Annotated in this window: 51 protein-coding genes (1 of these 51 only partly in view); 19 read left to right on the top strand and 32 right to left on the bottom strand. The window is 66.5% G+C overall.

Annotation, left to right across the window (positions count from 1 at the left end; translation table 11 throughout):
- Both ACTOWJ_RS28335 and ACTOWJ_RS28330 read right to left on the bottom strand, forming a co-directional pair.
- Window positions 1-370, bottom strand: partial view of a D-arabinono-1,4-lactone oxidase gene (locus ACTOWJ_RS28335; RefSeq protein WP_441337987.1) — the start only. The gene continues 1,007 nt to the left of window position 1, outside the view; 370 of the gene's 1,377 nt are visible here — the first part of the coding sequence; it begins with the start codon at window positions 368-370; the stop codon falls past the left edge of the window.
- Window positions 371-419: 49 nt separating this feature from the next.
- Window positions 420-806, bottom strand: coding sequence for a c-type cytochrome (locus ACTOWJ_RS28330; protein ID WP_441337986.1), 387 nt, complete (start codon window positions 804-806; stop codon window positions 420-422).
- A gap of 374 nt (window positions 807-1,180) precedes the next feature.
- Here ACTOWJ_RS28330 and ACTOWJ_RS28325 point away from each other — a divergent pair, with 374 nt between their 5' ends.
- Window positions 1,181-2,617: a coniferyl aldehyde dehydrogenase gene (locus tag ACTOWJ_RS28325; RefSeq protein WP_441337985.1), complete on the top strand. Its 1,437-nt coding sequence runs from the start codon at window positions 1,181-1,183 to the stop codon at window positions 2,615-2,617.
- 18 nt (window positions 2,618-2,635) lie between these two features.
- Here ACTOWJ_RS28325 and ACTOWJ_RS28320 read toward each other — a convergent pair whose 3' ends face one another.
- A complete protein-coding gene (locus ACTOWJ_RS28320) occupies window positions 2,636-3,670 on the bottom strand; it encodes an AraC family transcriptional regulator (RefSeq protein WP_441337984.1) in 1,035 nt (344 codons plus the stop codon).
- Between the two features lie 339 nt (window positions 3,671-4,009).
- On the opposite strand from ACTOWJ_RS28320, the gene ACTOWJ_RS28315 reads away from it, so the two are divergent.
- From ACTOWJ_RS28315 to ACTOWJ_RS28305, 3 genes are all read left to right on the top strand, one after another.
- Window positions 4,010-5,407, top strand: coding sequence for a pectin acetylesterase-family hydrolase (locus ACTOWJ_RS28315; protein ID WP_441337983.1), 1,398 nt, complete (start codon window positions 4,010-4,012; stop codon window positions 5,405-5,407).
- Between the two features lie 106 nt (window positions 5,408-5,513).
- Window positions 5,514-6,152, top strand: a complete 639-nt coding sequence (locus tag ACTOWJ_RS28310) for a hypothetical protein (protein WP_441337982.1) — start codon at window positions 5,514-5,516, stop codon at window positions 6,150-6,152.
- 88 nt (window positions 6,153-6,240) lie between these two features.
- Window positions 6,241-8,691: a TonB-dependent receptor gene (locus ACTOWJ_RS28305; RefSeq protein WP_441337981.1), complete on the top strand. Its 2,451-nt coding sequence runs from the start codon at window positions 6,241-6,243 to the stop codon at window positions 8,689-8,691.
- 104 nt (window positions 8,692-8,795) lie between these two features.
- Here the strand turns inward: ACTOWJ_RS28305 and ACTOWJ_RS28300 are convergent, their stop codons facing one another.
- Window positions 8,796-9,092, bottom strand: coding sequence for an Imm53 family immunity protein (locus tag ACTOWJ_RS28300; RefSeq protein WP_441337980.1), 297 nt, complete (start codon window positions 9,090-9,092; stop codon window positions 8,796-8,798).
- Here ACTOWJ_RS28300 and ACTOWJ_RS28295 point away from each other — a divergent pair.
- The 6 genes from ACTOWJ_RS28295 (at window position 9,091) to ACTOWJ_RS28270 (ending at window position 11,724) form a co-directional block, all read left to right on the top strand.
- Window positions 9,091-9,600, top strand: a complete 510-nt coding sequence (locus tag ACTOWJ_RS28295) for a hypothetical protein (RefSeq protein WP_441337979.1) — start codon at window positions 9,091-9,093, stop codon at window positions 9,598-9,600. The two genes, ACTOWJ_RS28300 and ACTOWJ_RS28295, sit on opposite strands and share 2 nt — an antisense overlap.
- Window positions 9,597-9,899 (top strand): hypothetical protein, encoded by a 303-nt coding sequence (locus ACTOWJ_RS28290; protein WP_441337978.1) that lies wholly within the window; start codon window positions 9,597-9,599, stop codon window positions 9,897-9,899. Before ACTOWJ_RS28295 ends, ACTOWJ_RS28290 begins: the two co-directional genes overlap by 4 nt.
- Before the next feature lie 92 nt (window positions 9,900-9,991).
- Window positions 9,992-10,279 (top strand): hypothetical protein, encoded by a 288-nt coding sequence (locus ACTOWJ_RS28285; protein ID WP_441337977.1) that lies wholly within the window; start codon window positions 9,992-9,994, stop codon window positions 10,277-10,279.
- 250 nt (window positions 10,280-10,529) lie between these two features.
- Entirely contained in the window at window positions 10,530-10,961 is a 432-nt protein-coding gene (locus ACTOWJ_RS28280) for a hypothetical protein (RefSeq protein WP_441337976.1), read from the top strand.
- 85 nt (window positions 10,962-11,046) lie between these two features.
- On the top strand, window positions 11,047-11,343 hold the full coding sequence (locus ACTOWJ_RS28275) for a hypothetical protein (protein WP_441337975.1): 297 nt from the start codon (window positions 11,047-11,049) through the stop codon (window positions 11,341-11,343).
- On the top strand, window positions 11,344-11,724 hold the full coding sequence (locus ACTOWJ_RS28270) for a DUF4189 domain-containing protein (protein WP_441337992.1): 381 nt from the start codon (window positions 11,344-11,346) through the stop codon (window positions 11,722-11,724). It begins immediately after the preceding gene.
- A gap of 86 nt (window positions 11,725-11,810) precedes the next feature.
- On the opposite strand, the gene ACTOWJ_RS28265 is transcribed toward ACTOWJ_RS28270, so the two are convergent.
- Both ACTOWJ_RS28265 and ACTOWJ_RS28260 read right to left on the bottom strand, forming a co-directional pair.
- Window positions 11,811-12,569 carry a DUF3472 domain-containing protein gene (locus ACTOWJ_RS28265; protein WP_441337974.1) on the bottom strand — a complete coding sequence of 253 codons (759 nt, stop codon included), beginning with the start codon at window positions 12,567-12,569 and terminating at the stop codon, window positions 11,811-11,813.
- A gap of 487 nt (window positions 12,570-13,056) precedes the next feature.
- The gene (locus ACTOWJ_RS28260) at window positions 13,057-13,986 is read right to left on the bottom strand and encodes a LysR substrate-binding domain-containing protein (RefSeq protein WP_441337973.1); all 930 of its coding nucleotides are present in this window, start codon (window positions 13,984-13,986) and stop codon (window positions 13,057-13,059) included.
- A 142-nt stretch (window positions 13,987-14,128) separates the two neighbouring features.
- Between ACTOWJ_RS28260 and ACTOWJ_RS28255 the strand changes: the two genes are divergently transcribed.
- Window positions 14,129-14,944: an aminotransferase class IV family protein gene (locus ACTOWJ_RS28255; RefSeq protein ID WP_441337972.1), complete on the top strand. Its 816-nt coding sequence runs from the start codon at window positions 14,129-14,131 to the stop codon at window positions 14,942-14,944.
- Window positions 14,945-15,177: 233 nt separating this feature from the next.
- On the opposite strand, the gene ACTOWJ_RS28250 is transcribed toward ACTOWJ_RS28255, so the two are convergent.
- Window positions 15,178-15,642, bottom strand: a complete 465-nt coding sequence (locus ACTOWJ_RS28250) for an Lrp/AsnC family transcriptional regulator (RefSeq protein ID WP_441337971.1) — start codon at window positions 15,640-15,642, stop codon at window positions 15,178-15,180.
- Window positions 15,643-15,747: 105 nt separating this feature from the next.
- On the opposite strand from ACTOWJ_RS28250, the gene ACTOWJ_RS28245 reads away from it, so the two are divergent.
- Entirely contained in the window at window positions 15,748-16,389 is a 642-nt protein-coding gene (locus ACTOWJ_RS28245) for a LysE family translocator (protein ID WP_441337970.1), read from the top strand.
- A 15-nt stretch (window positions 16,390-16,404) separates the two neighbouring features.
- Here the strand turns inward: ACTOWJ_RS28245 and ACTOWJ_RS28240 are convergent, their stop codons facing one another.
- Window positions 16,405-17,307 (bottom strand): LysR family transcriptional regulator, encoded by a 903-nt coding sequence (locus tag ACTOWJ_RS28240; protein WP_441337969.1) that lies wholly within the window; start codon window positions 17,305-17,307, stop codon window positions 16,405-16,407.
- 135 nt (window positions 17,308-17,442) lie between these two features.
- On the opposite strand from ACTOWJ_RS28240, the gene ACTOWJ_RS28235 reads away from it, so the two are divergent.
- Window positions 17,443-18,249, top strand: coding sequence for an arginase family protein (locus ACTOWJ_RS28235; protein ID WP_441337968.1), 807 nt, complete (start codon window positions 17,443-17,445; stop codon window positions 18,247-18,249).
- 62 nt (window positions 18,250-18,311) lie between these two features.
- On the opposite strand, the gene ACTOWJ_RS28230 is transcribed toward ACTOWJ_RS28235, so the two are convergent.
- From ACTOWJ_RS28230 to ACTOWJ_RS28195, 8 genes are all read right to left on the bottom strand, one after another.
- Window positions 18,312-20,840, bottom strand: coding sequence for an EAL domain-containing protein (locus tag ACTOWJ_RS28230; RefSeq protein ID WP_441337967.1), 2,529 nt, complete (start codon window positions 20,838-20,840; stop codon window positions 18,312-18,314).
- Between the two features lie 14 nt (window positions 20,841-20,854).
- Window positions 20,855-21,754: a hydroxymethylglutaryl-CoA lyase gene (locus ACTOWJ_RS28225; protein WP_441337966.1), complete on the bottom strand. Its 900-nt coding sequence runs from the start codon at window positions 21,752-21,754 to the stop codon at window positions 20,855-20,857.
- Window positions 21,751-22,422: a hypothetical protein gene (locus ACTOWJ_RS28220; protein WP_441337965.1), complete on the bottom strand. Its 672-nt coding sequence runs from the start codon at window positions 22,420-22,422 to the stop codon at window positions 21,751-21,753. The genes ACTOWJ_RS28225 and ACTOWJ_RS28220 overlap by 4 nt, the downstream gene beginning before the upstream one ends.
- Window positions 22,423-22,506: 84 nt before the next feature.
- Window positions 22,507-23,343, bottom strand: a complete 837-nt coding sequence (locus ACTOWJ_RS28215; RefSeq protein WP_441337964.1) for a hypothetical protein — start codon at window positions 23,341-23,343, stop codon at window positions 22,507-22,509.
- A gap of 175 nt (window positions 23,344-23,518) precedes the next feature.
- Window positions 23,519-24,064 (bottom strand): hypothetical protein, encoded by a 546-nt coding sequence (locus ACTOWJ_RS28210; protein ID WP_441337963.1) that lies wholly within the window; start codon window positions 24,062-24,064, stop codon window positions 23,519-23,521.
- A gap of 420 nt (window positions 24,065-24,484) precedes the next feature.
- A complete protein-coding gene (locus ACTOWJ_RS28205) occupies window positions 24,485-26,518 on the bottom strand; it encodes an acetyl/propionyl/methylcrotonyl-CoA carboxylase subunit alpha (protein ID WP_441337962.1) in 2,034 nt (677 codons plus the stop codon).
- A 289-nt stretch (window positions 26,519-26,807) separates the two neighbouring features.
- The gene (locus ACTOWJ_RS28200) at window positions 26,808-27,197 is read right to left on the bottom strand and encodes a VOC family protein (protein WP_441337961.1); all 390 of its coding nucleotides are present in this window, start codon (window positions 27,195-27,197) and stop codon (window positions 26,808-26,810) included.
- 111 nt (window positions 27,198-27,308) lie between these two features.
- Window positions 27,309-28,091, bottom strand: coding sequence for an enoyl-CoA hydratase/isomerase family protein (locus ACTOWJ_RS28195; protein WP_441337991.1), 783 nt, complete (start codon window positions 28,089-28,091; stop codon window positions 27,309-27,311).
- A 132-nt stretch (window positions 28,092-28,223) separates the two neighbouring features.
- Here ACTOWJ_RS28195 and ACTOWJ_RS28190 point away from each other — a divergent pair, with 132 nt between their 5' ends.
- Genes ACTOWJ_RS28190 through ACTOWJ_RS28180 form a run of 3 tightly spaced genes read left to right on the top strand, consistent with a single transcriptional unit; the run spans window position 28,224 to window position 30,670 of the window.
- Window positions 28,224-28,472, top strand: a complete 249-nt coding sequence (locus tag ACTOWJ_RS28190) for a FeoA family protein (RefSeq protein WP_441337960.1) — start codon at window positions 28,224-28,226, stop codon at window positions 28,470-28,472.
- Window positions 28,469-30,424 carry a ferrous iron transporter B gene (gene feoB / locus ACTOWJ_RS28185; RefSeq protein WP_441337959.1) on the top strand — a complete coding sequence of 652 codons (1,956 nt, stop codon included), beginning with the start codon at window positions 28,469-28,471 and terminating at the stop codon, window positions 30,422-30,424. Before ACTOWJ_RS28190 ends, feoB begins: the two co-directional genes overlap by 4 nt.
- Window positions 30,425-30,427: 3 nt before the next feature.
- A complete protein-coding gene (locus ACTOWJ_RS28180) occupies window positions 30,428-30,670 on the top strand; it encodes a DUF6587 family protein (RefSeq protein ID WP_441337958.1) in 243 nt (80 codons plus the stop codon).
- Window positions 30,671-30,679: 9 nt separating this feature from the next.
- Here the strand turns inward: ACTOWJ_RS28180 and ACTOWJ_RS28175 are convergent, their stop codons facing one another.
- The 10 genes from ACTOWJ_RS28175 to ACTOWJ_RS28130 all read right to left on the bottom strand — a co-directional run bounded on the left by ACTOWJ_RS28175 (window position 30,680) and on the right by ACTOWJ_RS28130 (window position 40,642).
- Window positions 30,680-31,015 (bottom strand): hypothetical protein, encoded by a 336-nt coding sequence (locus ACTOWJ_RS28175; protein WP_441337957.1) that lies wholly within the window; start codon window positions 31,013-31,015, stop codon window positions 30,680-30,682.
- Between the two features lie 75 nt (window positions 31,016-31,090).
- Complete coding sequence (locus tag ACTOWJ_RS28170) at window positions 31,091-31,630, bottom strand: hypothetical protein (protein ID WP_441337956.1); 540 nt, start codon at window positions 31,628-31,630, stop codon at window positions 31,091-31,093.
- 38 nt (window positions 31,631-31,668) lie between these two features.
- On the bottom strand, window positions 31,669-32,043 hold the full coding sequence (locus ACTOWJ_RS28165; protein WP_441337955.1) for a hypothetical protein: 375 nt from the start codon (window positions 32,041-32,043) through the stop codon (window positions 31,669-31,671).
- Entirely contained in the window at window positions 32,040-32,687 is a 648-nt protein-coding gene (locus ACTOWJ_RS28160; RefSeq protein ID WP_441337954.1) for a bactofilin family protein, read from the bottom strand. The genes ACTOWJ_RS28165 and ACTOWJ_RS28160 overlap by 4 nt, the downstream gene beginning before the upstream one ends.
- Window positions 32,688-32,943: 256 nt before the next feature.
- Window positions 32,944-34,503 (bottom strand): hypothetical protein, encoded by a 1,560-nt coding sequence (locus ACTOWJ_RS28155; RefSeq protein WP_441337953.1) that lies wholly within the window; start codon window positions 34,501-34,503, stop codon window positions 32,944-32,946.
- Entirely contained in the window at window positions 34,500-36,191 is a 1,692-nt protein-coding gene (locus ACTOWJ_RS28150) for an Hsp70 family protein (protein ID WP_441337952.1), read from the bottom strand. Before ACTOWJ_RS28150 ends, ACTOWJ_RS28155 begins: the two co-directional genes overlap by 4 nt.
- A 35-nt stretch (window positions 36,192-36,226) precedes the next feature.
- Entirely contained in the window at window positions 36,227-37,837 is a 1,611-nt protein-coding gene (locus tag ACTOWJ_RS28145; protein ID WP_441337951.1) for a carboxyl transferase domain-containing protein, read from the bottom strand.
- Between the two features lie 540 nt (window positions 37,838-38,377).
- Window positions 38,378-38,773, bottom strand: coding sequence for a hypothetical protein (locus tag ACTOWJ_RS28140; RefSeq protein ID WP_441337950.1), 396 nt, complete (start codon window positions 38,771-38,773; stop codon window positions 38,378-38,380).
- Between the two features lie 193 nt (window positions 38,774-38,966).
- The gene (locus ACTOWJ_RS28135; RefSeq protein WP_441337949.1) at window positions 38,967-39,344 is read right to left on the bottom strand and encodes a hypothetical protein; all 378 of its coding nucleotides are present in this window, start codon (window positions 39,342-39,344) and stop codon (window positions 38,967-38,969) included.
- A 122-nt stretch (window positions 39,345-39,466) separates the two neighbouring features.
- Entirely contained in the window at window positions 39,467-40,642 is a 1,176-nt protein-coding gene (locus tag ACTOWJ_RS28130; RefSeq protein ID WP_441337948.1) for a thiolase family protein, read from the bottom strand.
- A 446-nt stretch (window positions 40,643-41,088) separates the two neighbouring features.
- Between ACTOWJ_RS28130 and ACTOWJ_RS28125 the strand changes: the two genes are divergently transcribed.
- The gene (locus ACTOWJ_RS28125) at window positions 41,089-43,887 is read left to right on the top strand and encodes a S8 family serine peptidase (RefSeq protein WP_441337947.1); all 2,799 of its coding nucleotides are present in this window, start codon (window positions 41,089-41,091) and stop codon (window positions 43,885-43,887) included.
- A gap of 79 nt (window positions 43,888-43,966) precedes the next feature.
- On the opposite strand, the gene ACTOWJ_RS28120 is transcribed toward ACTOWJ_RS28125, so the two are convergent.
- The 3 genes from ACTOWJ_RS28120 to ACTOWJ_RS28110 all read right to left on the bottom strand — a co-directional run bounded on the left by ACTOWJ_RS28120 (window position 43,967) and on the right by ACTOWJ_RS28110 (window position 47,138).
- Window positions 43,967-45,124, bottom strand: coding sequence for an isovaleryl-CoA dehydrogenase (locus tag ACTOWJ_RS28120; RefSeq protein WP_441337946.1), 1,158 nt, complete (start codon window positions 45,122-45,124; stop codon window positions 43,967-43,969).
- Between the two features lies 1 nt (window position 45,125).
- Window positions 45,126-45,881, bottom strand: coding sequence for a carbonic anhydrase (locus ACTOWJ_RS28115; RefSeq protein WP_441337945.1), 756 nt, complete (start codon window positions 45,879-45,881; stop codon window positions 45,126-45,128).
- 153 nt (window positions 45,882-46,034) lie between these two features.
- Entirely contained in the window at window positions 46,035-47,138 is a 1,104-nt protein-coding gene (locus ACTOWJ_RS28110) for a Glu/Leu/Phe/Val dehydrogenase dimerization domain-containing protein (RefSeq protein WP_441337944.1), read from the bottom strand.
- Between the two features lie 426 nt (window positions 47,139-47,564).
- Here ACTOWJ_RS28110 and ACTOWJ_RS28105 point away from each other — a divergent pair, with 426 nt between their 5' ends.
- Window positions 47,565-49,673: a C1 family peptidase gene (locus ACTOWJ_RS28105; RefSeq protein ID WP_441337943.1), complete on the top strand. Its 2,109-nt coding sequence runs from the start codon at window positions 47,565-47,567 to the stop codon at window positions 49,671-49,673.
- A gap of 221 nt (window positions 49,674-49,894) precedes the next feature.
- Here the strand turns inward: ACTOWJ_RS28105 and ACTOWJ_RS28100 are convergent, their stop codons facing one another.
- The 3 genes from ACTOWJ_RS28100 to ACTOWJ_RS28090 all read right to left on the bottom strand — a co-directional run bounded on the left by ACTOWJ_RS28100 (window position 49,895) and on the right by ACTOWJ_RS28090 (window position 52,072).
- A complete protein-coding gene (locus tag ACTOWJ_RS28100; protein WP_441337942.1) occupies window positions 49,895-50,335 on the bottom strand; it encodes a hypothetical protein in 441 nt (146 codons plus the stop codon).
- Window positions 50,336-50,480: 145 nt separating this feature from the next.
- Window positions 50,481-51,554 (bottom strand): C2 family cysteine protease, encoded by a 1,074-nt coding sequence (locus ACTOWJ_RS28095; RefSeq protein ID WP_441337941.1) that lies wholly within the window; start codon window positions 51,552-51,554, stop codon window positions 50,481-50,483.
- A gap of 203 nt (window positions 51,555-51,757) precedes the next feature.
- A complete protein-coding gene (locus ACTOWJ_RS28090) occupies window positions 51,758-52,072 on the bottom strand; it encodes a YXWGXW repeat-containing protein (protein ID WP_441337940.1) in 315 nt (104 codons plus the stop codon).
- A 522-nt stretch (window positions 52,073-52,594) separates the two neighbouring features.
- Here ACTOWJ_RS28090 and ACTOWJ_RS28085 point away from each other — a divergent pair.
- Window positions 52,595-56,176 (top strand): methylmalonyl-CoA mutase family protein, encoded by a 3,582-nt coding sequence (locus tag ACTOWJ_RS28085; protein ID WP_441337939.1) that lies wholly within the window; start codon window positions 52,595-52,597, stop codon window positions 56,174-56,176.
- Window positions 56,177-56,382: the final 206 nt, after the last annotated feature.

Genomic DNA, 56,382 nt, shown 5'->3' with positions numbered 1-56,382 from the left:
TCAACGCCGGCCCCATCTGCGACATCGGCGTGCCGCCCCAGAACTCGGCCTGCAGCCGCGCCGGATCGTGGCGGATCATGCCGCTGAGATTGGCCAGCGAAACGATGCTGCCCTCGGTCGGCACCAGCGGGCTGAAGGAATGCGCCGAGCCGACCGGACGCACCGTGCCGACCGCGTCGCGAATCATCGCGGCCAGTTGCTCCTCGCTGGCCGGCGCCAGCCGCGCGGCGGGAATGCAGCTCTGGCCGCCGGACCAGTTGCGCCAGGGAATCGCGCGCGTGGCCGCGCGCGCGCCTGGTGCGGAACTCAGCACGCCGGCCGCGCCCAGCAGCCCGAGGGCCTTGATCACTTCACGTCGACTCAGACTCATTGCGGCCCCTGTTATGCGCACGATGCCGGCCTGTGACCGGCGGGCGAAATCATTCGGATCGGTTTTGCGCCATGTACAGAATCAGCGCGCGGTACTGTTCTTCGTTGCAGTCCATGCACGCACCCATCGGCGGCATGGCCTGGAATCCGTTGATGGTGTGGTCGATCAGGACGTCCAGGCCTTTGGCCAGGCGCGGCGTCCACGCCTTGATGTCGCCGCGCTGCGGGGCGCCGGAGGCCGGCACCGAATGGCAATTGGTGCAACTGCGGTCGTAGACGGCTTGCAGCGGTGCATCGAGCGCGGCCACGGCTGGCGCCGGGTCGGCGGCCGGCGGCGCGGCGTGTTCGGATTGGGAGCAGGCGGTGAGCAAGGTCAGCGCGGTCGCCAGCCACAAACCGCTGCGGTGGGTGGTGAATCGGATCGCGATCGGGTTCATGGCCTTATCCCAGCATGCGGCCGCCCGCAGCCATAGGGTCCGGTGCGGCCAAAACCGGCGGCAGCGGCTGTGGTTGCATGGCTTGCGCACGCTGGGTGCGGATTACGCGGTAGCGGGTGGAACAGTGTCGGGGCTGAAGCCCCTCCCACAAAAGCCGACGTGGCTTCGAAGTTTTTTGTGGGAGGGGCTTCAGCCCCGACGCTTTTAAATCGCGCCACCACGAGTCAGCCACAGCGACACAAACCTCCCATCGCGGCGCTCTATCCGCCACCGGATCGGGCTTTTGGCCGCAAACGTCCCGACCCGTGCGCGCGTAGGCTCGCGCCGCCACCGTAGACTGCGGACTCCACGCGATACGAACGGACGGCTAGCCCATGGACCCCTATCCCAGCACGCCTCCCGGCACGCCCATCGCCGATCTCGCACCGATCTTGCAGACACTGCGCAAGGCCTGGTTCGCCCGGCGACCCGACTACGCGCAACGCCGCGACGACCTGCAGCGGCTGCGCGCGGCGCTCAAGGCGCGCATGGACGAGATGACGCAGGCGCTCGACGCCGATTTCGGCGGCCGCTCGCGCCACGAAAGCCTGCTCGGCGAAGGCATGACGGTATTCACCGAAATCGATCACATCCTCAAGCACCTGCGCCGCTGGATGCGCGCGCAGCGGCGTGCGTCGGGTTGGCGTCTGTGGCCGGCCAAGGCCGAAGTGCGTTACGTACCGCTGGGCGTGGTGGGCGTGATCGCACCGTGGAACTATCCGGTCAGCCTGGCCTTGGTGCCGCTGGCCACGGCGATCGCCGCGGGCAATCACGTTTATCTCAAGCCGTCCGAACACACCCCGCGCACGACCGAGTTTCTGCGCTCGCTGCTGGCACAGGTGTTCCCGCCCGAGCGCGTCGCGGTCGCCACCGGCGGCGGCGAGGTCGGCGCGGCCTTCGCGGCGCTGCCGTTGGACCATTTGTTCTTTACCGGTTCCACCGCGGTCGGGCGCAAGGTCATGGCCGCGGCCGCGCGCAATCTGACGCCGGTGACGCTGGAACTGGGAGGCAAATCGCCAGCGGTGATCGGCATGGACGCGCCGATGGCGCAGTTGGTCGGACGCCTGGCCACCGGCAAGTTCTACAACGCCGGCCAGACCTGCATCGCGCCCGACTACGTGCTGGTGCCGCAATCGCGACGCGACGAACTGGTGCAGGCCTTGCGCGAGGAAGTCGCCCGCCGTTACCCGCACATCGACGGCAGCGCCGACTACACCCGGATCATCAACCAGGCCCAGTACCGGCGCCTGCGCGATTATCTCGATGATGCGCGCGCGCGTGGGCTGGAAGTGATCGAACTGGCCGTGCCGCAGGATGCCGCGCGCGCCGAAGCCGAACGTCTGTTGCCGCCGACGCTGGTGCTAGAACCCGGCGATGAGGCCATGATCATGGGCGAGGAAATCTTCGGCCCGATCCTGGTCGTCAAGAGCTATCGCGATCTCGACGACGCCATCGCCTACATCAACGCCCGCGACCGGCCGCTGGCGCTGTACCACTTCAGCAAGAACAAGGCCGAGACCGAACACCTGCTGGCGAACGTGGTCGCCGGTGGGGTCTGCGTCAACGAGACCTTGTTCCACTACGTGTGCAACGATCTGCCGTTCGGTGGGGTGGGCGCCAGCGGCATGGGCGCTTATCACGGTCGCGAGGGTTTCCTCAGCTTGAGCAAGGCCATGCCGGTGCTGCATCAGCGCGGTTTGCCGCTGAGCGACAAGATCAAGCCGCCGTACCGCGGGCTGGCCGATCGGGTGGTGAAATTGCTGGTGGGGTGATGCGGCCGGCGCGATCGTTTATTTGATCGGAGCGGCTTGCTGGCGCACTTCGCCCGGCGCCTGTCCCAGCCAGCGCTTGAAGGCGCGGCGGAACGCGCGCGCGTCGCTGAAACCCAGGCGCTCGCTGGCTTCGGCCACGGTGACGCGTTCTTCGCGCAGCAGTTGCTGCGCTGCTTCGGCGCGGACGCAATCGCTGATGCTGCGGAAGGAGGTGCCGGCTTCCTGCAGGCGACGGCGCAGCGTGCGCACGCTCAGCTCCAGCGCGCGAGCGACTTCTTCGATCGACAAGGTGGCACTGCCGGGACGCTTGAGCACCTGCTCGACGGCGGCCTTGGCTTCGGGGACCGCTTGCGCGATCTCGCGTTGTTCCAGCATCGCGCGCAACTGCGCTTCCATGACCGGCGAATGGGTGGCGATGGGCGCATCCAGCCAACGGCTTTCGATCACCATCGCATTGCGCGTGCTGCCGAAGCGCACCGGGCAATCGAACAATTCGCGATAGCGCCGCGCGTGCTCGGGCGCCGGGTACGCCAGTTCGACTGATTGCATGCGCATGTGCGGCCCGACCAAGATGCGGGTAATGGTTTGCACGCTGCTGAAGACTTCCTCGATCAGGAACGGCTGCACGCTGTCGTCGCGCATCCGCGCCTTGGTGGTGAACACGACCTGGTTGCCGTCGACCTGCAGCGAGGTGTCGGTGAGGCCGCCTGTCTGGCCCTGATAGCGCAGGCCGATATTGACCGCCTCGCCGAAGTTGCGCGCCGTGCTCATGGCGAAGCCGGGCAGGCCGAAATGACTCAAATTTTCGCGCAGCCCCAACTCCAGGCCGAGGTCCGCGTGTCCGGTCATCTGCAGCGAGCGCCGGATGATGCGCCAGGCCTGACGCACCGAAACCAACATGCCGGCCAGCAGATCCTCGGTGCCGAAACCCAGGCCCGAACAGATGCGCATCGGCGCGACGCCGAACTCGGCGCACAGCTCGATCAGGGCGAGCAGCATCTGCGGGGCGATCTCCGGCGCGAATTCCTCCGGATCCAGACGGGGTCGTGACATCGCTGCGCCTAATGGCCGAAATGGTCCCCCCATCCTAGCGCGCCGACCTCGGCGGTGTTGGACAGCATCGCCGGGCTGTCTAGCGTGAAGGCGCTGCGATGCGGGAAAACCGCCGCGTATCGGCGCGGGACCGGGTTCCGGCCGAGCCGGAGGGCGGCGCCTGATTAGGACGCGATCCGTCCTGACGCTGAGCCCGTCGCCGCTTCAACAATGGATGCGGACCGATCCGGATCGTCCATGCCGAAACGCGTGGCGGATTCGGTCTGTCCTGAACAGGGGGATTTTGCACCGCAACAGAAACATCTTGGCCCGCCGCAACTCACCCTGGGAGGGGTACACGTGAGCAAGCACAAGAACAAGGTTGTGACGATCGCATTGGCCGCCGCGCTGGTGCTGCCCGCCGCCGCGCAAGCCGAAGAGGGCGACTACAGTTTCTGGGACACGCTGTACTACCTGGTCTGGCCCAAGGCGCCGGACAATCCGGTGACGCCCGCGCAACGCAGCGGTCCCTATCCGCTGCTGAGCAATCCGGCGAGCTTCGACGACGGTTTCCGCGCCGGCGCCTACGGCAACTGGCAAACCGTGCAACTCGCGCCCGGCACCGGCGCGGTCTGCGGCGACGGCTCGCCGTACAAGTTCTTCGTCAACCGCGCCGCCAACACCAGCAACACGCTGATCTATATGGAAGGCGGCGGGGTGTGTTCGGACTACGCGACCTGCACCGGCCAGTCCGAATGGGGCGCGCGCAATCCCAACGGCATCCCCGACGATTACATGAGCCTGTTCAACCCGGGCGCATCGCTGGTCAGTCCTTTCGTCACCCGGATCAGCCCGTTCGAAGGCATCAAGACCCAGAACTGGAATCTGGTCTACGTGCCTTACTGCACCGGCGACGAATACGTTGGCGATAAGGTCGCGGTGTATACCGATCCCACCGGCGCCAACCCCGATCCGCTGGTCTATCACCACAACGGCCTGCGCAATCAGCGCGCGATCGTGTCGTGGCTGAAGGATCATCTGCAGCGTCCGACGCAGATGGTCGCCACCGGTTGCAGCGCCGGCGGTGCGGGTTCGTTCGCCAACTACCACCACATGCGCCGCGACATCGCGCCCAATCGCGGGTTCCTGCTCAACGATGCCGGCCCGCTGTTCGACGCGCCGGTGGGCGGCGATCCGCGACGCTATCCCTCGCTGCCGATCCACAACCATCTGCGCAGCGCGTTGAACCTGCCGGCGGCCATGAACTACTTCCGCGCCGACATGCCCGAAGTCAATCCCAACAACATCGGCAGCTTGATGCCGGCGTTGGCGCACAAGTACCCGAACGATCGCTTCGGCATCGCGTACTTCTGGCAGGACATGAACTATTCGACCTATTCCTACCAGAACTTCTACGACGACATCATCAATGCCCCGGATACGCCGTCGCGCAACGCGCGCATCCACGATCGCTGGATCACCGACACGCGAAACATGCAGGCCAGCCTGGATAAGTTGCCGAACTACGGCTACTACAATCCGCAGTATCGCGATCTGAACATGAGCCACTGCTCGATGATCGTGGACTTCAAGAACGGAGATATCCAGGAGCAGAACCTGGAACTGCGCGATTTCATCGACAACGTGCTCGAGGGCAGCGGCCCGGTGATGAAGGCCAGCGAGAAGGACGACACGGCCGATCATGCCAAGCCGTTCAACCTGCTGTATTACCTGGTCAACCAACTGCTCGGTGTTTGATGCGCATCGCCCGCCGGAGCCTGGCGCTCCGGCGGGTCGGCTGCCTGTTTGATCCGTCGCGCGCCGGGATGCCGTTGCTGGGTTTACTTCGGGAGTTGTCGTCGCAATGAGTCATGGGTTACTGCGTGGGATGCTCGCCGCCGCGGTGGTGGCGCTGATCGGCCTCGGGGCGTATGCGTTGTGGCCGCAAAGCCGCGCGTCGGAGCCGTCCGGCAGGTCCGCATCGGGGGCGATGCGCGCCCCGATGGCGGCATCGCCGTCGGACGAGCAGCACCGGCGTTTGTTGAGCGATCCGCGGGTCAAGGCTTACCAATCGCAGGTCGCTTTTCAGAAACAGGCGCGGCGATTCTTCGCCGATGCCGGAAAACTCGCGCCCGCGCAACGCGAGCAGCAGGCGCAGCGTCTGCGCGAGCAGGTCGGGCCGCGAGAGGCCTCGGGCGAGATGTCCGCGGCCGAGGCGATGCTGTTGGAGGTCGGCCTGATCCAGGCCACCGTCGCCGACGAGAGCGAGCAGGCGCGGCAAGTCTCGCAAGTGGCCGCCCGCTATCGCGCCCGCAGCGATCAACGCCAACGCGAGTGGGCGTCGCGACCCAAACCGCAGTTCGACAGCTACAAGCGGCGCGAGGCGGACATCGTGCGCGAGGTCGCGGCCATGCAGCAGATTCCCGGCGGGCTGAGCCGAGACGAGTATCTGCGCCAACGCCTGCAGCAAGCGCGCGAACAGATTTATCTGGTCCACGAGTAACGCGGCATCGCAAGCCAGCGGTTAACCATCGGGCCGCCGCGGCGGCCCTGCACCATCCAGCTCGCTACAACGAAAGGGGAGTTACTTGATGAAGCTTCGTCCTCGCATGCTCAGCCTGCGCTTGCGTCAGATCCTGTTGTCCGGTCTTACCGTCGGCGTGGCGCCGTTCGCCTTCGCCGCTTCACCGCAGGAGCCGGCGACGGCCACCGAGCGCGACGACGCGGCGACACTGGACACGGTCAAGGTCACCGCGCAAAGCCGCCAGCAGGAACTCAAGGACGTGCCGATCGCGGTACAGGTCGTCAACGACGACATGATCGACAAGCTGGCCGCGACCGATCTGAGCCAGATCAGCAGCTTCGTGCCGGGCCTGTACGTGGACGGCGATCAGAAGACCCAGCCCGGCTTCACTCTGCGCGGCATCTACACCGACGACTTCGGCATCGGCACCGACCCCGCGGTCGGCATCTATATCGACGGCGTCTACGCCGGCCGCTCCGGCGGCAGCATGCTGGCGTTCAACGATGTTGAACGCGTGGAAGTGCTCAAGGGACCACAGGGCACCTTGTTCGGCCGCAACTCTGCGGCCGGTGCGATATCGGTGATCAGCAAGATGCCCAGCCATGACCTTGAAGGCAATGCGCGCGTCCGCATCGGCAACTACGGCAAGCGTTACTTCGACGGCATGTTGAACCTGCCTACCGGCGAATACGGGGCGCTGCGTTTCAACGTGCTGAGCAACAAGAGCGATGGCTGGCTGCGCGATCAGGCCAGCGGCGAGCGCTACAACGACGACAACGACTTCGCCTTCCGCAGCGCGTTTCGCGGCCAGATCGGCGAGAACACCTTCGTCTGGCTGAGTTGGGATCACGAGAAGCTCGACACCGCGGGCGCGGCCACGATCGGTCTGGTGCCACAGGCGCCGCAGACTCTGCCGCCGTCGAGGCCGCCGGTGCCGCCGGATCCGCTGAGCTTCCTCGATCCGCGCAAGCGGGTCCTGCACAACGACGGTATCGGCCACGGCGAATCGCGCGACTTCGACGGCGTGACCTTGAACGTCTCGCACAACTTCGACTGGGGCAACCTGACCTCGATCACCGCCTGGCGCGCGTTCCAATCGGCCAACCTGCGCGACGACGACGGCACCGACCGCATCACCACCTATCTGGAAACCGGCAACCGCGAGGACGAAAGCAGCTGGTACCAGGAGTTCAAGTTCAGCGGCACCACCGAGCACCTGGACTGGGTGGCCGGCGCGAGCTACTACAGCGCCGACACCAGGCAGGCCAACGAGGCCAACACGTTCACCGACAGCATCGACACGATCCTGCTCAACGCGGGCGCGCTGCCGCCGGACTTCTCCAACGGCCTATTCTTCAGCGTCGACCAGTTGCTGCAAGCCAATGGCGTGCCGGCCACGTTGTTGGGGCTGCCGTGGCAGGAGGCTTACCTCAACACCATGAAGTCCAAGTCGATGGGCGTGTTCGGCGACGTCATCTGGCATGTCGGCGACAAGCTCAATCTGACCTTCGGCCTGCGCTACACCCGCGACGAGAAGGAATTCAGCTGGTTCAACGGCCCGCGCAACGCGGCCGAGCTGGATGCGACCTTGGCCCAGCTCGACGCGATGGGCGTGTTCGCCGATTTCGGCGGTTCCGCGGCGCTGTTTCCGCAGAACGTGATCTTCGACCTGGGCAGCCTGGAAAACCAGAAGATCGCGACCAAGAACACCTGGGACGACTGGAGCCCGCGCCTGGTCGTGGACTATCACTTCAACGACCAGGTCATGGCCTTCGCCTCGCTGGCCAAGGGCTACAAGGCCGGCGGCTACAACGCCACCGCGGTCAATTCGCGCTTCGATAACGAAAACATCTGGAATCTGGAAGCCGGTATCAAGACCTCGTTCCCGGATCAACACCTGGCGTTCAACGCTTCGCTGTTCACCTATCGCTACGACAATCGCCAGGCCGTTCGGGTGGTTCAGGATCCGGGCTCCAGCTTCCCGCGCGTGGCGATCGACACCAGCGACCAGGAGGCCTGGGGACTGGACATGGATGCGCGCTGGCGTCCGCTGCAAGGCCTGACCCTCGACGCCAACGCTTCGTTCATCGACAGCACCTACAAGAACTACCTCACGCCCCTGGGCCTGGACTTGGGCGGCAAGCCGACCGGCGAGCCGTTCTGGTCCTTCGCCGGCGGCATCAACTACGTGCTCGGCCTGGGCGACGGCGGCGATCTGGAGTTTTCCCTGCGCGAGTCCTATCGCGGCAAGCGCCGTTGCAACGACGACGCGCGCGCTCGCTTCCTGTGCTTGAGCAATGCCGCTTTCGATCCGGCCAAGGCGCAATGGCGCACCGATGCGCGCATCGCCTGGAATTCGGCGGATAATCATTGGAGCGTCGCGGTGTACGGCAACAATCTGCTCAACGATCGCTACGTCGCCGACGTCCGCGATTTCACCAGCGACGTCTTCGGCACGCCGGCGGCGGTGCTCAATACGCCGCGCATGTACGGGCTGGAGTTGAGGGCCTCGTTCTGATCGGCCGGCGCGCCGTGTACGGCGCGCCGATGGTCCGGCGATTAAACCAAACGTCGCGGCCGTTGACGCCGGCCGCGGTGTGCGGCCCTATGTCGCGAGCGACTTCATTGCGGTCGTTCGTGCGACTGCGCCGATGCGAGAAACAGTTCGATCAGTCGCTCCAGATCGTCTCCGGCGCCTTTCCACACGTTCTGCTCGATGTAACAACGAGCCCACGGCGGCGTCTCGGCGATGCCCTCGTCGGTATCGTCCCACTGCGCGCCGTCCAGCGCGGTATGGCTCAGGCGAATGCTGACGAACCAGCACGGGTTGGCGAAGGTCTTGATCACGATCGCGTCGTCTTCCCAACGGCCCTGATTTTGCCGGGTGTACCACTGCTGCAAGCGAACGATGGCGCTCATGGGGACGATCTCCTCGTGGCATGTGGGGTATGGCGACCTTAGCCGGCGCGCCTCGTCGCTGTCGATTCGTCGTATGGCGATCGCGCGTTTCGCCGCGCGATGGCGCCGGCCCACGCCGAGGCGGCGATTGCGCGCCCAGGCGGACTTGGGCGAAGATCGCGCGAATCCCGGCCAAGCGCCGCGAGCAACCGCCGCGCAGATCGGCGGCCCAAGGACACCCGGCGATGTTCGCGCGCCGGGCCACGAAACGGAATTCGAGACCACTGCGATGCCCACGCCCACGTTTGCGACCGAGATCGACAAGACCAAAGTGCTGATCGCCAGCGTATTCCTGCTCGCGCTTGGCCTGGGCTGCGGATACTACTTCGTGCGCGGGCCCGATCCCGACAGCATGAGGGAGATTCTGCGCAGCCCCTACATCTACTATCCGATGATGGGGCTGGGGGGCGTGTTGTTTCTGGGCCTGAGTTGCTGGGTGCGTGCAAGCTGCGCAGCGGCAGCCCCTTGAAGGCGGGGCCGGAAGGTCTGGATCTGAACGGATCGATCAAGATCGGATGGAGCGATATCGCCGGCGTGGAAGCCTATACGGATCTCACCAGCTCGGCGTTGCACGGTTACAAGATCGTGTTGAACGACGCCGATCGTTTCCTGGCCGCGCATCGCGACCATCGGCGCTACAAGCGGATGGTTTCGGCGTATTCGACCGTGGGTTCGCCGGTCGTCGTCTACACCAATGGCCTCCGCTTCGACGACGACAAATTCCTGCGGGTGGTAGAGCATTACCTCGGCGAGGCCGGCCGGCGCTAGTTGCGGCCGCTGCCAAACGCTTATCTCCGGTCGTGGTTCATGCCAGACTGGCGCCCATTCGGCGCTTGCGGCGCAACATCTTCGGGGGATTCGTGATTCGCATTGTTCCGCTGTTGGCCGCGGCGCTTCTGAGCGGCTGCGGATTGGGCACCGGCACAGTCTCGGCGGATATCGACCGCCTGCATCCCGGCTGCAAGCTGGAAAAGATCCGATCGATCCATTACTTGAACGACGGCGACCGGTTCGTGCTGGCCAAGTTCACCTACACCTGTCCGGGCGATAACTACCTCAAGTACGGCAACTGGGTTTACACCAAGGGCATGGACACCGGCTTCACCACCTATTGCTGCGTGCGCGAGGCGACGGCCGAGGAGCTTTGACGCAAGGGCCCGTCGACCGCTGACGCGGCATCGGGTTTTGCAGGAACGGTCCGGGAGCGGGCGATCATGAGCGTCTACTGGAAAGACATCGAAACCGACAGCGGTCGCTCGATAGCCGAACGCGAGTGCGCGCATTGGTCGCACCGGATTTTGACTTCCGGCACATGAGCGCTCGGCGGCCGCGGCGCAAGCTCGATTCCAGCGCCGGTATCGCATCGGCGGGTTCGATCCACCGGGTCTACAGGACGTCATGACCACTATCGCCAATCCCTTCCTGCTGGCCGGCGCCGCGTTGAGTGCGATGGCCGCGCTCGCGCATCTGGGCTGCATCGTGTTCGGCGCATCGTGGTATCGCGCGATGGGCGCCGGCGAACAGATGGCGCGATTGGCCGCGGCCGGACATTGGTATCCCACTGTCGTGACTCTGGTGGTGGCGGCGCTGCTGTCGACGTGGTCGTTGTATGCGCTGTCCGGCGCCGGTGCGATCGGCCGCTTGCCGTTGTTGCGATTGGCGTTGTGCCTGATCACCGGCGTGTACCTGTTGCGAGCGTTCGCCTTCGTCGCGTTGAAGCCCTATTTCCCCGGCAACAGCGACACGTTCTGGTGGCTGAGTTCGGCGATCTGCCTGCTGCTGGGGCTGGTGCATCTGATCGGTCTGCGTCAGGTCTGGGGCCGTCTGTAGCCTCGATGAGGGCGTCTTGCCGGCCGATGGCCTTGCGCTATCATCCCGCCATGCAAGGCCCGCGCGGCCGCAACGGGGAAGGACGATGTCGACGCAAGGAATCGGCGGTGGTTTGGCTTCGATCGGTTGGCTGGCCGGCGGCGCGCTGGCGCTGATGTCGGCCTCGTTCGCGGCTCGGGCCGATCAGGGCTGTCCGGAAGGGTTGGCGCCTATCGGGCGGGCGCCGGGACCGATCTGCGTGCCGCAGCCGGGCTATCACGGTCCGACGCCTCAGCAAGCGCCGGCGGCGCCCGCGGCCACGCCGATGCCCAGCATCACCATGATGCCGTACCAGCGGCCCAGGTTTTACGGCGTGCACGTATCCGATCCGCAGCGTTCGTAGCTGTATTCGTCGAATTATTCCTACGATGTCCAGGACGCCACTCATCTGGCCTTGAACTACTGCCGCGAGCAGACCGGACACGAGTGCGAGGTGCTGGGGGCGTTCGTCGACGAGTGTCAGGCGATCGTGATCGACAAAGCGCACAAGACCTATCGCGGCGTCGACTTGGTGCCGCGCCTGGCCGGTCGCGAGGCGATGGTCGAATGCAAGAAGGGCACGTCGAGCGGCGAATGCCGGCTGTGGCGATTGCCGCTGTGTTCCGGGCTCGGTTACGGCGACGGCAATTATGTCGGCAAGAACAACGGCCGCACGTCCGAGCAGATCCAGGACGAGATCCAGACCATGACCCGGGAACTGTCGGCCGAGATCGACGGACGCTGAGGGCGCCCGGCGTTCGATGAGCGGCAATGCGAAGGCCCGCGGTCGCGGCCTTCGCATTGCGCAAACCGGTGTCGGCGACCCGCCGATCACTCGCTCGGCGATGCGTATCCGCCCAGATCGCTGACGATATTGATGCACTTGCCGGTGCTGTCGCAGGCGGCGTGCGCGATGTTCTTGTCGTTGCAGTTGCCGTAGGTCTGGGTGGTGTGGCTGGTCGCCGGGACGTTACCGTTGGCCACCGGCGCATAGAACACCGAAGACTGCGCGCCGATCACCTTGCACGAGGCCAGTTCGTTGGCGCCCTGGCTGTATTCCTCGACGAAGCTGACCGACTGGCTCTTGAAGCCGCTCCAGCCGGAGGGAATGAGGATGGTGGCGACGGTGATGCTCTGACCGCTCATCAGGTCGGTGACCACGCCGTTGACCCGATTGGACGAGCGGATCACCTCGACCTTGTACTTATGCCCGGCTTTCCAGTCCCATTTGATCTGGCATTGCACGCCGCTGCCTTCGTGCGAGAAATGGTTGCAGCTGGCGCGGCTGGACGCGTCCCAGCCGCTGGCCAGCCAGATCGAGAAGTTGAGCCAATGCTGGCCGCTGCGGTTCTGCAGGCCGATGTAGCCGCCGTCGCCGCCATGGAACCAGAACTGGTTGGCCCAATAATAGTTCGAGCGCGCGCCGCCGTCGTGATTGACCTGATCGTAGAAGGTCAGCCGGTTGTAGCCGGCCGTGGTCGCGGGCCAGCGCGCATCGGTACTGACGATGCCGCCCACGACCACGGCTTGCGCGTTGGGTCCGAGCAGCGCGCACGCCGCGATCAGCGCGCTCAAAACCAGCTTGTTCATTGCCGTTTCCTCTTGCAGAAGATGGATCAGCCCGCGAAGACGGGACCGCGCACGGTCAGTGCAGGGCCGAACCTAGCCCGCCGCGTGGATGCGGGATACCGGCGATAACGTTGTCATTGCCGAACAGCGCGGAACCGCGTCACGCAATGCGCGATTGACCTGTGATCCGGCGTGCCCGGGGCAGTGCGAAGTCATCCGGCCGCCTCGCCGACACGGCGCCCGACACCATTGCACGCCCGCATCGTCCCGCGGCCGTCTGCGGATCGCCCCACGGACTCGCGTTGTCGCAAGACAACGATGTCCGCCGATTCGGCGCGCTGCGCGAATGACGATCACTTACGCGGCCACATCAGAATCGATCCTCCCCTGTAGGAGCGGCGCGAGCCGCGACCACGACAACACAGCGACGTCGTAAGCCCGATGTCAGATCGAATCTCAGGCATGCCGAACACTCACCGTCGTAACGGTGAGCCACCCGACTACCACGCTAATCCGCCGCGCCCTGAGTCTGTTCGGCCTGCTCAGCCAGCCAGCGCCCGAATGCGACGATGCGCGGATCGTGTTCCGCGCTTTGCGGATAGACCAGGTGATAGGCGTAGTCGGGCGCCATCGGCACGCCGATATCGAACAGCCGCACCAGGCGCCCTTGGGCCAGATCGTTGCCGATCATGTCCAGATCGGCCAGGCCGATCGCGCCGCCGTCGAGGACCGCCTGCACCACGAATCCCGAATCGGGAAAGCCGACGCAGCGGCGGTCGTCGAAATCCTCGACGCCGGCCGCGGCCATCCACATGCGCCAGTTCGGCCAGACCAGGCCATCGATCTTCCATTCCACATAGCACAGCGTGTGCTCGGCCAGATCGCGCGGTTGCGCCAAGCGTGCGCCCGATTCGATCAGCGCCGGGCTGCAGACCGCGACGATCACCGTATCGAACAAACGCTGCGAACGCGTGCGCGGGTAGCGGCCGGTGCCGAAGCGGATCGCGACGTCGACGTCATCGCTATCGAAATCGCGCAGTTCATCGCTGATATCGAAGCTCAGCTCCAACTCGGGATGAGCGGCCTTGAGCAGCGGCAAGCGCGGCAGCAGCCAGTTGCTGGCGAAGCGCGCGCTCAGCGAGACGCGCAACTGGGTCGAGCCGCGCGTCAACCGCCGCGCGCGCGCGGTGGCGCGATGCAGGGTGTCGAGCGCGGAGACGGTGGCCGCGTACAACTCGATCCCGGCCGGGGTGAGCTGGATGCTGCGGCTGGTGCGTACGAACAGCACCAGTCCCAGTTGATCTTCGATTTCCTTGATCTGGTGACTGACCGCGGCCGGAGTCAGGCCCAACTCGTCGGCGGCGCGGGTGAAGTTCAGATGCCGCGAGGCCGCTTCGAAGGTTCTCAGCGCGCGCGTACCCGGCAACATGCGATTCATCGATCTTCAAGCCGTTTTTGACGATCCATCGAAAACTACTCGTTTTTCGCGGACGCCTCAACGGCGGATGATTCCGTCCATCCCCTTCGCTCGCCGGGACGCGGTCCGCATCGCGGCCGGCGGCGCATCCATGGAGCATCGCATGTCGGTTGATTCGAGTTCTTTCGTCGCCCATCGCAACGGCCGCCCGGCCGTCGCCGAGGATCTGATCCCGCTGGCGTTCGCCGGCCACGCCCATTTCACCGCGATGCAGGTGCGCGCGGGCCGGGTGCGCGGCCTGGACCTGCATTTGCGCAGGCTGCGCGAGGCCTCAATGACGCTGTTCGGCCAGGCCTTGCCCGACGAGCGCACGCTGGCGTACTTGCGCGCGGCGCTGCAGGCCGGACCGCAAGATCTGTCGCTGGTGGCCACGGTGTACTCGCCGGCGGGCGAGTTCACCGCGGCCGACGAGGCCGCGCGACTGGATCTGCTGGTGCGCACCAGCGCGGCCGCGTCCGGCCCGTCGGGGCCGTTGGCGCTGAGTGTGGTGGAGTACGAGCGCTATCTGCCGCGGCTCAAGCACGTCGGCGAAGTAGCCAAGACCCATGCGATGCGCGAGGCGATCGCGCAGGGGTACGACGATGCCGCGTTCGTCGATCGCCAGGGCCGCCTCAGCGAAGCATCGATCTGGAATCTGGCGTTCTGGGACGGACAGGCGGTGGTATGGCCGCAGGCGCCGATGCTGGGCGGCACCACCATGGCGATCGTTCGCCGCCAGTTGCAGCGCTTGGGTGTCGCCCAGCGCGAGCAGGAGATCCGCGCCGCCGATCTGCCGGCGTTGGCCGGTGCGGTGGTGATGAACTCATGGACGCCTGGCGTGGCGGTGCACCGTATCGGCGCGACCGAGTTGCCGCCGGCGCCGGATTTTCTGCGACTGCTGCACGAGGCGTATCGCGCCGAACCGGCGGTGTCGCCATGAGCGCGCGCTTCGCCGCTGTGTCCGTCGGGCGCCGCTGACATGCACGCGCTTATCGTCGTGGCCCATCCCGATCCGCGATCGCGCGCGAACTGGGCCGCACGTTGTTCGACGAATCGCGGCGCGGCCAGGCGGCGTGACTCGGGCCGCCGGTTCGCCGTCGGCGGCCGACGCGGCTTCGCGCAGGCGGTGGCGGTGGCGCAAGCAAGCGAACCGCAGCCGCGCGAACGCTTCGCTCACAACGGCAAGGCGTAGCTCTGCTTGACGATCTGGCTGGGCAGATCGGTCTTGACGTTCTGGATGCCGTTGGCGCGGGTCAGATGGCGGGTCTGGAAGCGCCGGTAGGCGTCGAGGTCCTCGACCACCACGCGCAGCATCGCGTCGCTCTCGCCGAGCATGATGTAGCACTCCATCACCTGCGGCAGTTGCTTCATCGCCTGGATGAAATGTTCGATGGTGTCCGCGTCCTGGGCGGTGAGCCAGACCCGGGTGAACAAGGTCATGCCGATGCCGACCTGGGCCGGGCTGAGCACGGCCACGTAGCGTTCGATCACCCCGGCCTCTTCCAGCAGACGCACCCGGCGCAGGCAGGGCGAGGGCGACAGCCCGACCTCTTGCGCGAGTTCGGTGTTCTGCAGACGGCCGTCGCGTTGCAACGCGCGCAGGATGCGGCGGTCGATCTCGTCGAGCTTGGCTGGCATCGGGTTCTCCAGGGGTGGAGGGTATTGAAATTAAATGCCAATTTACAGGATTTTTGCGCAATCTTCGCAAGCCGATTGCGCGCCCGGCGGCGTAGCATGCTCGCCATGGAACCGACCACTTCGCTGCTGTTCGCCGCCACCGTGCTGCCGCTGATCTGCACCCCGGGGCCGGACATGCTGTTCATCGCCGCCCAGGCGCTCAATGCCGGCGCGCCGGCCGGATTGCGCGCCACCGCCGGGGTCTGCGCGGGCTATGGAGTGCACTCGTTGCTGGTGGCGTTCGGCCTGGCCGCGCTCATCGCCGCATCGCCGCTGCTGTTCGAAGCCTTGCGTTGGATCGGCGTGGCCTATCTGGCGTATCTGGCCTTGCGCTTGCTGCGCTCGGCCTTACGGGCCGGTTCGATGGAACCGAGCGAGGGCGCGCGCGGGGCGCAGTTCAAGCGCGGGTTTCTGACCGCGGTGCTCAACCCCAAGGGCATGATGATCTACTTCGCGATCCTGCCGCAGTTCATGCGGCCCGAGGGTTCGGCCGCGCTGCAGGCGATGGCGTTGTCGGCGATCTTCATCGCCTTGTGCGCGTTGGTGTACGCCGTGTTGAGTCTGGCGCTGGCCTCGACCCGCCGTCGCTCCGGCGGACGAGGCGGATCAGGCGGATCAAACGGGTTGGACGATCGCCGCCGACGCTGGGTGGAAGGCGTCTCCGGCGGCATGGTCGCGGTCGCCGCCGGCGCGTTGGCGAATAGCTGAGGCGCGGACGCGGCGTTATCGCTGCGCGACATCGACGCGGAGTTCGGCCAACAACGCGAGCACCGTCGGCGCCTGCGCGAGCGCATCGCGGGTCAGCGCGTGGATGCGGCGGCTCAGCGGCGGGCCGGCGCGCGCGCGCGTGACCACGCGCTGCGCGCTGGCCAGACGCAGTGCCAGTTGCGGCACGAAGCCCACGCCCAGGCCGTGGCCGACCATGTGCAGCAGCAAATCGTAATCGTCGGCGGTGTGCGCGATACGCGGAGCGAATCCGGCGATCGCGCAGGCGCGTTCGGCCAGCAGGCTGTCGTCGCTCTGGCGCGAGCCGACGATCCAGTCTTCGTACGCCAGTTGCGCCAAGTCGACCGGTCCTTCGTGCTCGGTCCAGCGCTGCGGCAGCGCCAACATCACCGGTTCTTCCAGCAGCGGCCAAGAACTCAGGCCGGTCGGCTCGGGCCGCGGCACCAGGTTGTAGGCGAAGCTCACCGCGAGTTGGCAACGACCCTCGCGCACCGCATCGATGGCGTCGTGCGATTCCAGTTCGCGCACCACGACGCGCAGCCCCGGGTGACGCGTTTGCGCGCGCACCACCGCCGGCAGCAGATGGCTCTTGGCGAAGGTCGAAAAGCAGGCGACATCGAGGGTGCCGACGGGGTGCAGGTCGGCGCCGCGCAGATCCAGCATCGCCGCTTCGGCCGCCTGCACGATCGTCTCGGCGTGCACCGCCAAGCGCTGACCTTCCGCGGTCAGGCGGACTCGCCGGCCGACGCGTTCGAGCAAGGCGACGCCGGCCTCGCGTTCCAGCGTCGCCAACTGTTGCGATACCGCCGATGAGGTCAGGTGGCAGGTCTGCGCCACCGCGGTCATGGTGCCGCGGCGGGCGAGTTCGCGCAGAAGGCGCAGGCGGGTCAGGTCGAACATAAAGAAAATCTTACATCGGACCTAAGTTTTGTGAAGTAGACCTTGGCAAAGGCGAGGCCTAAGGTCGCTCACGGATCGGCGCAACGGCCTTCGGTGGCCGTCGATCCGTCTTCCGTCCTTTTGGAACACGCCTGTATGAGCCGACTGAGCCTGCTGGGAATTCCCAACGACGACAATTCTTCCTATCTCAAGGGCAGCGCCGAGGCGCCGCCGCTGATCCGCCGCGAACTGCACAGCGACGCCTACAGCATCTGGAGCGAAACCGGCGTCGATCTGGGCGCGGCCGGGACGCTGCTCGATCACGGCGATCTGCGCTTCGACGGCGGCGAGGATCCATGGGACACGATCGAGCGCGAGGTCGGGCGCGCGCTCGCATCCGGCGCTCCCTTGATCTGCCTGGGCGGGGACCATGCGATCACCCATCCGATCCTGCGCGCGGTGCGCCGCCGGCATTCGCGCCTGACCATCGTCCACGTCGACGCCCACGCCGATATCTACGATGCCTACGAAGGCAACCGGCGTTCTCACGCTTCGCCGTTCGCGCGGATCATGGAGGAGGGTTTGGCGGACCGTTTGATCCAGCTCGGACTGCGCACCATCAACGATCATCACCGCGCGCAGTTCGAGCGCTTCGGCGTGGAGGTGATCCCGGCCAGCGAGTGGGGCGCGCAGTTGCGGTTGCGGATCGACACGCCGATATATCTGTCGATCGATATGGACGGCATCGATCCGGCCCACGCACCCGGCGTATCGCACCGCGAACCCGGCGGCCCGTCGGTGCGCCAGGTGATCGATCTGATCCAGCATCTCGATCAGCCAATCGTCGCGGCCGATATCGTCGAGTACAACCCGCGTTGCGATATTTCCAACCTGACCGCGGTGGTGGCGGCCAAGCTGCTCAAGGAAGTCGGCGGGATGATGCTGAAGGCGGCGCGGGACTGAGTGTCGCGCCTATCGCGAGCCATCGCGGGCCGGCGGATTCCAGCCGCATTGCGTGATCACCGCTAGCTGTGCGCGAGGCAGTAGTCGCGCAAATCCTCCGGCGACAAGCCCGGCGCGAACAGAAAGCCCTGGCCGATCACCACGCCCAATTCGCGCAGGAACGCGCGCTGGCGTTCGGTTTCCACACCCTCGGCGACCAGGCCCAAGCCCAGGCTGCGGGCGATGCCGGTCACCGCCTGGCACACCGCCACGTCGGATTGATTGTCGGGCACGCCCTGCACGAACAACTGGCTGAGCTTGAGGCCGTGGATCGGCAGCCGGCGCAGGTAGTTGAGCGCGCTGTAGCCTTCGCCGAAATCGTCGATCGACAAGCTCACTCCGAGCTCGCGCAGGCGCGCGAAGGTACGCACGGTGTCGGGCGCGTCCTCGATCAGCACCCGCTCGGTGAACTCCAGTTCCAGCGACGTGCCGGCCAGACCGTATTCGGCCAGCGCGGTGGCGACGCTGTTGGCCAGATCGTCGCCGAGGAACTGCCGGTACGACACATTCACCGCCACGCGCTCGATCTTGAGCCCCTCGTCGCGCCATCGGCGCAACTGGCGGCAGGCTTCATGCAGCACCCAGCCGCCGATGCCGACGATGTCGCCGGTGGTTTCGGCGTGGTCGATGAAACGGTCCGGACGCATCTCGCCGAGCGAGCGGTTGCGCCAGCGGATCAGCGCTTCGGCGCCGATCACCCGGCCATCGTTGAGATCGACCTGCGGTTGGTAGACCAGATGGAATTCGTCGTTGTGCACCGCCCGGCGCAGGTGGGTTTCCAGTTGCAGGCGGTGCAGTTGTTGCTCGGCCAGTTCAGGGGTGAAGGCCTGCCAGCTGTTGCGGCCGCGGCGCTTGCTGTCGTACATGGCCACGTCGGCGCTCTGGATCAGCTGCTGCGCGGTGCGCCCGTCCAGCGGCGCCTGGCTGATGCCGATGCTGGCGGTGATGCTGAACTCCTCGCCGTCGACGCGGAAGCTGTCGCCGAAGATTTCCAGGATCGCGTCGGCCAAACGTTCGCCGCGCAGCGGATCGCCATCGAGCGAGCACACCACCAGGAACTCGTCGCCGCCGAAGCGCGCGATCTGCGCGTTGTCGCCGACCGCATGGCGAATGCGGCGCGCGGCCGAGGCCAGCAGGCGGTCGCCGGCGGCGTGGCCGAGCACGTCGTTGACCACCTTGAAGCGGTCCAGATCGATGTACAGCACCGCCAACGGCGAATGCGGATAAGTGTCCAGGCGCCGTTCGAGTTCGGCCTGCACCGCGTCGCGGTTGAGCAGTCCGGTCAGCGGATCGCTGCGTGCCTGCACGCGCAGATGCTCTTCTTCGAGCTTGCGCACGGTGATGTCCTGCAAAGTGCCGGTGAGCACTTGGCGCACTGCGTCGCCGACGCCGGCATCGGCGATCGCGCGGACCCAGAAACCGCTGCCGTCCTGGCGCAGCCCCTGCAGTTCCAGATCGATGCCGCGGCCGCCGGCGAGGGTGCGTTCGAGCGCATTGCGCAGGCGATGGCGATCGAGCGGCTGCATGCACTCGATCAATTCCTCGATCCGCGCCGGCACGGTTTCGCGGCCGAGAATGCGCGCGGCCTCGAAAGTCAGGTACAGCCGGTCGCGGCCGGCGTCCCATTCCCAGCCGCCGATATGCGCCAGCGCCTGGGCGCGGTCGAACAGGGCGCTGTCGCGCTTGAGTTCGGTGACGTTGGAGAACAGCGCGAACACCTGATGCGGGCGGTCGCCGCCGGGCGGGAACTGCGGTACCGCGGTCACCGACAGCCAGATCAGCTCGCGGCGGTCGCGGTGGTACAGGCCCAGCACCGTGCTCTCGACGATGCGTCCGCTGGTCAGCGCCATCTGCGAGGGGTAGTGCTCGGGCCGCAGTTCGTGACCGCGCTCGTCGACCACCATCCAATGGCCCGAGCGCAGTTCGTCGGCGATGCTCTGGCCGGTGTGCAGCGACAACAGGCGCATCGCCGCGCTGTTGGCGTAGATGATGCGCAGCGCCTCGTCCTGGACGATAACGCCGCGATCGATGGTTTCGACCAGTTCGCGGAAGCGCAGCTCGGTTTCGGCGCGGCTGCTCAGATCGCGCGCGACCGCGATGATGCGGCGCTTGCCTTCGAACTCGAAGCCAGCCGAATGCACTTCCACCGGGAAGCGGGTGCCGTCGCCGCGCTTGTTGGTGACCTCGATGACGTAAGTGTCGCCGCGGTTCAATCTTTCCCAGACCGGCGCCAGATGATCGCGCGGCAGTTCCGGATTGAGCACGTGGATCGGCTGGCCGACGATGTCCTCGCGCACTCGGCGGTGCGCGCGCGTGCCTTCGCGGTTGATCTCGACCACGATGCCGTCTTCTTCCATGACCGTGACCAGGTCGGGAATCGCGTCGAAGGCGGCACGATACAGCGAGGCCGATTCGCGCCGCAGCGCCGCCAATGCGTCGCGCAAGGTCGTGCGCAACGCCTCCGGCAAGTCCGGCGCCAGCAGCGCGCGTTCCAGCGCCGCGATCGTCTCGGCGGTGTCCGCCTCGGTCGCGGGCGGGGACGGCGCGTCCACGGGCGTGTCGGGATTCACGCCGCCGCCAGCGCCTTGCCGACCTTGCTGCCGGTCTCGCGACCCAGCAGTCCGGCCAACCAGCGGCCGGTGTCGGCCAACGCGTTCAAATCCACGCCGGTCTCGATGCCGAGCCCGTGCAGCATGTAGACCACGTCCTCGCTGGCGACGTTGCCGCTGGCGCCTTTGGCATAAGGGCAGCCGCCGGTGCCGGACACCGCCGAGTCGACCACCGCCACGCCTTCCTCCAGGCAGGCCAGGATGTTCGACAAGGCTTGGCCGTAGGTGTCGTGGAAGTGCACGGCCAAGGCCTGAGTGGGAACTTCGGAGGCGACCGCTTTGAACATGGCGCGGGCTTTGCCCGGTGTACCCACGCCGATGGTGTCGCCTAGGGAAACCTCGTAGCAACCCATCGCATGCAACGCCTTGGCCACGCGCACCACGTCGGCGATCGGCACCTCGCCCTGATAAGGGCAGCCGAGCACGGTGGACACGTAGCCGCGCACCGCCACGCCGTCGGCCTTGGCGCGCGCCATCACCGGTTCGAAGCGGGCCAGCGATTCGTCGATGCTGGCGTTGATGTTGGTGCGGTTGAAGGCTTCGGAGGCGGCGGTGAACACCGCGATCTCCTCCACGCCGACCGCGCGCGCCCGGTCGTAGCCTTGTTCGTTCGGAACCAGCACCGGGTAATGCACGCCGGCGCGGCGATGGATGCCGGCGAAGACCTCGGCGGCGTCGGCCAACTGCGGCACCCACTTGGGACTGACGAAACTGGTCGCCTCGATGCTGCGCAGGCCGGTGGCCGACAGGCGGTCGATCAGTGCGATCTTGTCGGCCGTGGCGATCTGCGATTTCTCGTTCTGCAGTCCGTCGCGCGGACCGACTTCGACGATGCGTACTGAAGCGGGGTAGGTCATGGGATTGCGGTCTCTTTCTTGACGCGGGTGAGCGTCACGGATTTGCGGTCGGTGGCGAACAGCAGTTCGGGCTGTTCGCCGAGCACCACGCGCAAGCGGTCGGGAGCCTCCTGGACCAGCGCGTTTCGGTCGTCGATCTTACGCCCTGGCGGCAGCGGGTCGTTCTGGATCAGGGCGTATTTCTCGTCGAGCCGGGTGCCGCGCAGGCGGTTTTCGGCGACCGCGCGCAGGGCCAGGTCGGGGCTGGGCAGCCAGGCGCTCGCCTGATCGCCTTCGATCCGGTACAGCACCAGGAACGCCGCGTCCTTAGGCGTGCGTTCGAGCAGCGGCTTGCCCTGCGCCCCGATCGCGCGTTCGGCGTCGGCGGGGGCGATCACGATGTAGCGATTGCGGCCCAGGACGAAGCCGACCAGATCCAGGGCCACCGCCTGTTCGCCCATGCCCGGCCAGTTTTCGGTGTGGCAGCGCGAATCGATGTAGATGGTCTTGGTGATGCCGTCGGCCTTGAGGTTCCAGGTGCCGGGCAGGTCGGGATCGCAGGCGAGCGGCTGGACCGGGGGACGTTCGAACACCACGCAGCCGCTCAAGCCGATCAGGGCCAGGCCGAGCGCGGCGACGCGCAGTCGCGGCGGGAAGGCGGGGCGATGGCGGCGGAGTGTCGTGGTCATGGTGGGCCCGGGGCACGCGACAAAGGCATAACATCGATAACGGCAAAGGGTACGGGTATCCGGCCGCGCGCGGTGCGTGGCGGATCAGCGGCCGGCGGTTTTGCGCTTGGCCGGGGTGGCCGTGCGCGGTTTTGCCGGTTTATTCGATGTATTGGCGCGCACCAGAATCAGCATCGGGCTGGAATAGAACAGTTTGGGCTGGCTGCGCAGCCATTGGCGGACCTGTTGCGGCGAGGCCTCGATCAGATTGAACAGGTCGGTGGGGGCATCTTCGTCGTCGTCGACGCGTAGCTCGTAATCGGGCGCGTCGATGTTCTCGGCCAGTTGCTTGCGAATCAGCGGTTGCGCCGCTTCGAAATCGCTGTACTCGCTGTGAGCCCACGAGCGCGCAGTCAAGCCGGCGATGCTTTTGCGCGCGATCAGGACCGAAATGCGCTGGTGCATCATCGAATAGAACTCGACCCGGTCGCCGGCAACTTTGTAGCGGTAGATCGTGTAGCCGCGTTTGGGGAGGGCCTTACGCAGTGCGCGGTCGGCCGGGTCCGAATGCGCTTTATCGGCCGCGGCATCATCCGAGTGTTCGTCGTCGTCATCCGCCTTGAAGCCGGTGAAATCCTGCTCGGCCACGACGTAGTCGGAGCCGTCCATGGAGACGAACGACAAGGTGATGCCGTCGAGTTCTTCCGGTGTTTGCTTCTCGCCGTCGGTGACCCGGCAACGCGCGTCGACCCTCACGGTGTCTTCGTGGTCGTCGGGGCCCTGGTACTCGGCTCCGTACAAGCCCCACTCGCTTTGGTTCCAGGTGCCGATCAGACGCGGATCGCAACTCGCCGCCTCAGCGGCCGGCGGCGCGCGGAACACCGTCATCTGACATCCGCCGAGCAAGCCCAGCGCCAATACCCCGATCAAACGCATACGCATGGTATTCCCTCCATAGAACGGTCAGGACCGGGACCGGCCGGCGTTCCGGCGGTCCCCGCGACCCGGCGCTCCCTGCCGGGGTTGGAAACGCTTGCTGTGTAAACGATTGTGGCGCCTATTGCGGCCGAGCGCTCGTCAGGCCGCGCGCTCGGCCCGGCAGGCGTCTGGCGGTCGCTCAGCGTGCCCCCGGGGATACCCGTTGGAATCGATAAACGACACCGCGACCCGGACGTTCGAACAGCTCGGGATGTTCGCGCAGTTGCTTGCGGATTTGCGCGGACTTGCCGGTCAGGAAATCGGGCGTTTCACCGACGGCGTTCTCGCGGATGTCGCGCGCGTGAGTCACGCGACTGAGCTCATTGTGGTCGCCGACGTCGATGCTCAGCGACCGGTCATCGACCCGATAGCGCACCAGGCTCACCATGTGTGGATACTTCTTGAGTTCGGCGCTTTCGCCCGCTTCTTCCGTGCCTTTTCTGCCCGCGATCAGCGCGCTCACATCGGCGATCTTGAGTCCGATATAACGCTCGCCGCCGGCCTTGAACACGCCCAGATCGACTTCGCGCGGTGTGTAGTTGGCCGGCAGATAGGCGCGGCAGTTCGCATCGATGCGCAGGCGGCGTTCGTCTTGTGCGCCCAGATCGGCGTCGTCGCTCTGCCAGTCGCCGACCAGGGCGCGATCGCAGGGCAGGGCGGCCGACGGCGGATTCTCGACGATCACGCAGCCGCTCAAGCCCAACAGCGCGGCGACGACGACCGCGATCGTGCGTGGTGCGCCCTGTCGGATCGACGCGCAAGCTGCGTGCGTCGACCGGCCGCGAAGACCGATATCGCAGTCGCCTGCACGGTATCGGGCGCGCCCGTGAGCTTGGTGGGTATTCGACGAAGCGCCGCAAGGCGGCCGGGCCGGGTGTGAGCGCGAACGGAAACGTAACGGCATGGAGCCTCCTTCCTTGGAACGCATGGACCGGGGCCGCGGATGTTTTCGCGGTCATGGAATCCGGCGCTCCCAGCCGGGCGTGCATCGTTTGCGGGGTAATGTTTCGCCCGGATCGCCGGCCGAGTCAACAGGCCGGCGATGCGCGGGTGTGGTCCGGTAAACGAAGCCGCGGCGCGACGACGCCCCCAGCAGTTCGGGCGGTCAGACGATCTCCAGCGTCGCCAGCACCGCGTCGGCCTCGACGAAATCGCCGGCGGCGGCGCGGATCTCGGCGATCTTGCCGGCGCGCGGCGCCTTCAAGCTCAGCTCCATCTTCATCGCCTCGATCACCATCACCTCTTGACCGGCCTCGACCGTGTCGCCCGGCGCGGCCTTGACCACGACCACGCGGCCGGGCATCGGCGCGTTGACGCTGTTGCCCGAACCGGCGGCGGCGCTGCTTTCGTGGCGGTACATCGGCACCGCGTCCAGGCGCAGGCGGCGTTCGCCGTCGTGCATCACCACGCGTTGGCCGTCGCCGAGCGCGCTCAAGCGGCGCGCGCGGCCGTCGATGCGCAGGCTCAGTTCGCCATCGGCCAAACGCGCGCCCTGCACGGTATACGCGGCCGCATCCAGGGCCGGAATCTCGATGCGGTATTCGCCGCCGCTGCCGTGCGCCTGCAGTTCCAGGCGCTCGTCGCGGCGCAGGAAGGCCAGGCTGCGGCGGCCGCCATGGCCCAGACGCCAGCCGTCGGCGATCGCCCATGGCGAAGTCGGGTCGTTGGAGGCGCCGGCGTCTTCGCGGGTGCGCTGTTCCTGGGTCAGCAGTTCGGCCACGGTCGCGCCGATCAGCAGATCGCGGTCGCCGGCCTCGTCGGGATTGGCCGCCGGCATGAACTCGTCCAGATGCCGGTCCAGATAACCGGTATCGATGGTGCCGCCGACCACCGTCGGATGCCGCGCGAGCCGTTCGAGGAATTCGATGTTGGATTTAGGCCCGACGATCTCGCACGCCGCCAAGGCGCCGCGCAGCCGCGCCAGCGCGCGCGGACGATCGCTGTCGAACACGATCATCTTGGCGATCATCGGATCGTAGAAGATCGTCACCGTGTCGCCTTCGATCACGCCCGAATCCAGCCGCACATGGGCATCGGCGGGCGGCAGGCGCAGACGTTCGAGCTTGCCCGAACCCGGCAGGAAGCCGGCTTCGGGATCTTCCGCGTACAAGCGCACTTCGATGGCGTGGCCGCGCTGCACGATCGCCTCCTGCGCCAGCGGCAAAGGCTCGCCGGCGGCGACGCGCAACTGCCACTCGACCAGGTCCTGGCCGGTCACCAGTTCGGTCACCGGATGCTCGACCTGCAGCCGCGTGTTGATCTCCATGAAATAGAAGCCACCCGGCTTTCCATCAGCATCTTGTCCGACGATGAACTCGACCGTGCCGGCGTTGACGTAGTCGATCGCGCGTCCGGCCAGCACCGCGGCGGCGCCCATCTGCGCGCGCAATTCCGGCGTCAGGAACACCGACGGCGATTCTTCCAGCACCTTCTGGTAACGGCGCTGGGCCGAGCATTCGCGCTCGTTGAGGTGGATCACTTGTCCTGCGGCGTCGCCGAAGATCTGAATCTCGATGTGGCGCGGACGTTCGACGTAACGCTCCAGCAGCACCCGGTCGCGGCCGAAGGCGTTGCGCGCTTCGCGCTGGCAGCTTTCCAGATTGGCCAGGAACTCGTCGCTGTCGCGCACGATGCGCATGCCCTTGCCGCCGCCGCCGTGGGCGGCCTTGATCATCAGCGGATAGCCGATGGCGTCGGCCTGGCGGTGCAGATGCGCGGGATCCTGGTCTTCGCCGGTGTAGCCCGGCACCACCGGCACGCCGGCGGCCTGCATCAGTTCCTTGGCGCCGGCCTTGCTGCCCATCTTGCGCATCGAGGCGGCCTTGGGGCCGATGAAGGCGATACCGGCAGCCTCGACCGCGTCGGCGAAATCGGCGTTCTCGCTGAGAAAGCCGTAGCCCGGATGAATCGCCTGGGCGCCGCAGTTGCGCGCCACCTCGATGATCGCGTCGCCGCGCAGATAGCTGTCGGCCGGGCGCGGGCCGCCGATCGGATAGGCTTCGTCGGCCTGACGTACGTGCTGGGCGTCGGCGTCGGCCTCGGAATAGACCGCGACGGTGCGGATGCCCAGCTTGCGGCAGGTGCGGATGACGCGACAGGCGATTTCGCCACGGTTGGCGATCAGGATCTTATCGAACATGGATTGCATCGCAGGTCGGGGCGCGGCGGCGCATGGAAAGGGAAACGCTCGGAACCGGTCGCGACGCCGGGCGGCGGACGCGATCGGTGGATTCTCGCCGAAGCGCGGGCAGTGTGTCGCCTGATCGCCCGGCCAATCGCGCACGATAGCGCGACAGTGGCCGCGTTTGCGTGACTTGCTGGTGCGATGAGGCTGTCCATACGGCGCAGTGCCGAGTGTCCGCGGCGGTTGCGCGCCGCGCGGGAGGCGACACGCCCGCGACTGAACGGCGCGATGGCGATGCGGAGATTCAATCGACCGACACGCGGCACACCGCTTCGATGTTGTTGCCGTCCGGATCGAACACGAACGCGCCGTAGTAATCGGGCGAGTAGTGCGGGCGCAGGCCCGGCGCGCCGTTGTCGCGGCCGCCGGCGGCCAGCGCCGCGGCGTGGAAAGCGTCGACCTGTTCGCGCGAACGTGCGCGCAGCGCGATGTGCGCACCGCCGCAGACGCGCGCGCCGGTGCCGATCCAGAACGCGGGTTCGTGCGGCGGACCGAAGGCGTGGCCCTCATAGCCGCCGGTGCGTTCCTTATCCAGCGACATCACCAGGCCATAGCCCAGCGGCGCCAGCGCGCGCTGATAGAAGTCGTGACTGCGTTGCAGATCGGAAACGGCGAAGCCGAGGTGATCGAACATGACGGGCTCCGGTGGCGGGGCGCGGCGGGGCGGATGGGGGAGTGTCGGTGCGGACCGCGGGAAAGCCCATGCCGACCGGTTCCGGCTTTTGCCGTAGCGATGGGCTTGGGTTTACGCGGTCCAACTTGGTTTGCGCTTGTCCAGGAACGCCGACAGGCCTTCCTGGCCTTCGGCCGACACCCGCAGCGCGGCGATCAGCGTGGCGTTGTCGGCATCGAGCCTGGCGCCGTCGCGTTCGCCGGCGACCCGGCGCACCAGCGTCTTGGCCTGGGCGGCGGCGTGCGGGCCGGCCTTGAGCAGCAGGCCGATCTGTTGCTGGATCGCCGCATCGAGTTGCTCGGCCGGCACCACGTCATGCAGCAGGCCGATGCGATGCGCGGTGGCGGCATCGAAGATTTCCGCGCTGGCGAACCAGCGCCGCGACTGGCGCGCGCCGATCGCCTCGATCACGTAAGGCGAGATCACCGCCGGCAGTAGTCCGAGCTTGCTTTCGGTCAGGCCGAACTTGGCTTCCGGCGCGGCGATGGCGATGTCGCAGCAGGCCACCAGGCCGACCCCGCCGCCGAAGGCCGCGCCCTGGACCCGCGCCAGGGTCGGTTTGGGCAGTTCGTTGAGGGTGCGCATCAGCCGGGCCAAGGCGAGGGCGTCCTCGCGGTTCTCCGCCTCGCCGGCCGCGGCCATGCCGCGCATCCAGTTGAGATCGGCGCCGGCCGAGAACGAGGCGCCTTCGCCTTCGATCACCACTACCCGCACGCCGTCGTCGGCGGCGACCGCGTCCAGCGCGCCGGTCAGTGCGGCGATCAGCACGGCGTCGAATGCGTTGTGCAGCTCGGGGCGGTTCAGGCGCAGGCGGGCGACAGGACCTTCGCGCAGGCTCAGCAGCGGGTGGCTCATCGGCATGGGCGGGAGTTTGTTGGAGTTGGCGGATGATACCGTTCAGCCTGCCGCATCCGCCCCTGTACCGCGGTCGGTGCTAGAATGAGAACAATTCCCATTTGGGACGCCACCCGTCGTGGAAGCCACCTCTTGAAGCTGTCCGAATTGCCGCGTCGCACCGCGGCCACGGTCGAATCCGTCGATGACCACACGCCCAACGACACCATCGCCAAGCGTCTGCGCGAATTGGGTTTCGTCGGCGGCGAGCGGGTCGAAGTGATGGCGAGCGGCCCGATTTCCGCCGAACCGCTGTTGGTGCAGATCGGCTACACCCGTTTCGCCCTGCGCCGCAGCGAAGCCGCGCGCGTGCGGGTCAAACCGCTGGAGCCGCAGGCATGAGCGCCGTCGCACCCGCCATCGCCGCATCGAAAGATCAATCCGCCGCGCCGATGCGCGTGGCCCTGGTCGGCAATCCGAACTGCGGCAAGACTGCGTTGTTCAATCTGCTGACTGGCAGCCGGCAGAAGGTCGCCAATTACGCCGGCGTCACCGTCGAGCGCAAGGAAGGCCGGTTGCACGCGCCCTCGGGTCGCGATTTCGCCGTGCTCGATCTGCCCGGCGCCTACAGCCTCAGCGCCGCCAGCCTGGACGAGGCGGTGACCCGCGATGTGCTGCGCGGGTTCTACCCCGGCGAACGCGCGCCCGACGTGCTGTTGTGCGTAGTCGATGCGACCAATCTGCGCCTGCATCTGCGCTTCGCGCTGGAACTGCGCGAACTCGGCCGGCCGATGATCGTGGCGATCAACATGATGGACGCGGCCAAGCGCCGCGGCATCGACATCGATCTGGCTACGCTGGAACGCGAACTGGGCGTGCCGGTGGTGCCGACCGTCGCGGTCAAGCGCCACGGCGCGCGCGAGCTGGTGGCGACGCTGGAGCGGGTCGCTTCGTCGCCGCGCGAACCGCACGAGCCGCGAGCTCACCTGCCCGAAGGCGCCGATCTGCACGCCGAAACCCGGCGCCTGCTCGAGCTGACGGTGAAGATGCCCACCCGCACCGCCAAGATCGACGATGCGCTCGACCGCTGGCTGCTGCATCCGGTGCTGGGCCTGGTGTCGCTGGCGGTGGTGATGTTCCTGATCTTCCAGGCGGTGTACGCCTGGGCGACACCGTTGATGGATGCGATCGAGGCCGGTACGGCCTGGCTCGGTGAATCGGCCAACACCCTGCTGTCGCCGGAGGGACCGCTGCGCGGTCTGCTGTCGGAGGCGACCTTGCGCGGACTGTCCGAGGGTCCGCTGCGCGGCCTGCTGGTGGACGGCATCATCGCCGGCCTGGGCGGGGTGATCGTGTTCCTGCCGCAGATCCTGATCCTGTTCGCCTTCATCCTGGCCTTGGAAGAATCGGGCTATCTGCCGCGCGCGGCGTTCCTGCTCGACCGGATGATGGCCGGCGCCGGTCTGTCCGGGCGTTCGTTCATTCCGCTGCTGTCGAGCTTCGCCTGCGCGATTCCCGGGATCATGGCCACCCGTTCGATCCAGGACCCGCGCGATCGCTTGGCCACGATCATCGTCGCGCCGCTGATGACCTGCTCGGCGCGCCTGCCGGTGTATGCGCTGCTGATCGGCGCCTTCATTCCGCAGCAGAAAATCTGGGGCGTGCTGAACCTGCAGGGCCTGGTGCTGTTCGGCCTGTACATGGCCGGCATCCTCAGCGCGCTGATGGTGTCGTGGGTGATGAAGAAGTGGCGCCGCGACAAGAGCGAGCACGCGTTGTTGCTGGAACTGCCGTCGTACCGCATTCCGCATCCGCGCGATCTGCTGATCGGACTGTGGGAGCGCGCCTGGATCTTCCTGCGCCGGGTCGGCGGCATCATCCTGGCGCTGACGATCCTGCTGTGGGTCTTGCTGAACTTCCCAGGCCCGCCGGAAAACGCACCGCTGCCAGCGATCGACTACAGCTTCGCCGGCCGCATCGGCCATGCGATGACCGCGATCTTCGCGCCGATCGGCTTCAATTGGCAGATCTGCATCGCCCTGATTCCCGGCATGGCCGCGCGCGAAGTCGCGGTGTCTTCGTTGGCCACCGTCTACGCCGTGGCGGCCGCTGACGACGATGCCGCGGCGCAGGCGCTGAACCCGATCATCACCGACGGCTGGTCGATGGCGACCGCGCTGTCGCTGCTGGTGTGGTTCATCTACGCGCCGCAATGCCTGTCCACTCTGGCCACGATCAAGCGCGAAACCGGCTCGTGGAAGCAGGTGGCGATCAGCGCCGGTTACCTGTTCGGACTGGCGTATCTGGCGTCGCTGTTGACCTATCAGGTCGCCGTGGCGCTGGGGGCGGGTTGAGCGATGGACGCCGGACTGCTCGCGCAATACGTGGTGATCGCGATCGCGGTGCTGGTCAGCATCGTGGTGGTCGCGCGCAAGCAGTTCCCCGGCGGCGTGCGCCGGCTGCGCATCGCCTGCGCGCTACCGCTGGTACGCGAAGGCCGGCCGCAATGGCTGCGCAATCTGGGCAAGCGTATCGCGCCGGCGCCGCGCGCGGCCGGGCCCAACTGCGCCGGCTGCGACAACTGCGGGCCGTCGGACTGAGCGCGGCGGTCAGTCCCGCGTCCCGCGCCGTCGCCAACACCACGCGATGAGCGAACAAAACAAGAAGTAACCGGCCGCCAGACCCGGCCAGCCCTGATCGAGCAGGTAACGCCAGCGCCAGTTTTCGACATCGCGCCGGATCTGTTCGACCGAAGCGAATGCCGCATCGTGCGCGTCGGGCATCTGCACGCTGAGCCGGCAACACAGGCCGACGATCGCCACGGTCAGCGCCAACGCCAGCGTCCATCGCCATCCGACGCCGGCCTGGAAACAGTACCGGCGCAAGCCGACGATCAGCATGATCGCCCATGCGAACAGCGGCAACAAATACAGCGGCTGGATCATCGAGGCCCGCCGGGGTTCCGAGTTACGAACGAGCCTGCCATGCGCCCGCGCCCCACGCCAGACCCGTGTCGGCAATCAGCGCTCGCGTTCCTGCATGTAGCTCAGCGCGTCGCGCAGATGGCTCAGGGCCTCATCGCGATGGACCTGCGGACACTCGTCGGCGAAGCGGCTGCCGCCGTCGCCCAGGGTCAGGTAGGCGGCGACTTCGTTATCGCCCCACAGAAAATCCAGAATCACGATGAAATCGTCGGCGCCGGGATCGGAGAACGCTGCCGCGCCGCGCAGGGGCGTGAGCAGATGCAACATCTCGTGGTAGTTCTCCGAGGCTTGCAGCATCGCGATGCGCAGGGTGCGGCGAAGTTCGTCGTATTCCACCGGCGGCGTGCCGGTCCAGGGATCTTCGCGCCAGGCCTTGATGACATCGGCCACGGTGGCCGCGTTCAGCTCGGTGAGCATCTGCGGTACGACCCGGGCATCGCCGGCCATGGATTGGCGATCGAACCAGCTCTGCCAATCGTCGAACGAGGCCGGCCGCGCCGGCGCCGAGTTCATGAAGGCTTCGTATTGTTCGTGGCTCAGGGTGAATCGTGCGTACAGCGAAGCGGGTTCCGACATCGGGGGGATCCTTTCCTATGACACCGGCGCGCCGCCGCTCAGCGGCGCAACCGGCCCTTGTTCGCGGCCTTGTATCCGACCGCTTCGAACGCTTCGACCGAGAGGGTGAAGGTGCGCTCCTCGCCAGGGAACAGCGCGCCCACACCGACCACCTGGCGGGTGATCTCCTCGCCGCGGTCGTTCTTGATCGATAGAACCATCGAGTATTCCCAGGCGCCGTCGCTGGGAGGATGGCGAATCGTGCCTTCTACGTGCAGCGGCGAAAATCGTTTCGCCGTTTGCGCGTTTGCATCGGAATCGAAACGCAGGTGATGGCGGCACGCAGGGCAGACGCTCGCGGTTTCGAGAATCGTCGCCTTGCAGTGTGGACACACGCGCGTCGCCCCGGGCATGCCCTGGCGAACCGCGCTCATGAGTCGGCGCCGGTCTCCGTCTTGGCGCCGTTCTTATCGCCCTTGTCGGACTTGTCGCCGCCGTTCTTGTCGGCGCCACGGTCGGACTTGCCCGCATCGTTGCGCGCGACCGACTTGCCGCTGTCTTCCCAGCCGAACTCGACCTGGCCGCGCACGCGTCCGCCGGCCGCGACGGTGACCACGCCGGCCTTGACGTCGCCGACCACCACGCCGCTTTCCAGCAGCTCCACTCGCTGTGCCGCCTCGATATTGCCTTCCAGCTCGCCGGCGATGACGACCTTGCGCGCGCGCACGCCGCCGTTGAGCTTGGCGCCCAGTTCCACGGTCAGATCGCCGTCGACCTGCACGTCGCCCTTGAAGCGGCCGGCGATGCGGATATGGCCGGCGCCGTGGATCTTGCCCTCGATCGACAGATCCGAGGCGATCAGCGATTCCTTGAGCGCGGGTTGCTCGGCCTGGCGCGGCGCGGGGGCCGGAGCGGGCGTGGGTGTGGGCGCGGCGGCGATCGGCGCCGGCGGCGCGGAAGCCTGGCCGAAGGAGAATTCGTTGGCGGTATCGGGTTCGCGCTTGAGCGCAGTCTCCGGCTGCTGCGGCGGCAGCGGATTGTCGCGCTTGGGCGGGGCGGGCTGGTTGAAGATAGCCATGACGCGGTGTTCCTCAGGTCGGGGGATCAGGTGATGACACGCGTGAACTTTGGAGCCTAACACGCTGATACGAAGCGCCCACTGTGATGCATCTCACCAATCCGAGTTACGGAAAAAAGCGACTCCAGTTCAGTTTTCGCAGGCAGCGGCGCGATTGGGAAATGCCACGGTCCGGCGCGCATTCATCCGAGCGCGCCGCTTCCTTGATGGCAAAAATAATTCAGAAGTTTTTCAGGACGATGAATGGGGTGAGGCGTTACTCGGTGATTCTGAGGAGCCCATAAAGCCCCGCCGCCGCCAGCGCTCCCGTGACATACCAGAGCCAGCCGGCCCGCTTGCGCGCATGCGCCAGCGAGAGCCCCTTGATCCGCGCATAAAGCAGATCGTGCAAGAAGATCAAGCCGATCACGACGATCGCCATCGAGGCCGATTGCGTCCACGAGCCTAGCCAGGAGTAAGCCAGCGTAGCCAGCGAGGGCGCTCCGGCGAGAAAGCAGTATTGCGCCGCGCCTTCGGGCCGCCCATCTCGTTGGGTTGTCAGGATCATTCCGATTACGAACGCCGCAACACCGGCCCAGACAGGATGCGTCTGGGCCAGCCATACGATACCGACCAGCGCGATCAGTCCGAGCGCCACGCGGCGATAGGTGTCTGGCGAGAGCTTGGGCATCCAGCGCAGACTGCCGGCCTGCGCCGCTGCCCATCCCAGCCACAGCCCGAACACGGTGGCCAGATTTACCAGTGGCTCGGTGATGGTTTCGCGCGCCAACGCGCTCAGTACGCCGGTTATCAGGAAGTAGTAGAGCAACGTCCGCGTCGCCGCGATCGAGATGCGCATCAGGCTCAAGCGCCGTGGCGAGGTCGCATCGCGCCAGAACGCGACAGCTCGCTCGTCCAGGCGCGAGGCGGCGCTACGCTGGTCGATGCGCTCGAGCGCGTCGAGAATGGAGATCAGTCGCGACGGTAGCAGCACGGTGAGCGCGATGAAGCATCGACGCAGTACATGCAAAGGTTCCATCAACTCGCGCAGCAGCATCCGGTCCACCGGCTTGGTCCGCGGCGATTGCAGTACTTGCACGGTCTGTTCGAACTGACGCGCCGATTCGGCGCGAACGTGCGCTTCGTGCACGTGCTCTTGCGCCCAGCCGTCATGTGGGCTCACCACATCCAAGGAAAAAACATCCAACACCACTGCCAACGCCTGCGGCGATAGCGGCGGATCGATCCGGTTGAGCATCTGCGCGACCGGGCCGCGCAAGGCCTGGGTCAGGTCCAGCGAGTACAGCGGTTCCAGACCGCGCAACCAGCGGCCGAGTTCGGCGGGCGGTTGATTTTCGGCGCGCTGCGCCAGTTCGTCCAGGAAAGCGCGCAGGTCGAAGCGGACGGAATAGTCGTCGACGTCCTGTTCGGCGTTTTCCGCTTGAGCATCGTCGGATTGGCGCTGAAGCGATTCGTCGCGAATACAGTCGGGCGGGGCCGATTCGTGATCCGCGGATGGTTCGACGGGGCCGGGTAGGGCATTGGCGACATCGACGGCCGGGTTGCTCGAGTCTGCATCAGCATCGGCCGGCGTGAGCGCATCCGTCCGGCCGATAGCATCGGCCTCGGCCTCGGCCTCGGCCTCGGCCTGCGCCTGGTCCGCCTGTTGCCGATGAAACGCCGCAAACGACAGGCAATGTCGATACGCCTCGTTGAGCGCCTGGAATCCCACCGGATCCTCGTCCGGACGCGTGCGCTTGAGTTCGCGCGCGTAGGCGCGCTTGATCTGCGCCTCGTCCGCGTCCTCGGACAGGCCCAGCCGCGCGAACGGGCTCATGAGTAGGCCTGGGCTTCGATCGCATCCAGGAGGCGCGCGAACTCGCCGCGGTGCTCGGCGATCAGGTCGCGGTCCTGCAGATCGAGCACGCCGCGGAAGCGCACCAGCGCGCCTTGCAGATCCTCGCGCGCCCACAGCAGTTCCTCGTACAGGCGCTCGGCACGCGCGACCAGGACGATGTTCTCCTGTTGCTCGCGCGGGTGCACCTTGATCGCCGACAATGCCGCCAAGCGTTCGCGGATCTGCTCCGGGCTCATCGCGCCGGGGCTCTTTTCCAGCACCACTTCGCGCTTGAGGCCGGTCGCCAGCGCCAACACTTCGACCTGCAGCAGGCCGTTGATGTCGTAGGTGAAACGCACGTCGATCGGGTTTTCATCGCGGCGCTTGGCCGGCAGATCGATCGAGACCGTGCCCAGGCGCACGTTGTTCTCCACCCGCGGGCTCTCGCCCTGGTAGATCTCGATCTCGACCGCGCGCTGCTGGTCCTGGGTCGGGTAATAGCGCTCGACCCGGCTCACCGGCACGGTGCTGTTGCGGTGGATGATCGGCGAGAACACGCCGCTGGTGTAGCCGCTCTGCGATTCGCGGCTGGTGTTGACGCCCAGCGTGTGCGGGCAGACGTCGGTGAGGATGATTTCCTCCAGCGACTGATCGCGCGCCTTCATCCCGGCGGCGACGCAGGCACCCAGGCCGATGGCCTCGTCGGGATTGACGTGGCGCAGCGCCAGACGCCCGAACATGCGCGAGACCAGTCGCGCGCACAGCGGCATGCGCGAGGCGCCGCCGACCAGGACGATTTCGTCGAGTTGGCCGGGGCTGAGCTTGGCGTCGCGCATGGCGCGTTCCAGCGGCGCGCGCAGGCGCTGCACCAACGGTTCGCAGATGCGCGCGAAGCCGGCTTCGTCCATGCGCCAGGCGCGTTGTTGTCCGGCCAGCGGCAGTTCCAAGGCGACATCGCCGCCGCGCGCGAGGTCGTGCTTGAACGCCCCGATGCGTCGTTCCAGGGTCGCCAGTTCGCTCAGCGACAAATCGCTCGCCGCCAGCGAGTGCTCGCGCAGGAACGCATCGAGCAGCGCGGCGGAGAAATCCTCGCCGCCGAGGAAGTTGTCGCCGGCGCTGGCGTGCACTTCCATCACGCCTTCGAACAGTTCCAGGATCGAAACGTCGAAGGTGCCGCCGCCCAGGTCGAACACCAGGTAGCGGCCGCCGCCGTCGCGCTGCTGCAGGCCGTAGGCCAGCGCCGCGGCGGTGGGTTCGTTGATCAGGCGCTCGACCTTGATCCCGGCCAGTTCGCCCGCGATGCGCGTGGCTTTGCGCTGGCCGTCGGAGAAATAGGCCGGGACGCTGATGACGGCCTCGGTGATCGCGCTCCCGAGGTCGGCCTGCGCGTCGGCGATCAGCGACTTGAGGATCAGCGCCGACAATTCTTCCGGGCGGAAGCGGTGTGAGCCGAGCGCGGTGACGCGGTCGCTGCCCATCCAGCGCTTGAACGCGGCGACGCTGCGCTGCGGATGCGAGACCAGCCGCTCGCGCGCGGCGCGGCCGACGATGATCCGATCCTCGTCGTCGACGCTGACCACCGAGGGCGTCAGCAACTCGCCCAGTGCGTTGCGGATCAAGCGCGGACCGTCGGCGCCGTAGACGCCGATCAGCGAATGGGTGGTGCCGAGGTCGATGCCGACGATCATGCCGAGAACTACAGTCCGTTGCGGTTGAACCAAGCTTACATGCGGAACACGCCGAAGCGGGTGCGATCCTCGATCGGCGCATTGAGGCTGGCCGACAGCGCCAGGCCGAGCACGCGGCGGGTGTCGGCCGGGTCGATGATGCCGTCGTCCCACAACCGCGCGCTGGCGTAGTAGGGGTTGCCCTGGCTTTCGTACTGATCGCGGATCGGCGACTTGAAGGCTTCTTCTTCCTCCGGCGTCCACACCTTGCCGGCGGCTTCGATGCCGTCGCGGCGCACGGTGGCCAGCACCGAGGCGGCTTGTTCGCCGCCCATCACGCTGATCCGCGCGTTCGGCCACATCCACAGGAAGCGCGCGCCGTAAGCACGGCCGCACATGGCGTAGTTGCCGGCGCCGAAGCTGCCGCCGATCACCACGGTGAACTTGGGCACGTGCGAGCAGGCCACCGCGGTGACCATCTTGGCTCCGTCCTTGGCGATACCGGCGTTCTCGTATTTCTTGCCGACCATGAAGCCGGTGATGTTCTGCAGGAACACCAGCGGAATGCCGCGCTGGTTGCACAGTTCGATGAAGTGCGCGCCCTTGAGCGCGCTCTCGGCGAACAGGATGCCGTTGTTGGCGACGATGCCGACTGGATAACCGTGGACGTGGGCGAAGCCGGTGATCAAAGTCTTGGCGTAGCGCGCCTTGAATTCCTGCAGGTCGCTGCCGTCGACGATGCGCGCGATGACTTCGCGGATATCGAACGGGCGGCGGGTGTCCTTGGGCACGATGCCGTACAGCTCGTTGGCCGCGTACAGCGGCTCGCGCGAGGGCTGCACGGCGACCGGCAGGACCTTGCGGCGGTTGAGGTTGCTCACTATCTCGCGCGCGATCTGCAGCGCGTGGCGGTCGTCTTCGGCGAAATGATCGGCCACGCCGGACACGGTGGTGTGCACTTCGGCGCCGCCGAGGGCTTCCGCGTCGACGACTTCGCCGGTCGCGGCCTTCACCAGCGGCGGGCCGCCGAGGAAGATCGTGCCTTGTTCCTTGACGATGATCGATTCGTCGCACATCGCCGGCACGTAGGCGCCGCCGGCGGTGCAACTGCCCATCACCACGGCGATCTGCGGGATGTTCTCCGCGCTCAGCCGGGCCTGGTTGTAGAAGATCCGGCCGAAGTGTTCGCGGTCCGGGAAGACCTCGTCCTGCAGCGGCAGGAACGCGCCGCCGGAGTCGACCAGGTAGATGCAGGGCAGGTGGTTCTCGCGCGCGATCTCCTGCGCGCGCAAATGCTTTTTGACCGTCATCGGGAAGTAGGTGCCGCCCTTGACGGTGGCGTCGTTGGCGACGATCACCACTTCCTGGCCCTGCACCCGGCCGATGCCGGCGACCATGCCCGCGCCCGGCGCGGCGTCGTCGTACATGCCTTCGGCGGCGAGCGGGGCGATTTCCAGGAACGGCGAGCCCGGATCGAGCAGGGCGGCGATGCGATCGCGCGCGAGCAGCTTGCCGCGTTCGGTGTGCTTGGCCCGGGCCTTGTCGCCGCCGCCATGCGCCGCGCGCGCCAGGCGCGCATCGAGTTCTTCGACCAGGGCCTGGTGGTAGGCGACGTTGTCGCGGAAATCTTGCGAACGCGGGTCGAGCTGGGAAGTGATCGCGGGCATTGCGGATCGGCCGGATGCTTGGACGCGGCATCAAAGCATAAAGCGTTGCTGGCGGCCAATCACTTTTGCCGGCGCAAGGCGTACGGACGCTGGCGTATGCGCACAAAAAGCGTAAAGGGAAGCGGCTTGATTCCCTCTTTCGCTTGCGGGAGAGAGGCAGGGTGAGGGCAGCGCCAGTTGCTGTCGGCCCCTCACCCCAACCCTCTCCCGCAAGCGGGAGAGGGAGCGGTTCGCTGAGTCACGTGCGATATGCGCAGATCGTGACCGGCAAAGGTCGCGTTGCGCAGGAAACCTGCTTCGCGCTGGGATCTGTGCAGAAGGAAAGCCTGGCGTGGGCGGGGATATCCAAAATAAAAGCCCGCATTCGCGGGCGCCTGTGTCTCAAAAGAAAAACCGGCGTTCGCAGGCGGGCCTCTGCAAAACAAAAATCCGCTTTCTCGGGCCATCGGTACTTAAAGAAAAACCCGCTTTCGCGGGCGATCGGTACCTAAAGAAAAACCCGCTTTCGCGGGTTTTTCAGTGAACGCAAGCGCAAGCCGATTAGTGCTTGGCTTCTTCCTTCTTGGCTTCGGCGGCAGCGGCGTCGGCCTTGTCGGCGACGTTCTGCGCAGCGTCGGCGGTCGCGTTGGCGGCCTTGGCGGCAGCGTCGGCGGCACCGGCGGCGGCCGAATCGGCAGCGTTGCCCACAGCAGTGGCGGCGCTGTCGGCGGCGGCACCGGCCGAAGCGGCTGCGTCGGTCGCGGCAGCGGCGGCGGCGTCGGCGCCTTCGGCGACGGCGGCGCCGGCCGAATCAGCGGCCTTGGCGGCGTCGGCACCGGCCTGTTCGGCGGCGGCCGAAGCTTCGGCAGCGGCGTCCTTGGCTTCTTCGGTCTTCTGGGCGCAAGCCGACAGTGCCAGAACGGCGGCGGCGAGCAGGACGTAGAGATGGGTCTTCATGAGCTGTCTCCTGAGGAGTTGTCTGAGAAAGAACGTGTGGTGGATCTGTCAGGCAACGCCAGTGCTCGCAGCGGTCCGGCAAGCCGGCTTCGATCGTTCACTGACCTTACGGAAAAAGCCGCCGGATAACCGGCGGCTTTCCCGTTCGACGCGAGGTTTTCGCGTCGGAACTAGCAGTATCGCTTGCGCGATATTACTTCTTCGCTTCTTCCTTGGCAGCTTCCGCCGGAGCGGCAGCGTCCTTGGCGGCGTCGGCAGCAGCGCCGGCGGCGTCAGCAGCGCCCTTGGCGGCGTCAGCAGCAGCGTCGGCAGCGGCCGGGGTCGTGGCAGCGGCAGCGGCGTCGGCCGAGGTAGCAGCAGCGTCGGCAGCGGTAGCAGCGGCGTCAGCCGAAGCAGCAGCGGCGTCGGCGGTGGCGGCGTCGCCAGCGGCAGCGGCGGTGTCGGCAGCGGCCTGAGCTTCGGTCGAAGCAGCGGCGGCGTCAGCGGAAGCTTCTTCGGCCTGCTTCTGGTTCGAGCAAGCGGCCAGGGCCAGGCCCAGAGCCAGGGCGATCAGCGCCTTGTTGAAATTCATGATTCGGTGTCCTCGTCGATTAGTTAGGCAACGCGCAGTTGCGCGCCGATAACATGATGACAAGCCGGTGACGTGTGTCAAGCGGCATGCCGGTTTTTTTTGTGCAACGCGTTTTTAACTATTTACACTAATTCGATCGCAATAGCGGTCGCCTCGCCACCGCCGATGCACAGCGAGGCGACGCCGCGCTTGCCGCCGCGAACGCGCAAGGCATTGATCAGGGTGACCACCAGGCGGGCCCCGCTGGCGCCGATCGGGTGGCCCAGAGCGACCGCGCCGCCGTGCACGTTGATCTTGTCGTGGGGGATGCCGAGATCCTTCATCGGCGCCATCGCGACCACCGAAAAGGCCTCGTTGACCTCGAACAGGTCGACGTCGGCCACCGTCCAGCCGGCCTTTTCGAGCACGTTTGAAATCGCTTTCACCGGCGCGGTGGTGAACCATTCCGGGGCCTGGGCGTGGCCGGCGTGGGCGACGATGCGCGCCAGCGGCTTGAGCCCGCGCGCGGCGGCTTCCTCGGCCGACATCAGCACCGTGGCGGCGGCGCCGTCGGAGATCTTCGAGGACGCCGCGGCGGTCAGCACGCCGTCCTTGCCGAAGGCCGGACGCAGGGTGGGAATCTTGGTCACATCGATCTTGCCGGGCTCTTCGTCGGCGTCGACGACCACGTCGCCCTTGCGGCCCTTGACCGTCACCGGAACGATCTCGGCCTTGAAATGGCCGGCGTTTTGCGCGGCCTGGGCGCGCTTGACGCTTTCTTCGGAATACGCGTCGATTGCAGCGCGATCGAAGCCGTATTGCGCGCAGGTGGCGTCGCCGAACACGCCCATGGCCTTGCCGTCGTAGGGGTTGGTCAGGCCATCCCATGCCATGTGATCGAGCATCTCGGCGCTGCCGTAGCGGATGCCGGTGCGCGAGTTGTTGAGCACGTGCGGAGCGTTGGTCATCGACTCCATGCCGCCGGCGACGACCAGCTTGGCCGAACCGGCCTTGATCAGATCGTGGCCCAGCATGATCGCCTTCATGCCCGAACCGCAGACCTTGTTGATGGTGGTGCAGCCGGCCGCGGCCGGCAGGTTGGCGCCGAGCGCGGCCTGGCGCGCCGGGGCCTGGCCCAGACCGGCCGGTAGCACGCAGCCCATGATCACTTCGTCGATCTGGTCGGCGGCCACGCCGGCCTGCTCGAGCGCGCCGGTGATCGCCGCGCTGCCCAGGGTCGGGGTCGGGACGCCGGTGAACTGGCCGAGGAAGGAACCGATGGCGGTGCGCTTGGCACCGACGATGACGACATCGTTCATTGCGGAACTCCGAAACTGTGGCGGTGTAGGGAGGGGCCGACGGCCAGCGCGGCTGGGGCCGGAACCCATCGATTATGCGGCGCCATGCTGCGGTGCCGCAAACATCCGCCTGGGGATGGTTGCTGGCTAACGAAAAATGAACGAATCGGGCGTTCCGTGGGACAGGTAGCCGGCGCGCGGCTGAATATCCGAAATTCGGTGGAGCCCGTGTAATCGATTACATAATCCTTTGCTGCGTGGCGATGGCCGCTCGCGTGTCAGGCAGGATCCTCGGCCGCGAGACCGTTTGTGTCGCCGCGCACGCCGTTGAATCCGTAATCGTCCAAATCTGCGTAATAAATCCACGAATCGATTGTGGGTCCGCAAGACTTTGGATTAAAACGGAAGCCAGGGCGCGATCGATCCGCTGGGGAGCGGAAACAACGCCGGACGCAGAGGGATAAGCCATGAAACGTTTCGACTCGGCAGTGCGTCGCGGTTCGCAGTGGGCGGCCTGTGCGCTCAGTGTGGCCATCCTCAGTGCCTGCGGCGGTGGAGGCGGCGGCGACAACGTCAAACCCACGCCGCCGCCGACCAACAATCCGCCGCCGCCGCCGTCCACGCCGACGCCGCCGATCGGCGCGCATCTGGACATGACCAACGCGCGCTCGGCGCAAGCAGCGGGATTCACCGGCGCGGGCGTGCGCATCGGCGTGGTCGACAGCGGCGTGCGCCGCGATCACCCCGCGCTCAACGGCCGGGTCGGGCCGCATTTGATCTACACCGATCCGCGCACCAACAATCATCGCGTCGACGACGTGCTCGGCCACGGCACCTATGTCTCGCAGATCATCGCCGGCACGCCGGTCGGCGCCTGGCCCGGCGGCATCGCGCCGGGCGCCAGCATCGTGTCGGCGCGGATCCTCGCCGACACGCGCCCGTCCGATGACGGTTCGGGCATGGGCAACGAGGTGCGCGACAACGGCGGCCTGGACATCGTCAGCCGCGATCTGATGAACGCCGGCGTGCGGATCATGAACAACTCCTGGGGCGGTCTGTACTGGACCGGCGACAACGTCACCCAGAGTTTCATCGCCGCCTACAAACCCTTTATCGACAACGGCGGTCTGGTGGTGTTCGCGACCGGCAACGAATCCAAGCCGCAGCCGTCCGACAACGCTTCGTTGCCCAGCCAGGGCGCGGGCGCGAACGTGCTCGAGCGCGGCTGGATCGCCGCCGCCGCGCTGGACACCAACACCCCGACCCAATTGGCGAGTTACTCCAACGCCTGCGGCATCGCCATGAACTACTGCCTGGTCGCGCCCGGCGACGTGCAGGCCACCGGCGTCAACGACGCGGTCGGCAACCCGAGTTACTGGGTGGTGCGCGGCACTTCGTTCGCCGCGCCGCAGATTTCCGGCGCGGCGGCGTTGGTGTGGCAGGCGTTCCCGTATTTCGATAACGACATGGTCCGGCAGACCTTGCTCGGCAACGCCAGGGACCTGGGCGCGCCTGGGGTGGATCCGGTGTTCGGTCAAGGCCTGCTCGACGTCGGTGCCGCGGTGCGCGGCCCGCGCCGGCTGGATTGGGGCAATGCGCGGGTGAGTTTCGAGGGCAACTCGACCTGGGCCAATCCGATCAGCGGCGCCGGCGGGGTGATCAAGGAGGGCGGCGGCACCTTGCGCCTGGATGCATCGAGCGCGAACACCTACACCGGTGCGACCGATGTCGTCGGCGGCACGTTGCGCCTGAACGACGGCGGCAGCCTGGCGTCGCCGGTGTTGGTGCGCAGCGGCGCGACCTTCGCCGGCGGCAACGGCGCGCGCATCGGCAACCAGGCCGACAATCAGGGCGCGTTGCGCCTGGATGGCGCCGGTCTGCGCATCGACGGCAATTACGTCCAGGGGGCCTCGGGGCAACTGCAGTTCCTGATCGGCTCCAGGCTCGAGGTCGGCGGTACCGCCAGTCTGGCCGGCGATGCGCGGGTGCTCGGTCAGCTGCCGGGTTATGTGCGCTCCAATCGCGAAGTGTTCCTCAACGCTGGCAGCCTCAACGGACAGTTCGGCAGTCTGTCGACCGCGCCGGGCGTGTTTCTGATGGCAACGCTCGGTTACAGCACGACCCAAGCCTGGCTCGACATTTCCTCGTTGAGCATCACCGCCACCGCGCAATCGCTGGGCATGCAGGCCTCGGAAACCGCCTCGGCCGCGCGCGTGGACGGCGCGTTGCGCGGATTGGACGCGGGCGCGGTGGTCCGCGGCGGCGCCGGCGCGCAGGGCGCGTTCAGCGCCGCGGCCGGCGCGCTGCAGCAGTCGGCGACGCCGGCGGCGGCCCAGCGCTCGCTGGCCAGTCTGTCGGGCGAACTGCACAGCGCCGACGCGGCCTTCGCGATGATGTCGATCGAAGGCAATCGGCGCGCGCTGGAGTCGCGCCTGGATGCGCAATATCTGGATCGCCGCAGCGGCGCCTGGTCGGATCGCATCGACGCGCGGCGCGTCGGCGCGGGCCGCTTCGATCTGGATGCCAGCGGTTGGATCATCGGCCACGACCAGCGTTTCGGCGCGCTCAACGTCGGTGCGGCGCTGAGTCAGACCGACGGCTATGCCTACAACTCGCAGCGCAGCGACCGCGAGCGCAATCGTCAGATCGAGGGCCAGTTCTACGCATCGTGGGATCGCGCCGGCAGTTACCTGATGGGACGCGCGGCGTTCGGCAACATGGATCGTCATCTGCAGCGCGAGGTGTTGCTCGGCGCGGCGCAGTTCGGCACCGGGTCCAGTTACGCCAACCGTTATCTCACCCTCGGCGTGCAGGCGGGCCATCGGTTCGAACTGCGCGACGGCCTGCTGACGCCGTATGTCGGTGCGCAGAGTCTGCGGCTGGATCGCAACGGGTTCGAGGAGCTCGGCGCCGCCGGATTCGGCCTGAGCGCTGACGATTCCAGCCTCGGCGCGACGCAACTGCTGGCCGGTCTGCGCCTGGAGCGCGAATGGCGCCTGGGCTCGACCTTGCTCGGCTTGAGCGGGCGCGCCGAATGGCAACGCACCGTGGCCCAGTCGGGCCGCTTCATCGACGCGCGTTTCACCGGTCTGGAGGTGTGGTCGCCGATCCTCAGCGAGCCGTTCGCGCGCGAAGCCGGTGTGTTCGGGCTCGGACTCAACGCGCGCTTCGCGCGGGGCGGGGTGCTGAGCCTGGATATGGACAACCGCTACGAGTTCGGTCGGCAGTATCCGCGCGCGTTCGCCAGTTGGGCGTTCTCGTTCTGAGCGGTGCGGGCGGCAGTAAAAACTAAAACGCCGCCACGTTGCCGTGGCGGCGTTTGGTTTTGAAGCGACGACGCGCCGATCAGCTCTTGCCGTCGAACAACTCCCGCCCGATCAGCATGCGGCGGATCTCGTTGGTGCCCGCGCCGATCGCGTACAGCTTGGCGTCGCGCAGGATCCGGCCGGTCGGATACTCGTTGATGTAGCCGTTGCCGCCGAGGGTCTGGATCGCTTCCAGCGCCACTTGCACCGCCGCATCGGAAGCGTGCAGCAGGCATGAGGCCGAATCGATCCGGCTCTTGTGGCCGGCGTCGAAATCGCGGCCGACCTGATAGGCGAACGCGCGGCTGGACTGCAGCGCGGTGTACATGTCGGCGATCTTGCCTTGCATCAGGCTGAAGGTGCCGATGGCTACGTCGAACTGCTTGCGCTCGCGCACGTAGGGCAGGGAGATGTCCAGCGCCGACTGCATCAGGCCCAAGGGCCCGCCGGTCAACACCAGGCGCTCGGTGTTGAGGCCGCTCATCAGCACCTTGACGCCGTGGTGCACCTGGCCGAGCACATTCTCTGCCGGGATCTGGCAGTTATCGAACACCAACTCGCAGGTGTTGGACCCCCGCATGCCCAATTTGTCGAGTTTCTGCGCGGTCGAAAAGCCCTTCATCCCCTTCTCGACGATGAACGCAGTCATGCACTTGCTGCCCGCATCCTTGCCCGCGGTGCGCATGTACACGATCAGCACATCGGCTTCCGGGCCGTTGGTGATCCACATCTTGTTGCCGTTGGCCACCCACACGCCGTCGCGCAACTCGGCGCGGCAGCTCATCGAGCCGACCACGTCGGAACCGGCGCCCGGTTCGCTCATCGCAAGCGCGCCCTTCCATTCGCCGGTGCACAGCTTGGGCAGGTACTTGCGGCGCTGCTCTTCGTTGGCGTTGGCGTACAGGTTGGACACGCACAGGTTGGAATGGGCGCCGTAGGAAAGACCGACCGAACCGGAGGCGCGCGAGACTTCCTCCATCGCCACCAGATGGGCCAGATAGCCCATGTCGCTGCCGCCGTATTCGCCCGGCACGGTCATGCCGAGCAGACCCATCTCGCCCAATTTGAGCCACAGGTCTTGCGGAAACGCGTTGTCGTGGTCGATCTGCTCCGCGCGCGGAGCGATCTCGGCGTCGGCGAAACGGCGCACGGCATCGCGCAGCGCGTCGATCTCTTCACCCAGGGGAAAACTGCGCATATCAGCCCTCGTAACGAATCAGCGGCCGCCCATTGAGCGGTTGGAGGTTGCGGTTGTTGCGGCGGTAGTGGCTCAAGAATCCATCGATCTGCTTCTTGGACATCGTCACCGGCGCCGGCAGCACGTACCACTCGACATTTTCCGTCAAAGGCGGGGTCGTGAGCGAGCCCAGGTAATGGTAGTAGCCGCGCGCGCGCGGCAGCAGGCCTTCGATGTCGATTTCCTGCTGGACCGGCTTGCCCTTGTTCTTGCGCGGCTTGAGGTCGTTGAGCACCTCTTGCGCCACTGCGTTGGCCTTGCCCTGTTCATACATCACGCCGACCACCGCCAGGCGCCCGTCCTGGGCCTTGAACACGAAGTGGCCCTCCAGCGGGAAATGCTTGCCGTCCAGGGTGTGTTCGCTCTGGGCGTGGAAATGGAACTGGGCCAGGGTGAAATGGCGGCCGCGGATGACCGCTTGCGTGGCGTGCGCGTCGACCTGCACCGCATGGCCGTTGTCCTCGACCTTGTCGACCGCGCCGCGGGTGTGCTGGAACTCCAGCGCGCGCGGCTCGTTGTCGGCGGCCGGCAGCGCGCTGGCGGTGACGATGTCGATCGGCGACTGCGACTTGTCGTGCGCGGCCTGCCATTGTTCTTGGTGTTCGTAGTCCAGCGCGTCGTGAGCGGGGTGCGCGGCGGCGGGCTTGGCCGGTTCGCCGGCCTGCGCGGCGAAGGCGAGGGCGCAGGCGACTACGGCGGCGAGTGTGTGTTTACGCATGTCGGAAGTCCTATACGTGTGCACAGCATTAAGAAGGGAATCGCACTTTCGGGCGATCGCCGGACCGGCCGCGCGCACTGCATCAACGCGCGATGGCGGCGAAAACCCTACGCCGGATACGACGACGGGGCCGATGGCCCCGTCGAAGTGTGCTTAATGTCCGCTGCGGATGCGTCCGCGGAAGCTCGGATTGGAACGGCCGAGGGGGAGCTTCAACTTGCCGATCGCGTTGATGCGCTCTTCGGCCAGACGGTCGGCGGCGGTGTAGGTCGGGATGCTGTCGCGCTCGGCGATCTCGAAGATACGGCCGAGGTTGTGGTAGATCGTGCGCATCATGCGCATGGCGCGCTCGCGGTTGTAGCCGTCGAGTTCCAGCGCCACGTTCATCACGCCGCCCGCGTTCACCGCATAGTCCGGCGCGTACAGGATGCCGCGCTTGGCCACTTCATCGCCGATGGCGTTGTTGGCCAGCTGGTTGTTGGCCGCGCCGCAGATGATCTTGGCCTTCAGACGCGGCAAGGTCTGCTCGTTGACGGTGCCGCCCAGCGCGCACGGCGAGTACACGTCGGCGTTGACGTCGTAGATCTCGTCCAGGCCCACGGCTTCGGCGCCGTACTCGGACACGGCCTTGTCGACCAGGCCCTTGTTGATGTCGGTGACGAAGATCTTCGCGCCGCGCTCCTTGAGCAGCTTCACGAATTCCATGCCGACATGGCCCAGGCCCTGCACGGCGTAGCTGTACTTGCCGACTTCCTCGTCGCCGAAGCGCTTGTTCAGCGTGGCCATCAGGCCCTGCAAGGTGCCGTAGGCGGTGAACGGCGAGGGATCGCCCGAACCGCCGTGGACCTGGTGCACGCCGGTGACGTACTCGGTCTCGCGGTAGACGTATTCCATGTCGTTGACGTCGATGCCGACGTCCTCGGCGGTGATGTAGCGGCCGCCCAGCGAATCGACGAACTTGCCGAACGCGCGGAACAGCGCTTCGGACTTGTCGGCGGCCGGATCGCCGATGATGACCGCCTTGCCGCCGCCGATGTTCAGGCCGGCGACCGCGTTCTTGTAGGTCATGCCGCGGCTCAGACGGAGCACATCGTTGAGCGCGTCCTGCTCGGTCTTGTACGGCCACATGCGCAGGCCACCCAGGGCCGGGCCGAGCACGGTGTTGTGAATCGCGATGATGGCCTTCAGGCCGGCGTCCTTGTTATGGCAGAACACGACCTGCTCATGGCCGAAGGTGTCGAGGGTTTCGAAAATCATCGGGTGCTCCGAACCGGGCGGGAGTGCGCGGAAGATTGCGCTTACGCGTCGCGCCTGGCTGTGGGTTAAGTCGTTGAAATAAAATGAATTCGCCTGTGCGGCGGCGGAATGGCGGCCGGCGCAGGGGCGCTAGTCTAAAGCAATCGGGCAATACGGCTAGGTATGCCCTCCGCACGGTCGTCGCGGCCGGCGCGGGGTTTGCCGGGGGTGTCGTTTGCCACGATCCAAAGCGCACGCGGCCCAACGTCGAGCGGATGCCGCGGGTTTCCAGACTGCGCCGGCTTGTGCCTGAAAACGCTTTTGGCGTCGCTGATCCTGTGAGGCGATAACACGATAATAGTGGATTGGATCTGTCCGGAGCTGCCGCGCCACGGCGTTTGCCCGGATGCGGATCGCACCGCCATCGCTTAAACAGGACGCCGACCCATGGCCACCGCAAGGAAAGCCGCCGCAGCGCGTAAACCCGCGAGCAAGCGCGCCAGCCCAAGTTCCACCGAGCACAAACTGCGTTCGCGCCTGCTCGATGCGCGCCCGGACACCGCCGACTTCCGCGACCGCATGTTCGAACCGACCCTGGTCGACGTGCCCGCGCACAAACCCTTGAGCGAACATCTCAAGCTGCGCCTGCCGGTGCTCGATCAGGGCGACGAAGGCGCCTGCACCGCGTTCGGCCTGGCCGCGGTCGCGCACGCCTTGCTGCGCCGGCGCAACTTGCGCGCCAGACTCGCGCCGGTCAGCACCCGCATGTTCTACGACATGGCTCGCCGCTACGACGAGTGGCGCGGCGAACGTTATTCCGGTTCCAGTTGCCGCGGCGCCATGAAGGGTTGGCATCACCACGGTGTGTGCTCGGACAAAATCTGGCCGTACAAGGCCGGCGAGCAGATGGAAACCTACACCGAGCAACGCGCGCGCGATGCCGCGCAGCGCCCGCTCGGCGCGTATTTCCGGGTCAATCACAAAGACCTGGTGGCCATGCACGCGGCCTTCGCCGAGGTCGGCGTGCTGTTCGCCTCCAGCGCGGTGCACGACGGCTGGGATGCTCCCAGGCGCGGCCGGATCGCCTGGAAACGCCAGGAAATCGCCGGTTATCACGCCTTCGCCATCGTCGGTTACGACGAGGGCGGCTTCTGGATCCAGAACTCCTGGGGCCCGACCTGGGGGCTGCGCGGTTACGGCTACATCAGCTACGACGAGTGGCTCGAACGCGGCACCGACGTCTGGGTCGCGCGGCTGGCGGTGCCGGTGCGCCTGCACAACGCGCAGTCCAGCGCGGTCAGCCATTCCAGCTTGGCAAGCCAGTCCACCGGTTACTCGCAGGCCGATCTGCGTCCGCACATCGTCAGCCTGGGCAACAACGGCCGCCTGCGCGACGACGGCCGCTTCGGCACCAGTGCCGACGATGTGCGCAATCTGATCCGCAAGGACTTGCCGCGCATCACCGGCGACTGGCAGAAAAAACGCGTGCTGCTTTACGCCCACGGCGGACTGGTGCCGGAGCAGGGCGCGATCCAGCGCGTGGCCGATTACCGCCAGACCTTGCTGGCCAAACAGATCTATCCGCTGGCCTTCATCTGGAAGACCGACGCCTGGACCACCCTGGGCAACATCCTGCGCGATGTCGCCAAGCCGCGCAGCGAAGGCCTGATCGACAAGGCCAAGGATCTGCTGCTCGATCGCCTCGACGACACCCTGGAACCGCTGGCGCGCACCGCGGGCGGCAAGCTGCTGTGGGACGAAATGAAAGAGAACGGCATGCTCGCGACCACCGCGCGCACGCCGCTGGCCGGCGGAGCGGTGCAGGAAGCCGGCGGCGCGGCGTTGGTGGCGCGGCTGCTCGACGAGTGGATCGCGCGCGATCCCAAGGTCGAATTGCACCTCACCGGCCACAGCGCGGGCTCGATCCTGCTGGCGCCGCTGGTGCAATTGCTGACCACCGACGGCATCGTGCCCAGCGGACCCGCGGTCGGCATGCAGGGGCTGGGACGCCGCATCGAAAGCCTGACCCTGTGGGCGCCGGCGATCACCGTCGATCTGTTCCTCGACACCTACGCACCGGCGCTGCGCAGCGGCGCGATCAAGCGCATGTCGCTGTTCACTCTGACCGACAAGGCCGAATGCGACGACCACTGCGCCGGGATCTACCACAAATCGCTGCTGTACTTGGTCGCGCATGCGCTCGAACATCAGCCGCGCACGTGGATCAACAAGAAATATCGCAACGGCACGCCGTTGCTGGGCATGGCGCGATTCCTCGACAAGAACGCCGCGCAGGCCACCGCCGAGCTGCGCGAACTGATCGACAGCGGCCGTATCGATTGGATTCAATCGCCGACCGCGGGCTTGCCCGAAGGCTCTCCCGATGCGGCATCGGCGACCACCCACGGCGGCTTCGACGACGACCGCGCGACCTTGGCCGCGACCCTCGCGCGCATCCTCGGCCAGGCCAGCACCACCGCGAGCTTCGACATTCACCGCTCGGAAGCGGGCAATGCCGACCGACGCAGGGCGATGGCCCGGGCTGTCAACAAATGATCATGTTCGCGAGGAACAATCAGTCACCGGAGCGGTAAGGTCGCAAGGACAGCGACACAGGCAGCGGTGCGACGCGTCCACTATCGAGACGCGTCGCACCTCGCGGAGGGTCGGCGCGTCCTGCGCCAGAACGCGGCAAGCCTCGTCGCATTGCGCCCGCTCGAAAACGCCCGTGTTCGCAGGCGCGATGCAGGGCCGCTACCGGCCGATGGCGCCGGGCCTCAGTTGCCGGAAGGCGCCTGCCCGAACAACGCCGCCTTCGGATTCGGCCGATCTTCCGGTGCGCCCACCGTCTTGGTCAGCGCAAAATAACCGAAGACCAAGCGACGACTGCCAGAGCGATCGTCCAGACGGATCAAGGCGACATAACCGGAAGGCTGGCCGCTGCGCCAGACCCTCGCGTGCACGTCTTCATTGCTGGCCGGCGCATCCAGCCATTGGCCCTGCCATTGTTTTTCGATATGGCCGCCGACGAAGTTCTGCACGGACACCCAGTCGGCGCCGGTTTCGTCCAACACGAACAGGCGCTGCGATGCGATCGTGAAGCGGCCATCGAGCAAACGTCGTGCCCCCTCGCGCAAGCGCGCTTGCTGCGGTGCCAGATCGTCCGGGGACAGCGCTTGCACTTGCGGCAGCGGCACAGTGGGAATCTGATCGATCAAGAAAGCATCCTCTGTATGTGAAACGCGATCGCCGCGTGGTGTGGCGGCGCAGGCGAGCAATGAGCAAGCCAGCAGCGCGGAGGTCAATATCGTGCGGGTCGAGCAGGAGAGCGGCATCAAGATGGTCTCATCGGTGAGACGGAGTTCATCGACTGAGCGAGCGCACCGGCGCATCCATCGTCGGCGCCTGCTGCTGCGCCGCGGTCTGCTCGAGTGCCGGCGCCTCGCGTTGCGCGGACTCCTGCGACAGTTCGCGGCCCTGCTGACGCATCGCCTGGCCATCGGGCGAATCGTACAACTGGCCCATCGCCTGCTTGAATCGGGCCGGATCGCCGAGACTGTCGAGCAAGGCATCGAGGTGTCGGTCGCCCGTACGCGATTCCGGCCTGGCATCGCCGGCAGGCGTCTCGGGTTTCGGGGATTGCGGCGGCAGCGGCGTCGGGCCGATATGGATCACTCCCAGCGTGGCGGATTTGTCCAACACATCCAGGGTCACCGTGGTGGTGGCGTCGGCATTGTCGCGGCCTTCCAGCGCGGAGTTTTCCGCGAGCGGGTTGCGCAGGTCCAGCACTACGTCCTTGCCGTCCGCGCCGCCGCGTTGCACGCCCTCGATGACGTACATGTGGCGATCGACCAAGCCGTCGTCGGGATGCCGGATATCCTCGGCGAAAGTACCTAGCGTCACCGGACGCTTTTCGTCGAGGGCAGTGCGCAAGCGCTCGTAGGTGGCGTCGGCGCCTAGTGCGGCCACATCGGATTGGCCCAGGCTTTCGCCCGGCTGACCGGTGAGCGCCGCCATTGCCTTGCTGGGATGGCCCATGTCGATCGCGGCGTAATTGGCATCGCGGCTGCCCATGTCCTGCAGCTCAGCATACGCCGTCTCCATCACTGCCGGCCAGATCGGACCATTCGTGCCGGGCTGGTTGTCGACCGCGCTGCCGCCGCGCCGGGTGAGGTTGTCTTCCAGGTCGGCCTGATCGACCTGGATATTTACCGGCTCCATGCCCTTGGCGCCTTCCTTGTAGAGCGTAACCTCGAAGGACTGCGTGTTGGCGTCGTAGCGGATCGCATCCTGCAACCGCTGCGGCTGCTGTGTCGCCAGCGCGCTCATCGGGGCAAGCAGATAACAATCGTTGATACGGTCCTGATCGATATCGCTGGCCAGCGGCGCGCCGCCGGGGCCGTAGAGCGTTTCCTGGGTGAAGCGAGGATCTGGCATGGGACGGGTTCCTTGTCCGGTGCGCGATCGGTCCAATCGATCTGCGCTCGCTGCCGAGGCTATAACGATCCGTCGTGGTTTGTCTGCCTACGCCGGCACGAGTCCCGTATTGCTCCTTCCCCTCCCGCGTACGGGAGAGGAACAGATCGGGCGCGCTGAACTCACCGTGCGCGATATCGCCCAGGCCGTATCGCGCTGCAACCTCAACGCCGTTGCCAATACCCATCGCGCAACCGCCACGCCGGCCCGTACGCATGCCAGCGCGGCGCCACATACACATAGCCCGGACGCGCGAGTACGTACGTCCCGGCGACCCAGTAATGCCGGCGCCCGTTCCAGCGCCAATATCCCGGCGTCCACACATACCCCGGTCGCACCCGCATCCGCTCGTAACGCGGCGGCGGCGCCACCCGCACATCCACGCCCACATACGTGCGCGCCTGCGCCGCGGGCGCATGCACGCCCGCCGCCGTCGCCACACCCAATACCGCCGCCAACACCAAAGGACGCATTACCATGACCGTTCTCCTCGGACCCGGCGGCCACCCGCCGGTATCCATGGCAACGCCGCTCTTGAGTACGTGTTGACGTCGACGCGACGCGCATTCACAGGCGCGCAGGATTGCTGAAGGCGCGCTGGATGAAAGCCGCGGGAGCGGGGTTGTTTCGTTGAGTGCCACAGCCCGCGTCTTAGCCGCTTTGCAGCAGTCGCCGCTCGCGCTGCTTGTAGGAGCGGCGCAAGCCGCGACCGCGCTGTGTCCGCTTGCGCCGAAACCTGCGCCGTAGGTGAGTTGTCGCGGTCGCGGCTTGCGCCGCTCCTACAGTCGGTTCCCGCGGCCGCGACCGGCGGCCCCAGAGCCTTCCGCAGCTGCGACCTGACCTGCAATTCCCACCCTGCGACCCGCCCTCCGCCCCATTGACGCCGGGCCTCGGCCGCCTTAATGGACGCCGTCCCTACGCCCCCGCACGCCCAGCCGTCAAACCGGGCCTGGCTCACAGAGCTACAATACGCACAGCCCGACCTGCGTATCGAGACAGCCATGAGCACGACCGCCGCCCACATTCCCGCCCCCCAGCCCGACGCCACCCCGTTGCGCTTCGTCACCGCCGCCAGCCTGTTCGACGGCCACGACGCCGCGATCAACATCATGCGGCGCCTGATCCAGGGCCAGGGCGCCGAAGTCGTCCACCTCGGCCACAACCGCTCGGTCGAGGACGTGGTCCGCGCCGCGCTGCAGGAAGACGCCGACGGCATCGCCCTGTCCAGCTATCAGGGCGGCCATGTCGAATACTTCAAGTACATGGTCGACATGCTGCGCGAGCGCGGCGCCGGCCACATCCGCGTGTTCGGCGGCGGCGGCGGCACCATCACGCCGGAGGAAATCCGCGAGCTGCAGGCCTACGGCGTGGAGCGCATCTACCATCCCAACGACGGCATGCACATGGGTCTGGTGGCGATGATCGAAGACGTGGTGCGCCGCGCCAGCGACGGCCGCCAGGCCGACACCGCGCCCGACAAGCCTGCGGTCATCGACGACGAAATCACCATCGGCAAGATGCTCTCGGCGATCGAAGAAGGCAGCCTCGACGAATCCCAACTCGCCCATCTGCGCAAGCAATGGCAGCTCGCCGGCGGCAAGACCCCGGTGGTCGGCATCACCGGCACCGGCGGCGCCGGCAAGTCATCGGTCACCGACGAACTTCTCAACCGCTTCCTCGCCAATTTCCCCGACATGCGCATGGCGGTGATCTCGGTCGACCCGACCCGCCGCCGCACCGGCGGCGCGCTGCTCGGCGACCGCATCCGCATGAACTCGCTGCGCAGCCCGCGCGTGTACATGCGCTCGATGGCCACCCGCCGCCAGAATTCGGCGACCAACACCGTACTCAAGGACTGCATCGCGCTGCTGCGCGGCCTGGGCTACGACCTGGTGATCGTGGAAACCGCCGGTATCGGCCAGAGCGATTCGGAAATCGTCGACCTGGTCGATTTCCCCATGTACGTGATGACCAGCGACTTCGGCGCGCCGAGCCAGCTGGAAAAGATCGACATGCTCGATTACGCCGAACTGGTCGTGCTCAACAAGTTCGACAAGCGCGGTGCCGAAGACGCGCTGCGCGACGTGCGCAAGCAGTGGAAGCGCAACCGAGTAGCCTTCCAGACCAAGGACGAAGACGTCCCGGTCTACCCGACCATCGCCAGCCAGTTCAACGACCCCGGCATCAGCTGGATGTTCGTCAACCTGTGCCGCCTGCTGCGCGAGAAACTCTCGCTGCCGGCGCAGAAGTGGACGCCGGAAGTCAACACCGACCTCAAGGAACCGCGCGCCACGGTTCTGATTCCCGGCGCGCGCGTGCGCTACCTCGCCGAGATCGCGGAGCAGGGGCGTTCGATCAACCGGCAGATCGAAACCCAGTCGGAGGTGGCCGATCGCGCGCAGTCGTATTGGCAGTCGTTGCACGACCTCGAAGACCCCGAACTTCCGAAAGCCCTGGCCCTCTACACGCCCGAAGCATTGCTACCCGAAGCCCCTGTAGGAGCTGCGCAAGCTGCGACCCACGCCACCGCGAATGACGGCGCATCCTCTGCAGAGGAAATGTTCGAACGCACCCGTCAGCAAATCCGCGACATCGAAGCACGCGCCCGGGCTAAAGTCCGCGTTCCCGTCGATCGCACGCTCCTGACCCTGCGCCAACGCTACAACGACGCCGTCCAGACCCTGGCCTCGGAAGCCCTGAAGCTCCTGCGCGACTGGCCCGCGCGTCTGAAATCCATCACCGACGACGTCACCGAATACGAAGTCCGCGGCAAGGCCATCAAGGTAGAAAACTACCGCGACTCCCTGAGTCACCAGAAAATCCCGAAGATCGCCGCGCCCACCTACAAGAGCTGGGGCGAATTGCTGACCTTCCTGCAAAAGGAAAACCTGCCGGGTTACTACCCCTACACCGGCGGCGTCTACCCCTACCGCCGCACCGGCGAAGACCCGATCCGCATGTTCGCCGGCGAAGGCACGCCCGAGCGAACCAACCGCCGCTTCCATTACCTGTCCGTCGGCCAGCCCGCGGCGCGCCTGTCGACCGCGTTCGACAGCGTCACGCTGTACGGCGAAGACCCCGCCGTGCGCCCGGACATCTTCGGCAAGATCGGCAACTCCGGCGTCAACATCGCGTCCCTGGACGACATGAAGAAGCTGTATTCCGGCTTCGACCTGTGCGCGCCGACCACCTCGGTGTCGATGACCATCAACGGCCCCGCGCCGATGTTGCTGGCGATGTTCATGAACACCGCCATCGATCAGCAGATCGAGAAGTACCTGCGCGAAGACGGCGCCCGCTGGGACGCCGCGCACGACAAGATCGAAGCGATGTTCGAAGGTCGCAAGCGCCCGCAGTACGGCGGCCTGCTACCGGAAACCAACGACGGCCTCGGCCTGGGCCTGCTCGGCGTGACCGGCGATCAAGTCGTCGATGCCGAAACCTATCAGCGCATCCGCGACAAGACCCTCGCCACCGTGCGCGGCACCGTCCAGGCCGACATCCTGAAAGAGGACCAGGCCCAGAACACCTGCATTTTCAGTACCGAATTCGCCCTGCGCATGATGGGCGACATCCAGCAATACTTCGTCGACAAGAACGTCCGCAACTTCTACTCGGTGTCGATCAGCGGCTACCACATCGCCGAAGCCGGCGCGAACCCGATCAGCCAGCTCGCCTTCACCCTGTCGAACGGCTTCACCATCGTCGAGTACTACCTCGCGCGCGGCATGAAGATCGACGACTTCGCGCCCAACCTGTCGTTCTTCTTCTCCAACGGCATGGACCCCGAGTACACCGTGATCGGCCGCGTCGCCCGCCGCATCTGGGCGCGCGCCATGCGCGAGCGCTACGGCGCCGACCCGCGCAGCCAGATGATGAAGTACCACATCCAAACCTCGGGCCGCTCGCTGCACGCGCAGGAAATCCAGTTCAACGACATCCGCACCACCTTGCAGGCCCTGTACGCGCTGTTCGACAACTGCAACAGCCTGCACACCAACGCCTACGACGAAGCCATCACCACCCCGACCGAAGAAAGCGTGCGCCGCGCGGTCGCGATCCAGATGATCATCAACAAAGAGCTGGGCCTGAACTTCAACGAAAACCCCTGGCAGGGCAGCTTCGCGGTGGACTACCTCACCGACATCGTCGAAGAAGCCGTGTACAAGGAATTCGAAGCCATCAGCGAACGTGGCGGCGTGCTCGGCGCCATGGACACCATGTACCAGCGCGGCAAGATCCAGGAAGAAAGCCTCTACTACGAACACAAGAAGCACGACGGCAGCCTGCCGCTGGTCGGCGTCAACACCTTCCTGCCCAAGGACCACGGCGGCGATATCGTTACCGAGATCGAGCTGATCCGCTCCACGCCGGAAGAGAAGGGCCAGCAGATCGACAACGTGCTGTCCTACCAGCAGGGACGCAACGACTACGCCAGCGAAGGTCTGCGCAATCTCCAGGCCGCCGCGCGCGACCGCAAGAACGTATTCGCCAGTCTGATGGAAGCGGTGAAGACCCACAGCCTCGGTCAGATCAGCCATGCCTTGTACGACGTGGGTGGCGAGTACCGGCGCAATATGTAATCGACGCGCCCCGATCGCAAAAAACAGGCCCGCCACGTGCGGGCCTGTTTGTTTCAACCTGTAGGAGCGGCGCAAGCCGCGACCGCGCCACATCGCCCGCGTCGCCAGTTTCGTCGCAGCCGTGGTGCCGCAGTCGCGGCTCGCGCCGCTCCTACAGTCTGAAGCCCGCCACCCGTAGCCCCTGTAGGAGCGGCGCAAGCCGCGAC

The sequence above is a fragment of the Lysobacter sp. CA199 genome (genome assembly GCF_052078715.1).
Lineage (GTDB): Bacteria > Pseudomonadota > Gammaproteobacteria > Xanthomonadales > Xanthomonadaceae > Lysobacter.
Note: the sequence above shows the minus strand (reverse complement) of the source record. Positions and strands in the feature narration are given on the sequence as shown.

Excerpts from the sequence above, each read along its gene's own strand:
- ACTOWJ_RS28330 (WP_441337986.1), bottom strand. The coding sequence starts at position 806 with ATGAACCCGATCGCGATCCGATTCACCACCCACCGCAGCGGTTTGTGG.
- ACTOWJ_RS28325 (WP_441337985.1), top strand. The coding sequence starts at position 1,181 with ATGGACCCCTATCCCAGCACGCCTCCCGGCACGCCCATCGCCGATCTC.
- ACTOWJ_RS28320 (WP_441337984.1), bottom strand. The coding sequence starts at position 3,670 with ATGTCACGACCCCGTCTGGATCCGGAGGAATTCGCGCCGGAGATCGCC.
- ACTOWJ_RS28310 (WP_441337982.1), top strand. The coding sequence starts at position 5,514 with ATGAGTCATGGGTTACTGCGTGGGATGCTCGCCGCCGCGGTGGTGGCG.
- ACTOWJ_RS28305 (WP_441337981.1), top strand. The coding sequence starts at position 6,241 with ATGAAGCTTCGTCCTCGCATGCTCAGCCTGCGCTTGCGTCAGATCCTG.
- ACTOWJ_RS28295 (WP_441337979.1), top strand. The coding sequence starts at position 9,091 with ATGGGGACGATCTCCTCGTGGCATGTGGGGTATGGCGACCTTAGCCGG.
- ACTOWJ_RS28300 (WP_441337980.1), bottom strand. The coding sequence starts at position 9,092 with ATGAGCGCCATCGTTCGCTTGCAGCAGTGGTACACCCGGCAAAATCAG.
- ACTOWJ_RS28280 (WP_441337976.1), top strand. The coding sequence starts at position 10,530 with ATGACCACTATCGCCAATCCCTTCCTGCTGGCCGGCGCCGCGTTGAGT.
- ACTOWJ_RS28275 (WP_441337975.1), top strand. The coding sequence starts at position 11,047 with ATGTCGACGCAAGGAATCGGCGGTGGTTTGGCTTCGATCGGTTGGCTG.
- ACTOWJ_RS28265 (WP_441337974.1), bottom strand. The coding sequence starts at position 12,569 with ATGAACAAGCTGGTTTTGAGCGCGCTGATCGCGGCGTGCGCGCTGCTC.
- ACTOWJ_RS28260 (WP_441337973.1), bottom strand. The coding sequence starts at position 13,986 with ATGAATCGCATGTTGCCGGGTACGCGCGCGCTGAGAACCTTCGAAGCG.
- ACTOWJ_RS28255 (WP_441337972.1), top strand. The coding sequence starts at position 14,129 with ATGTCGGTTGATTCGAGTTCTTTCGTCGCCCATCGCAACGGCCGCCCG.
- ACTOWJ_RS28250 (WP_441337971.1), bottom strand. The coding sequence starts at position 15,642 with ATGCCAGCCAAGCTCGACGAGATCGACCGCCGCATCCTGCGCGCGTTG.
- ACTOWJ_RS28245 (WP_441337970.1), top strand. The coding sequence starts at position 15,748 with ATGGAACCGACCACTTCGCTGCTGTTCGCCGCCACCGTGCTGCCGCTG.
- ACTOWJ_RS28240 (WP_441337969.1), bottom strand. The coding sequence starts at position 17,307 with ATGTTCGACCTGACCCGCCTGCGCCTTCTGCGCGAACTCGCCCGCCGC.
- ACTOWJ_RS28235 (WP_441337968.1), top strand. The coding sequence starts at position 17,443 with ATGAGCCGACTGAGCCTGCTGGGAATTCCCAACGACGACAATTCTTCC.
- ACTOWJ_RS28225 (WP_441337966.1), bottom strand. The coding sequence starts at position 21,754 with ATGACCTACCCCGCTTCAGTACGCATCGTCGAAGTCGGTCCGCGCGAC.
- ACTOWJ_RS28220 (WP_441337965.1), bottom strand. The coding sequence starts at position 22,422 with ATGACCACGACACTCCGCCGCCATCGCCCCGCCTTCCCGCCGCGACTG.
- ACTOWJ_RS28215 (WP_441337964.1), bottom strand. The coding sequence starts at position 23,343 with ATGCGTATGCGTTTGATCGGGGTATTGGCGCTGGGCTTGCTCGGCGGA.
- ACTOWJ_RS28205 (WP_441337962.1), bottom strand. The coding sequence starts at position 26,518 with ATGTTCGATAAGATCCTGATCGCCAACCGTGGCGAAATCGCCTGTCGC.
- ACTOWJ_RS28200 (WP_441337961.1), bottom strand. The coding sequence starts at position 27,197 with ATGTTCGATCACCTCGGCTTCGCCGTTTCCGATCTGCAACGCAGTCAC.
- ACTOWJ_RS28195 (WP_441337991.1), bottom strand. The coding sequence starts at position 28,091 with ATGAGCCACCCGCTGCTGAGCCTGCGCGAAGGTCCTGTCGCCCGCCTG.
- feoB (WP_441337959.1), top strand. The coding sequence starts at position 28,469 with ATGAGCGCCGTCGCACCCGCCATCGCCGCATCGAAAGATCAATCCGCC.
- ACTOWJ_RS28180 (WP_441337958.1), top strand. The coding sequence starts at position 30,428 with ATGGACGCCGGACTGCTCGCGCAATACGTGGTGATCGCGATCGCGGTG.
- ACTOWJ_RS28175 (WP_441337957.1), bottom strand. The coding sequence starts at position 31,015 with ATGATCCAGCCGCTGTATTTGTTGCCGCTGTTCGCATGGGCGATCATG.
- ACTOWJ_RS28170 (WP_441337956.1), bottom strand. The coding sequence starts at position 31,630 with ATGTCGGAACCCGCTTCGCTGTACGCACGATTCACCCTGAGCCACGAA.
- ACTOWJ_RS28165 (WP_441337955.1), bottom strand. The coding sequence starts at position 32,043 with ATGAGCGCGGTTCGCCAGGGCATGCCCGGGGCGACGCGCGTGTGTCCA.
- ACTOWJ_RS28160 (WP_441337954.1), bottom strand. The coding sequence starts at position 32,687 with ATGGCTATCTTCAACCAGCCCGCCCCGCCCAAGCGCGACAATCCGCTG.
- ACTOWJ_RS28155 (WP_441337953.1), bottom strand. The coding sequence starts at position 34,503 with ATGAGCCCGTTCGCGCGGCTGGGCCTGTCCGAGGACGCGGACGAGGCG.
- ACTOWJ_RS28150 (WP_441337952.1), bottom strand. The coding sequence starts at position 36,191 with ATGATCGTCGGCATCGACCTCGGCACCACCCATTCGCTGATCGGCGTC.
- ACTOWJ_RS28145 (WP_441337951.1), bottom strand. The coding sequence starts at position 37,837 with ATGCCCGCGATCACTTCCCAGCTCGACCCGCGTTCGCAAGATTTCCGC.
- ACTOWJ_RS28140 (WP_441337950.1), bottom strand. The coding sequence starts at position 38,773 with ATGAAGACCCATCTCTACGTCCTGCTCGCCGCCGCCGTTCTGGCACTG.
- ACTOWJ_RS28135 (WP_441337949.1), bottom strand. The coding sequence starts at position 39,344 with ATGAATTTCAACAAGGCGCTGATCGCCCTGGCTCTGGGCCTGGCCCTG.
- ACTOWJ_RS28130 (WP_441337948.1), bottom strand. The coding sequence starts at position 40,642 with ATGAACGATGTCGTCATCGTCGGTGCCAAGCGCACCGCCATCGGTTCC.
- ACTOWJ_RS28125 (WP_441337947.1), top strand. The coding sequence starts at position 41,089 with ATGAAACGTTTCGACTCGGCAGTGCGTCGCGGTTCGCAGTGGGCGGCC.
- ACTOWJ_RS28120 (WP_441337946.1), bottom strand. The coding sequence starts at position 45,124 with ATGCGCAGTTTTCCCCTGGGTGAAGAGATCGACGCGCTGCGCGATGCC.
- ACTOWJ_RS28115 (WP_441337945.1), bottom strand. The coding sequence starts at position 45,881 with ATGCGTAAACACACACTCGCCGCCGTAGTCGCCTGCGCCCTCGCCTTC.
- ACTOWJ_RS28110 (WP_441337944.1), bottom strand. The coding sequence starts at position 47,138 with ATGATTTTCGAAACCCTCGACACCTTCGGCCATGAGCAGGTCGTGTTC.
- ACTOWJ_RS28105 (WP_441337943.1), top strand. The coding sequence starts at position 47,565 with ATGGCCACCGCAAGGAAAGCCGCCGCAGCGCGTAAACCCGCGAGCAAG.
- ACTOWJ_RS28095 (WP_441337941.1), bottom strand. The coding sequence starts at position 51,554 with ATGCCAGATCCTCGCTTCACCCAGGAAACGCTCTACGGCCCCGGCGGC.
- ACTOWJ_RS28090 (WP_441337940.1), bottom strand. The coding sequence starts at position 52,072 with ATGGTAATGCGTCCTTTGGTGTTGGCGGCGGTATTGGGTGTGGCGACG.
- ACTOWJ_RS28085 (WP_441337939.1), top strand. The coding sequence starts at position 52,595 with ATGAGCACGACCGCCGCCCACATTCCCGCCCCCCAGCCCGACGCCACC.